This is a genomic window from Shewanella abyssi, from assembly GCF_023284025.1.
In the GTDB taxonomy this organism is placed as follows: domain Bacteria; phylum Pseudomonadota; class Gammaproteobacteria; order Enterobacterales; family Shewanellaceae; genus Shewanella; species Shewanella abyssi.
The window spans coordinates 1-57,671 of sequence record NZ_JAKIKR010000013.1 but is presented as its reverse complement, the minus strand read 5'-3'; the positions used below and the strand labels follow the sequence as shown (position 1 = coordinate 57,671).

At 42.2% G+C, this 57,671-nt stretch carries 47 protein-coding genes (1 of these 47 running past the window's edge); 33 read left to right on the top strand and 14 right to left on the bottom strand.

From position 1 onward, the window contains the following. The 24 genes from cysN to L2755_RS07955 all read left to right on the top strand — a co-directional run. Nucleotides 1-984, top strand: the 3' portion of a protein-coding gene (gene cysN, locus L2755_RS08070) for a sulfate adenylyltransferase subunit CysN (RefSeq protein WP_248980170.1). It extends 426 nt beyond the left edge of the window; only the last 984 of its 1,410 coding nucleotides appear in the window; its start codon lies off the left edge, out of view; the stop codon is at nt 982-984. A gap of 105 nt (nt 985-1,089) precedes the next feature. Then, nucleotides 1,090-2,817 (top strand): SLC13 family permease, encoded by a 1,728-nt coding sequence (locus tag L2755_RS08065; protein ID WP_248980169.1) that lies wholly within the window; start codon nt 1,090-1,092, stop codon nt 2,815-2,817. Between the two features lie 84 nt (nt 2,818-2,901). Then, the gene (gene cysC, locus L2755_RS08060; RefSeq protein ID WP_248980168.1) at nt 2,902-3,540 is read left to right on the top strand and encodes an adenylyl-sulfate kinase; all 639 of its coding nucleotides are present in this window, start codon (nt 2,902-2,904) and stop codon (nt 3,538-3,540) included. A gap of 63 nt (nt 3,541-3,603) precedes the next feature. Continuing rightward, nucleotides 3,604-4,584: a DHH family phosphoesterase gene (locus tag L2755_RS08055; protein WP_248980167.1), complete on the top strand. Its 981-nt coding sequence runs from the start codon at nt 3,604-3,606 to the stop codon at nt 4,582-4,584. Between the two features lie 3 nt (nt 4,585-4,587). Further along, the gene (locus L2755_RS08050; protein ID WP_248980166.1) at nt 4,588-5,862 is read left to right on the top strand and encodes a flippase; all 1,275 of its coding nucleotides are present in this window, start codon (nt 4,588-4,590) and stop codon (nt 5,860-5,862) included. Nucleotides 5,863-6,373: 511 nt separating this feature from the next. Beyond that, nucleotides 6,374-6,820 carry an acyltransferase gene (locus tag L2755_RS08045; RefSeq protein WP_248980165.1) on the top strand — a complete coding sequence of 149 codons (447 nt, stop codon included), beginning with the start codon at nt 6,374-6,376 and terminating at the stop codon, nt 6,818-6,820. A 156-nt stretch (nt 6,821-6,976) separates the two neighbouring features. Next, nucleotides 6,977-7,726, top strand: a complete 750-nt coding sequence (locus tag L2755_RS08040; protein ID WP_248980164.1) for a sulfotransferase family 2 domain-containing protein — start codon at nt 6,977-6,979, stop codon at nt 7,724-7,726. 209 nt (nt 7,727-7,935) lie between these two features. Further along, the gene (locus tag L2755_RS08035; protein ID WP_248980163.1) at nt 7,936-9,213 is read left to right on the top strand and encodes a hypothetical protein; all 1,278 of its coding nucleotides are present in this window, start codon (nt 7,936-7,938) and stop codon (nt 9,211-9,213) included. After that, on the top strand, nt 9,188-10,117 hold the full coding sequence (locus tag L2755_RS08030; protein ID WP_248980162.1) for a glycosyltransferase family 2 protein: 930 nt from the start codon (nt 9,188-9,190) through the stop codon (nt 10,115-10,117). Before L2755_RS08035 ends, L2755_RS08030 begins: the two co-directional genes overlap by 26 nt. 1 nt (nt 10,118) lies before the next feature. Further along, nucleotides 10,119-10,676 carry an LbetaH domain-containing protein gene (locus L2755_RS08025; protein ID WP_248980161.1) on the top strand — a complete coding sequence of 186 codons (558 nt, stop codon included), beginning with the start codon at nt 10,119-10,121 and terminating at the stop codon, nt 10,674-10,676. Between the two features lie 143 nt (nt 10,677-10,819). After that, nucleotides 10,820-11,821: a sulfotransferase family protein gene (locus L2755_RS08020; RefSeq protein ID WP_248980160.1), complete on the top strand. Its 1,002-nt coding sequence runs from the start codon at nt 10,820-10,822 to the stop codon at nt 11,819-11,821. A 150-nt stretch (nt 11,822-11,971) separates the two neighbouring features. After that, nucleotides 11,972-12,850, top strand: coding sequence for a sulfotransferase domain-containing protein (locus L2755_RS08015; protein ID WP_248980159.1), 879 nt, complete (start codon nt 11,972-11,974; stop codon nt 12,848-12,850). Continuing rightward, nucleotides 12,843-13,979 (top strand): glycosyltransferase family 4 protein, encoded by a 1,137-nt coding sequence (locus L2755_RS08010; protein ID WP_248980158.1) that lies wholly within the window; start codon nt 12,843-12,845, stop codon nt 13,977-13,979. The genes L2755_RS08015 and L2755_RS08010 overlap by 8 nt, the downstream gene beginning before the upstream one ends. Nucleotides 13,980-14,112: 133 nt before the next feature. Beyond that, the gene (locus L2755_RS08005) at nt 14,113-15,216 is read left to right on the top strand and encodes a DUF1972 domain-containing protein (RefSeq protein WP_248980157.1); all 1,104 of its coding nucleotides are present in this window, start codon (nt 14,113-14,115) and stop codon (nt 15,214-15,216) included. A 233-nt stretch (nt 15,217-15,449) separates the two neighbouring features. After that, nucleotides 15,450-16,883, top strand: coding sequence for a mannose-1-phosphate guanylyltransferase/mannose-6-phosphate isomerase (locus L2755_RS08000; RefSeq protein WP_248980156.1), 1,434 nt, complete (start codon nt 15,450-15,452; stop codon nt 16,881-16,883). 140 nt (nt 16,884-17,023) lie between these two features. Beyond that, nucleotides 17,024-18,451 carry a phosphomannomutase gene (locus L2755_RS07995; protein ID WP_248980155.1) on the top strand — a complete coding sequence of 476 codons (1,428 nt, stop codon included), beginning with the start codon at nt 17,024-17,026 and terminating at the stop codon, nt 18,449-18,451. A gap of 116 nt (nt 18,452-18,567) precedes the next feature. Then, nucleotides 18,568-19,647 carry a dTDP-glucose 4,6-dehydratase gene (rfbB, locus tag L2755_RS07990; protein WP_248980199.1) on the top strand — a complete coding sequence of 360 codons (1,080 nt, stop codon included), beginning with the start codon at nt 18,568-18,570 and terminating at the stop codon, nt 19,645-19,647. A 125-nt stretch (nt 19,648-19,772) separates the two neighbouring features. After that, the gene (locus tag L2755_RS07985; RefSeq protein WP_248980154.1) at nt 19,773-20,129 is read left to right on the top strand and encodes a four helix bundle protein; all 357 of its coding nucleotides are present in this window, start codon (nt 19,773-19,775) and stop codon (nt 20,127-20,129) included. An 81-nt stretch (nt 20,130-20,210) separates the two neighbouring features. Further along, entirely contained in the window at nt 20,211-21,149 is a 939-nt protein-coding gene (rfbA, locus tag L2755_RS07980) for a glucose-1-phosphate thymidylyltransferase RfbA (protein ID WP_248980153.1), read from the top strand. Further along, complete coding sequence (gene rfbC, locus L2755_RS07975; RefSeq protein ID WP_248980152.1) at nt 21,149-21,697, top strand: dTDP-4-dehydrorhamnose 3,5-epimerase; 549 nt, start codon at nt 21,149-21,151, stop codon at nt 21,695-21,697. Before rfbA ends, rfbC (L2755_RS07975) begins: the two co-directional genes overlap by 1 nt. 113 nt (nt 21,698-21,810) lie before the next feature. Continuing rightward, nucleotides 21,811-22,674, top strand: coding sequence for a dTDP-4-dehydrorhamnose reductase (gene rfbD, locus L2755_RS07970; protein WP_248980151.1), 864 nt, complete (start codon nt 21,811-21,813; stop codon nt 22,672-22,674). 448 nt (nt 22,675-23,122) lie between these two features. Further along, nucleotides 23,123-24,196, top strand: a complete 1,074-nt coding sequence (gene wecA / locus L2755_RS07965) for a UDP-N-acetylglucosamine--undecaprenyl-phosphate N-acetylglucosaminephosphotransferase (protein ID WP_248980198.1) — start codon at nt 23,123-23,125, stop codon at nt 24,194-24,196. A gap of 128 nt (nt 24,197-24,324) precedes the next feature. Then, on the top strand, nt 24,325-25,413 hold the full coding sequence (gene wecA / locus L2755_RS07960) for a UDP-N-acetylglucosamine--undecaprenyl-phosphate N-acetylglucosaminephosphotransferase (protein WP_248980150.1): 1,089 nt from the start codon (nt 24,325-24,327) through the stop codon (nt 25,411-25,413). A 427-nt stretch (nt 25,414-25,840) separates the two neighbouring features. After that, the gene (locus L2755_RS07955; protein WP_248980149.1) at nt 25,841-26,290 is read left to right on the top strand and encodes an REP-associated tyrosine transposase; all 450 of its coding nucleotides are present in this window, start codon (nt 25,841-25,843) and stop codon (nt 26,288-26,290) included. A 371-nt stretch (nt 26,291-26,661) separates the two neighbouring features. Here L2755_RS07955 and L2755_RS07950 read toward each other — a convergent pair whose 3' ends face one another. After that, nucleotides 26,662-28,077 (bottom strand): Fic family protein, encoded by a 1,416-nt coding sequence (locus L2755_RS07950; RefSeq protein WP_248980148.1) that lies wholly within the window; start codon nt 28,075-28,077, stop codon nt 26,662-26,664. Nucleotides 28,078-28,115: 38 nt separating this feature from the next. On the opposite strand from L2755_RS07950, the gene L2755_RS07945 reads away from it, so the two are divergent. The 3 genes from L2755_RS07945 to L2755_RS07935 all read left to right on the top strand — a co-directional run bounded on the left by L2755_RS07945 (nt 28,116) and on the right by L2755_RS07935 (nt 30,721). Continuing rightward, nucleotides 28,116-28,283, top strand: a complete 168-nt coding sequence (locus L2755_RS07945; protein ID WP_248980147.1) for a hypothetical protein — start codon at nt 28,116-28,118, stop codon at nt 28,281-28,283. A 735-nt stretch (nt 28,284-29,018) separates the two neighbouring features. Beyond that, complete coding sequence (locus L2755_RS07940; protein ID WP_248980146.1) at nt 29,019-30,371, top strand: type II toxin-antitoxin system HipA family toxin; 1,353 nt, start codon at nt 29,019-29,021, stop codon at nt 30,369-30,371. Beyond that, nucleotides 30,368-30,721, top strand: coding sequence for a helix-turn-helix domain-containing protein (locus L2755_RS07935; protein ID WP_248980145.1), 354 nt, complete (start codon nt 30,368-30,370; stop codon nt 30,719-30,721). The genes L2755_RS07940 and L2755_RS07935 overlap by 4 nt, the downstream gene beginning before the upstream one ends. A gap of 703 nt (nt 30,722-31,424) precedes the next feature. Here the strand turns inward: L2755_RS07935 and L2755_RS07930 are convergent. Beyond that, complete coding sequence (locus tag L2755_RS07930) at nt 31,425-32,861, bottom strand: MBL fold metallo-hydrolase RNA specificity domain-containing protein (RefSeq protein ID WP_248980144.1); 1,437 nt, start codon at nt 32,859-32,861, stop codon at nt 31,425-31,427. A gap of 187 nt (nt 32,862-33,048) precedes the next feature. Here L2755_RS07930 and rfbC (L2755_RS07925) point away from each other — a divergent pair, with 187 nt between their 5' ends. Then, a complete protein-coding gene (gene rfbC / locus L2755_RS07925; protein ID WP_248980143.1) occupies nt 33,049-33,594 on the top strand; it encodes a dTDP-4-dehydrorhamnose 3,5-epimerase in 546 nt (181 codons plus the stop codon). A 340-nt stretch (nt 33,595-33,934) separates the two neighbouring features. On the opposite strand, the gene L2755_RS07920 is transcribed toward rfbC (L2755_RS07925), so the two are convergent. The 12 genes from L2755_RS07920 to L2755_RS07865 form a co-directional block, all read right to left on the bottom strand. Next, complete coding sequence (locus L2755_RS07920) at nt 33,935-35,227, bottom strand: CDP-glycerol glycerophosphotransferase family protein (protein WP_248980142.1); 1,293 nt, start codon at nt 35,225-35,227, stop codon at nt 33,935-33,937. Beyond that, nucleotides 35,227-35,727 (bottom strand): adenylyltransferase/cytidyltransferase family protein, encoded by a 501-nt coding sequence (locus tag L2755_RS07915; protein ID WP_248980141.1) that lies wholly within the window; start codon nt 35,725-35,727, stop codon nt 35,227-35,229. The genes L2755_RS07920 and L2755_RS07915 overlap by 1 nt, the downstream gene beginning before the upstream one ends. A gap of 75 nt (nt 35,728-35,802) precedes the next feature. Beyond that, on the bottom strand, nt 35,803-37,290 hold the full coding sequence (locus tag L2755_RS07910; protein ID WP_248980140.1) for a sugar phosphate nucleotidyltransferase: 1,488 nt from the start codon (nt 37,288-37,290) through the stop codon (nt 35,803-35,805). A 10-nt stretch (nt 37,291-37,300) separates the two neighbouring features. After that, on the bottom strand, nt 37,301-39,328 hold the full coding sequence (locus tag L2755_RS07905; RefSeq protein ID WP_248980139.1) for a WecB/TagA/CpsF family glycosyltransferase: 2,028 nt from the start codon (nt 39,326-39,328) through the stop codon (nt 37,301-37,303). A 320-nt stretch (nt 39,329-39,648) separates the two neighbouring features. Then, a complete protein-coding gene (locus tag L2755_RS07900) occupies nt 39,649-40,728 on the bottom strand; it encodes a glycosyltransferase family 2 protein (protein WP_248980138.1) in 1,080 nt (359 codons plus the stop codon). A 55-nt stretch (nt 40,729-40,783) separates the two neighbouring features. Continuing rightward, nucleotides 40,784-42,253, bottom strand: coding sequence for an oligosaccharide flippase family protein (locus L2755_RS07895; RefSeq protein WP_248980137.1), 1,470 nt, complete (start codon nt 42,251-42,253; stop codon nt 40,784-40,786). Between the two features lie 306 nt (nt 42,254-42,559). Beyond that, complete coding sequence (locus L2755_RS07890; RefSeq protein ID WP_248980136.1) at nt 42,560-43,810, bottom strand: O-antigen ligase family protein; 1,251 nt, start codon at nt 43,808-43,810, stop codon at nt 42,560-42,562. Then, the gene (locus L2755_RS07885) at nt 43,765-45,177 is read right to left on the bottom strand and encodes a GumC domain-containing protein (RefSeq protein WP_248980135.1); all 1,413 of its coding nucleotides are present in this window, start codon (nt 45,175-45,177) and stop codon (nt 43,765-43,767) included. The genes L2755_RS07890 and L2755_RS07885 overlap by 46 nt, the downstream gene beginning before the upstream one ends. Nucleotides 45,178-45,201: 24 nt before the next feature. Continuing rightward, complete coding sequence (locus L2755_RS07880) at nt 45,202-46,542, bottom strand: polysaccharide biosynthesis/export family protein (protein ID WP_248980134.1); 1,341 nt, start codon at nt 46,540-46,542, stop codon at nt 45,202-45,204. A gap of 38 nt (nt 46,543-46,580) precedes the next feature. Beyond that, nucleotides 46,581-46,934 (bottom strand): STAS domain-containing protein, encoded by a 354-nt coding sequence (locus L2755_RS07875; RefSeq protein WP_248980133.1) that lies wholly within the window; start codon nt 46,932-46,934, stop codon nt 46,581-46,583. 472 nt (nt 46,935-47,406) lie between these two features. Then, nucleotides 47,407-47,799 carry an ATP-binding protein gene (locus L2755_RS07870; RefSeq protein WP_248980132.1) on the bottom strand — a complete coding sequence of 131 codons (393 nt, stop codon included), beginning with the start codon at nt 47,797-47,799 and terminating at the stop codon, nt 47,407-47,409. An 18-nt stretch (nt 47,800-47,817) separates the two neighbouring features. Continuing rightward, complete coding sequence (locus tag L2755_RS07865) at nt 47,818-49,065, bottom strand: fused response regulator/phosphatase (protein ID WP_248980131.1); 1,248 nt, start codon at nt 49,063-49,065, stop codon at nt 47,818-47,820. 326 nt (nt 49,066-49,391) lie between these two features. Between L2755_RS07865 and L2755_RS07860 the strand changes: the two genes are divergently transcribed. The 5 genes from L2755_RS07860 (at nt 49,392) to rfbD (L2755_RS07840) (ending at nt 57,546) form a co-directional block, all read left to right on the top strand. Beyond that, entirely contained in the window at nt 49,392-50,279 is an 888-nt protein-coding gene (locus L2755_RS07860) for a phosphate/phosphite/phosphonate ABC transporter substrate-binding protein (RefSeq protein WP_248980130.1), read from the top strand. Next, on the top strand, nt 50,279-53,803 hold the full coding sequence (locus L2755_RS07855; RefSeq protein WP_248980129.1) for a PAS domain S-box protein: 3,525 nt from the start codon (nt 50,279-50,281) through the stop codon (nt 53,801-53,803). Before L2755_RS07860 ends, L2755_RS07855 begins: the two co-directional genes overlap by 1 nt. Nucleotides 53,804-53,927: 124 nt before the next feature. Next, complete coding sequence (locus L2755_RS07850) at nt 53,928-55,436, top strand: sigma-54-dependent transcriptional regulator (protein ID WP_248980128.1); 1,509 nt, start codon at nt 53,928-53,930, stop codon at nt 55,434-55,436. A 91-nt stretch (nt 55,437-55,527) separates the two neighbouring features. Continuing rightward, the gene (locus L2755_RS07845; RefSeq protein WP_248980127.1) at nt 55,528-56,274 is read left to right on the top strand and encodes a phosphatase; all 747 of its coding nucleotides are present in this window, start codon (nt 55,528-55,530) and stop codon (nt 56,272-56,274) included. A 144-nt stretch (nt 56,275-56,418) separates the two neighbouring features. Further along, entirely contained in the window at nt 56,419-57,546 is a 1,128-nt protein-coding gene (gene rfbD / locus L2755_RS07840; RefSeq protein ID WP_248980126.1) for a dTDP-4-dehydrorhamnose reductase, read from the top strand. The last annotated feature ends 125 nt before the right edge of the window (nt 57,547-57,671 follow it).

Sequence of the window (57,671 nt, the reverse complement as noted above, 5' to 3'; positions counted from 1 at the left end):
GTACAAACCCGTCGTCACAGTTTTATCTGCTCGTTACTTGGCATTAAGCATGTTGTGATTGCTATTAACAAAATGGACGCAGTTGACTACGACCAAGAAGTGTATCAAAACATCAAGAAAGAGTATCGCGAGTTTGCAGACGACTTAGCTTTTACTGATGTACGTTTTGTGCCTATTTCAGCATTGCGCGGCGATAACGTGGTTCACGAAAGTGAAAATATGACCTGGTACCCAGGTTCAACCCTAATGAAGCTTTTAAACACGGTATCAGTAAGTCGTGATAAAAGTGATGCCTTTAGAATGCAGATTCAATATGTGAATCGTCCAAACCTTAATTTCCGTGGTTTCTGTGGCACCATCGCATCGGGTTCAATACGTGTTGGGGATACAATAAAAACCTTACCATCTGGTAAAGAGAGTCAAGTTAAAAGCATCGTTACTTTTGACGGTGAGTTCGAAAAAGCCTCAGCAGGCATGGCAATTACAATCACATTAGCTGATGAAATAGATGTTGGGCGTGGTGACATGCTGGTTCGTCCTCATGAAATGCCGCATTCAAGTAATCATTTTGAAGCTAACGTAGTTTGGATGACAGAAGAGCCACTTCATGTTGATCGTGAATATGCGATTAAAGCGGGAAGCAAATCAGTTTATGGTCATGCAGAAGCAATTAATCATAAAGTAAATGTGAATACGCTAGCCGTTGAAGATGCGAACCAATTAGCATTGAACGAAATAGGCAGCTGTAATTTCAGCACGACTGAACCATTGCAGTTTGATGCTTATGATGTCAACCGAGGTACCGGTGCATTCATTATTATTGACCGTTTAACCAATGTCACTGTGGGTGCAGGTATGATAACCGAACCGCTAAGTAATGATGGACTTACCACTAAAGCAAGTCAGTACTCAGACTTTGAAATTGAGCATAATGCACTTATCAGAAAACAGTACCCACACTGGGGCGCCAAAGTCATAAAGTAATTCAAGCACAATAAAGCGAAGAAATTCGCAAAGAGTAACAACACAAAATAACACTGTGATTGTCACTCTTTGCGAACGATTAAAATTATAAAAGCTGGATCTAGTATGAGTGCTAATACCTATTTAACGTTACTTGTGTTCTTTTTCACTTTAGCTGGGCTAATTAAGTTTCAAACAAAAACGGCTCAAGTGTTCGGTGCAACACTCATTTCCTTAGTTTTATTTAATTTGGTTAACGAACAACAATTATTATCAAGCCTAGCAAATCCAGGGTTATTGACCTTATTGTTATTAATGGTGTGCTCTTTTGCATTAGAAAAAACCCGATTATTAAGAATTATTGCGTCAAAAGTCATTGTGAAAAGTTATAATGCGACATGGCTTAGGCTCTTTGGGGTAACAGCTCTCAGTTCAGCAATGCTTAATAATACCGCAGTGGTAGCAACTTTACTTTCTCCAATTAGAAATAATCCATACCATTTAGCGAGTAAGCTTTTATTACCACTGTCGTATACCGCAATATTGGGTGGTACTTTAACGTTAATTGGTACATCAACCAATTTAATCGTTAATAGCTTATATATACAAAAAAATGGTGAATCATTAGCGTTCTTTTCTTTCACTGCCATAGGTGCACTTTTAGTGGTGGGTTGTGGATCAGTATTATTCATCGCATGTCGTTGGTTACCCGAAATCAAACCAGTGCAAGATAAACTTAAAGGTTACTTTCTCGATGCGAAGGTCGTTGTGGGTTCTGAATTGATGGGTAAAACGGTTGAGCAAAATGGTTTACGGCATCTTGAATCCTTGTTTCTCGTTGAAATAGTCCGAGATGGATACTTGATAAGCCCTGTATCACCATCAGAAGTAATTCAGCTCAATGATAGACTTATCTTCAGTGGTGATATTAATAAGGTCATGCAACTATCGCAGTTTTCAGGTTTAGAATCTTTTGCCGATAAAAATGGCTTACTAGGAACTAACTTAACCGAAGCTGTCGTAAGGTCAGAAAGCGTTTTAGTGGGTAAATCATTAAAGACTGCTGGGTTTAGAGCCTTATTTGATGCAGCTGTTGTGGCTATTCGACGTGATGGAGAGTCGGTTTCAGGTAAACTGGGTGACGTTACCATAAAAGCAGGTGATTTTTTAGTGTTAGCGGTGGGTAAAGATTACAAAAACCGCAGTAATATTAACAAAAACTTTATTGTATTAAGTGGTGTCGAACCAGATAATATGCTCAAAGGTTGGCGTGCATGGCTTGCTGTCGGTGGTTTTGTTGGCACAATTGGTTTGGCCGCAACAAATGTAATCCCAATGCTACAAGGGTTATTAGTTTTACTCGGGGTATTTCTATTTACCAAGATTCTTAGTGCATCAGAGATTAGACGCCGCTTCCCCGTGACAATTTGGCTTATTGTGGCTTCTGCGATACTGCTATCATATGCAATGACAAATAGTGGCATAGTTGAACAGATTGAAGCTTTAGCCAGCAGCGCAATTTCAGCTAATGATGCATTCATAGCCTTAGTGTTTGTCTATTTGGTGACATGGCTGTTTACTGAGTTGGTAACGAATAATGCCGCTGCTGCATTAATGTTCCCCGTTGCTTATAGTATAGCGCTTGGCCTTGGGCTAGACCCAATGCCATTTGTGATGACCGTAGCCTTTGCTGCCAGTGGCAGCTTCATAAGCCCTTATGGTTATCAAACAAACCTTATGGTCTTTAATGCTGGGCAATACTCGTTAGCTCACTTTGTAAAAATGGGTATTCCAGTCAGTATTGCTTATGCGCTAATAGTATTAACCGCAGTACCGATATTTTTCCCTTTTTAACTCTTAGCTTTATATATGTCATCCTTGCTAATGCGAGGAACGAATTTATGCTAATGTCTAATCTTGATCCACGGAACTAATCCTATGTCTGATACTCCTTATCAAAATATACAATCAGAAGACAAGTCATCTGATGTAGTGTGGCATTTAGCCAGCGTCAGCCATCAACAGCGAGTCAAACTTAATGGCCATAAACCTGCAGTATTGTGGTTTACCGGCTTAAGTGGTTCAGGTAAATCAACCGTTGCCAATGCCGTTGATAAGATGCTGCATGACATCGGTTGTAAAACCTACGTTCTTGATGGTGATAATGTGCGTCATGGCTTAAATGGTGACCTTAGTTTTACCGATACCGACAGAGTAGAAAATATCCGCCGTATCGGTGAGGTATCAAAGTTGTTCGTGGATGCAGGTTTACTGGTGTCCACTGCATTTATCTCGCCATTTATCAAAGACAGAGAGATGGTAAGGGCGCAACTTGGCAATGGGGAATTTATTGAAGTCTTTATCGATACCCCGCTTGAAGTTTGTGAGTCCCGCGACCCGAAAGGCTTATATAAAAAAGCCCGTGCAGGTGAAATAAAAAACTTTACCGGTATCGACTCAAGCTATGAGTTGCCCGTAAACCCTGAAATTCAGGTAAAAACAGCCGATAAATCAGTGCAAGCCTGTGCAGTACAGGTCATTGATTACCTAAGAGCAAATGATTACCTAGCCGGCTAGCAATAACGAATAAAAGAGTATTAATTGGCCTTATCCATACATCACTAGGTACAAGAGAATAAAATGAATTACGATATTTTTAACGGTGATGCAGACGGTATCATCGCTTTACTGCAACTTCGCTTAGCAGAGCCCCGTGAGGCAACATTAGTCACAGGCATAAAGCGCGATATCAGCCTAATGAATCAGCATACGTTTAGTAAAGATGACAAAGTCACCGTATTAGATATATCAATGGAAAAAAATCAGCAAGGGCTAACCCAGGCTTTAGATGCAGGTGCCGAGGTGCAATACTTTGACCACCACCGAGCAGGCGATATACCAACAAACCTAAATTTAAGCGCTACTATCGATTTAGACCCAAATATCTGTACATCGTTACTGGTCGATAAATACTTAAACGGAAAATACCGTTTATGGGCAATTACTGCCGCATTTGGCGACAACATGAATGCCGCAGCAGAGCTGTTAGCAAAAGATGAAGGGTTAACACCTAAGCAAACAGCACTGTTACAAGAGTTTGGTATTTTAATTAATTATAACGGCTATGGCGCATCAGTAGCTGATTTACACTTTGACCCAAAAGCACTTTACCTGCAGTTATTAGCGTTCGATAACCCATTTGATGCCATAAGCACCGACAATTCACCGTATCAAAAGCTAAAACAAGCATATGCATCCGATATGGCAAAGGCATTAGCCATAAAGCCTTTTAGCGACACACCAACAGCAACCGTTTACCTACTTGGCAGTCAAGCATGGTGCCGCCGTATTAGCGGCGTCTACGGTAATGAACTCGCGAACCAAAACCCAAGTAAAGCTCACGGGGTGTTAACCGAAAATCAAGATGGTACCTATTTAGTGAGTGTAAGAGCACCATTAACGAATAAAGCTGGCGCTGATGAAGTGTGTAGTCAATTTGCAACCGGTGGTGGTAGAAAGGCGGCTGCAGGGATTAATGCACTGCAACAATTTGATAAAGCTAATTTTATTGATGCATTAAATAAGTTTTATAATAAATGTCAGAATAACGAGAAGGCATAGTGTGTGAGTTCATTACTTAAAAAATTCACAGGCACAGCTGGGGTCATGTTAATCAGTCGTGGATTGGCTATGGTAACGGGTGTTATATTTGCCCGTTACCTAGGCCCTGAACAGTTTGGTTTATATAGCTTTACATTAGCAATTATTGCCATGGCTACCTTACCGGTTATAGCGGGGTTGCCTAACTTACTTGTAAGAGAAATTGCCCATTTTCATTTAGAAGAAAAGTGGGCACTTTTAGCCGGGGTTATTAACTGGTCGCGCGTTTATGTGCTTGTGCTTTCACTCATTATTATGATGTGTATGTACTTAGGCTTGTACTTTGATTTTTTCAAGGTGGCAGTATCGGATCTGTTGTGGGTTGCCATTTTATTAATACCTTTAAAGGGGGTATTAACTCAGCAGGGGGCTGTATTAAACGGTTTTAGGCAACCTATTCTGGCACAATTACCAGTGCAAATATTTGCACCTGCGCTTACATTAGTCATTTTGTGTTTCTATATTTTTTATGGTGTTGAATTAACCGGCAGCAAGCTAATTAATATTTCTATATTGGCTTCATTATTTGCTTTTTTTGTCAGTGCTATCTTATTAAACAATACAATCAAATCGAATGCTCATAAATGTGCGCCTGAATATACTATAAAAAAGTGGTATGCTTCATTGTTGCCATTCACCATCATGACTTTTATTGCTACATTAAATACTGAGTTGGCCAGTGTGTTACTAGGTTGGTTAGTTGATAATGAATCTGTGGCCTATTTTAAAGTTGCGATGCAGGCGGTTGCTTTAATTGCATTAGGTCTACATTCGGTTAATGCGGTTATCATGCCTAATATTGCCCGCTTATATAAAAAAGGAGATCTACAGGAGACTCAAGCGTTATTAACAAAAAGTGTACGGTTAAGTTCGTTAGTTTCATTACCTATCATCTTTTTTCTTATCATATTCGGTGAATTTGCGATTAGTTTATTGTTTGGTAAAGACTATTTAGCGGCTTATCCAATTTTGGTTATTCTATGTTTTGGTCAATTGGTCAACGTGTTAATGGGGTCGGTCGGGTTAGTGTTGAATATGACCGGAAATGAAAAAAGCACATTAAAATCCCTATTTATTACATTACTACTGAATTTAATACTGCTTGCTGTCCTTATTCCTATGTATGGTGCTATCGGCGCTGCAATAGCGGTCTCATTGAGTCTAGTGTGTTGGAATGTTTTAATGGCAATTGATGTTTGGAAACTGACAAAATTAAAAACTTGGCTGATGTTGAAATGAAAAAAATGATAATGATGCTTCTGTCATTTTTTGGTATCGAAGGTTATGGGAGTATCATATTATTAAAAAATAAACAATCCAAATAACTAACACTGAAAGTTATTTAGATTATGGCAAAGAGCGCCCATTTTGTAATGTCAATACGAAAGTGTTATTAATACATACCCCAAAGCGTGCATATAGGTACGGGCTCTATTGTTGCTGCAAATGTCGTTGTTACTGCAGGTGTTCCGCCATTTTGTCTCGTTGGTGGGGAACCTGAAATTAAAACTAAAAAGAAGAAAATAAAGAAGTAGCTAGAGGTATGCTCATGCTTTCGTGGAGGGTGAGTATCGCATTGATTTTAAGGTACAATTAACATAAATCGCATCAATTTAACTCAGAGTAAATAAACATGAAACCAACATTCCCCAAATATATTAAATCAATATTGAGGCGGCTAAGAACATCAATAGTATGGATTATGCTAGGGGTAATCTCGTACATTCCTATTCGTACAATCAGAAATATTATGCTAAGAATTATGGGCATGAAGTTTGATGGCGCCGTTATATATAGCAAGTTCCATATAAGACGCCCTAGTAATATCTCGATTGGCAATGGTACGGTTATTGGGCATGGTGCAACCTTAGATGGCCGAAATGGAATAAAGATTGGCAATAATGTGAATTTAAGTTCAGAAGTAATGATCTGGTCAATGCAGCATGATTTCAACTGTCAATATTTCAGTTCTGAAGGCGGGCCCGTAGTAATAGGCGATTTTGCTTGGATTTCGGCTCGGGCTATTGTATTGCCTGGTGTAGTGATTGGCGAAGGTGCTGTAGTCGCTGCTGGTGCTGTTGTGACAAAGGACATCAAGCCATATACTGTGGTTGGAGGTGTTCCTGCAAAGTATATTTCAGATAGAAATAGAAATTTAAAATATAAACCAAGTGAAAATAGTTTGCCATTCATATAGCAAAAAGGTCTATTTCAGAGTGTTAAATTCTATTTTTAATAAAATAAATTTCGATGAAAGTGCTAGTTATTGATGTGATTACCATAGCGAGTATTTTAAACCAGTAGCGTTCATTAGATCGAATTGATCAATGATATGTTTAAGACGGACTAAAGAATGATATTAATACGTATAAAAAAAAACCTTAAAAAACTGGTCAAAACCTTTATATTTAAGGTGGGTTTGGGGCAAAGTATTGTATATTTTAGAATTAAGCATAAAATCCAGAGTGCTGCGAAGCTCAAAAAACCTCTAGATTATTCAAATAGAAAGCTTTTCTTTGATTATAATAATAAAGTCGTATTTTTACATATTCCCAAGGCTGCAGGTATGTCTATTGTTAAGGCTTTATATAATATAGATAAATCGCACCATGCGACCGCGTTAGATTATTTCAATGAAGACCCAGATAGATTCAAGAATGCGTTTACGTTTACAATTGTAAGAAACCCTTATGAAAGGCTTTACTCTGCATACATATATTTGAAGAGAGGAGGTATGAATCCTGGAGATAAGGTATGGCGGGATCTTTATATTTCCAAATATAACTCTTTTGAAGACTTTGTGCTGAATGGTGGGTTACAAAATGCTGTTGATTGTTATGCAGAACATTTTATACCTCAATTTAAGTTTATTTATGACGGCGAAAGTAGAATTTGTGATTATATTGGTTATTTAGAAAAAATCCAAGATGTGGAATTCTTTTTATCGGAAGCAATAGGGAAAAAAATTGTTTTCTCTAGAAAAAATGTTACCAGCACTCAACGAATAAATTTGAGTGAAATTTATTCAAAAAAAATGTATGGCGTGGTAAATGAAATATACAAAAAAGATTTTAAATTATTAGGTTATGAGTTAAATCGATGATTTGCGAACTAATAGTATATGCTAATGCCCAGAGTCGAGTTACTCCGTGTTAACTCATTGCCTTTTTTGAGGGTTTTATTAAATTTTCTTTTTTGTGTTTAGTATATTGTCCACCTACATTAGTGGGTTTTAACCCACCATTGAGCAGAGTCACATGGTTAGGCTATTTTTAAGCTACTCGGTAAGGCCGCCCAATAATAGAATTAAATATGAAAAAAATTAAAGTCGCATATATATACATCTTAGTGTTATTATTTTTATCTTTAAAGATGTATCAATCAACGCCGTTAGAGCCGATTTTTACAGTTGTACAAAGTGTCTTCTTAGTGTGTACCTTAGCATTTGTAATTGTTTACTATGTGCACTTATTCGTCAATAGATCGGTTGCTCAGAATTGCGTCGCATACTTTGCGGTTTTGATGTTTATTATCCCTGTGATATCCGCATTTTCAACTAAAATAAATTTCGGTCAACCATTATTATTAGGTTTACTTTCCGAACGTAACTGGTTTGTAATATCTGCGGCGCTATCTATTTACTATCTGCTAATAACAAAGCGTATAAAATTTTATGAGTTGGAAAATATCTTTGTATTTATTGCTGTTGCAAGCTTAATCATTTACTGCTCCTTCTACTTTTTTGTAGAGCCCTGGGCTAATGATGATGGCGTTGGATTTGGCAAAATCACTGAATCAAGAGGGGTTAGGTTTCATTTCGTTGAATTTTTCATTAAGTTTGGTTTGATCTATTTTTTCATTAAGCTTTTCACTTTCAAAAAATTTAGCTACTTGTGTCTGACCTTGTTATTTTTAAGTTATATTGTTTTCCTAAATGGTGGCCGGACATATTTAATCGTTAGCCTACTGGTGATGGCCTGCTATTTTATTTTTAATGCTGGTTTAAATCGTTTTATTTTTTATGCGTTAGTGAGTTCAACTGTTCTGGCTTTTTCAATGTCGTTGTTCTTGCTATTAATGCCTGATTTGCTATTAAGTAAAGTAAGCTTCTTTGCCGAAATGTTTAATACGGTGTTCTCTGGTAAAGAAGGCTCTGATATGTCTTCTAATGCTCGAATTTGGACTGCGAATACTGTTATTGATTACTTTACGGCTAACCCATATGCCATGCTCTTTGGTGCCGGTAATGTCAGCAATCAATTTAATGATGGTTGGTCAACTTATTTTAGCTATTTTTACCCATCCGATATTGGCTGGTTAGGTGGTTTTTTTCAATATGGTCTTTTTGGGATAATATTTTTGTGGGCTTATCCAACTTTTATGGTATTGAAGTTGCTTCACAAAACCATGAAGATAGACAATGACTTCATTAATGCTATTCGTTATATGCTTGTCTTTGTCTTATTAACACCTCAGCAAAGTGTACCCTTTTTTCAGATCTTCACACTGTTACTACCGTTATTTATATTATTCGCATTTGTTGAGAATAATGAAAAGGAAAACCATGTTGTCTGTACAACCAAAAGTTAGCATTATTTTACTGAATTATAATGGTGCTGATGACACCCTAGAGTGTTTACAGAGCCTGTTTTCTGTGAGCTATCGTCATTTTAATATCATTGTTGTTGATAACAAATCAACAGATGATTCCGTTTTGAAAATACAACGCTTTTTATTAAATAATGGTTTTTCCTGTTCTGCAAAGGATGATACTTATGTTTCAGGTGCACTTGCCATTCAATTGATACAATCAGAGCATAACGGTGGCTATGGTTGTGGAAATAATATTGGCATTACATCTGCGCTAGCAGATGATGCCGATTACGTTCTTATTTTGAATAATGACACGATAGTAACGAGCGATTTTTTAGAGCCTCTGGTAGTATGTTGTGAAAGCGATGCTTCAGTTGGTATTGCGAGTTGTAAAATTTTATTACATGACCAACCAGATCGTATATGGTTTTTTGGTGGTAAGTTCCATCCAATTACTGGGGCAGTAGAGCATTTTTTTTTCCATGAGTTGGATCGTGGTCAAACTATGAAAGAACGGGTTAGCTTTATTAGTGGTTGTCTATGGCTTATTCCGTCGAAGACCTTTGCTAAAGTAGGATTACTTAACGCAGAGTATTTTATGTATGTCGAAGACTTGGAGTTTTGCCAGCGAGTTTTAAATAACGGTTTTCGATTGGATGTCAGTGATAAGTCCAAAATCTATCATAAGGTAGGTGGCTCTAACGGGCATTGGAGTCTATTTTCCGTGTATTGGATGTCTAGAAATAAAATGAGATTTCTATGGGACACTCTTCCTCCTTTAAAACGTTTGTGTCCGATGACTTATCAAGCACTATTTATGTCGATTAAATGGTTGTATAAACGCCGAATAGATCTTTTTTATGCGCACGTTAAAGGTATATTCCATTTTTTGAGGTTCTAATATGTTTACAAATATAAGAGAAGATATAAGGGTTTTTCAGCTTGTTAAGGGGTCGGGCTTTGCTAAGTACTTTTATTACCCTGAAATAAGAATGCTTCTGCTGTTTCGCTTAAGTCAGTTGTGTTATCGGTATCGCCTATTTAGGCCTCTTGCCTATCTATTTACAAATCTAAATGATTTTCTTCACGGTGTTTGGATTGGACCGAGAGTTGAGGCTGGTAAGGGGTTATGTTTCTCACACGCACGAGGGCTTGTTGTAAATCCAACTGCAAAGTTGGGTGAATATTGTTCGATATTGCAGCGTGTAACGTTAGGGGGGCCTAACATAACTATCAGTGATCATGTGGAAATTTTAGCTGGAGCTCAAATCATTAGCAATAAACACGGTAAAGGTTGTCTTCATGTTGGTGAGGGGGCCGTTATTGCTGCGGGGGCAATGGTAATTACGGATGTTGAGCCTTACACGATAGTGGCGGGAGTGCCTGCAAAGGTTGTCGGTAAGAGGGAAGTCGGAAAACATTGGATTTCATACTTGAAAGAAAGCGATAATGCAATCTGATTTGACTATAAAACTAGCTTGATAAGAGTTCATTAATTAGTTGAATTTTGGTCTTTTTATTTACATTTTAGGCGATAAATTAAGTTTGATTTACTTTTTCAAAAAAACGCATATGCATGGTCTAGTTTAGGAATAATTGTAAAATGATATTTGTTGTAGGGAATTCACGTAGCGGGACGACAATGCTTAGTCGTATATTAGGCAATAATAAAAAGGTTCACACATTTCAAGAAATCCATTTTTTAGAGTCAATTATTAGCCCTGACGATCTAAACACGGTGTTCAGTAATGAAAGGGCTTTGCATTTATTGAATAAATTGTTTGCGATACAAAAACAAAGCTTTTTTAAGCAGCATCAAATATCTCAATATAGCAATGAATCTAAGTTGGTATTGCTCAAAATAGCTAGTGATAAGATAACTCCTGCTAATGTATTTTCTTCATTTTTGGATTATTACTCTGGCTTGTATGGAAAAGAGTTAGCCTGCGAGCAAACCCCGAAAAACGTTTATTATTTAAATGAGATAAACTTAAATATTAGTAATACGCTATTTATTAATATGGTGAGAGATCCTAGATCCATTATGTTGTCACAAAAAAATAAATGGAAAAGAAAATTCTTAGGGTTAACTGACTTGCCCTTATATGAAACGCTTAGATCTTGGTCTCTTTATCATCCATTCACAGTTTCAACAATTTGGAAGTCTTCTGTAGAACAATGTTTGTCTTACAATGGTGATAATCTGCTTTCAGTTAAATTTGAAGATTTAATTCTCAATCCCAAAAGTACAGTTATAAATATTTGTGATTTTTTGAGTCTGGAATATTCTGATTCAATGTTAGCTATCCCACAAGTTGGCTCTTCTATAGGTGCGGATTCTAAAAGTTTGGGTGTTAATCCTGAGAAGCTATCTACTTGGGAAAACTCATCTTTAACAGATACTGAAATTTATATTTGTGAAAAATTAAATGGTAACTTGATGGGGGAACTTGGTTATGAGCTATCGAATGTAAAACCAAATTACTTTATGTTAGCCTTATTTATATTTTCATTCCCTTTTAAGATCTCGCTTTCAATTTTACTTAATCTTTCTAGAATGAAAAACATCAAGGCCACACTTATTAAAAGATTGGGTATAAAGTAATACTCCCGTATCTCCCTAGCTATTTTAGTAAGCATTAATGTTTTGCAATGATTCACACATGCTAGTTGACGTATAAAAATAAATATCATCATAGATAGTACATCTCTACCGAGATGCTCTATTCTAATAATTTTTTCTTGAAGGTCGTTTATGTCACCAGACTTTATCATCGTTGGTGCCCCTAAAGCGGGTACAACATCTCTTTACCATTATTTGAGTGCCAATCCATCGGTATTTATGACGGAACCTAAAGAGATCAACTTTTTTTCTTGCGAAGCGCTGGAGAAACAGAATTTATTTTATGCTGATTTTAAAGTGAATTCTGCCCCTGCTTATCAGGCACTTTTCTCTAAAGGTGATGAGGTTCAAGTCAAAGGCGAAGCCAGCGTTTCCTACTTGTTTTACCCTGATGTAGCAAAGTCTATTTATGAATATAACCCTGAGTGCAAAATAATAATGGTCTTAAGAGATCCAATTGCAAGAGGGTATTCACACTATTTAATGGATTTAAAGTTAGGCTTGGTTGATCTGCCCTATGAAGACATCGTTTTTAAAAAAGGGAATCATAAAAACATGGGATTGTATTATCAACAGTACGTTGAACTAGGTCTTTATGGTAAACAAGTTAAGCGGTATTTAGATGTTTTTCCAAGGGAACAAATTAAAATATATACGCAAGAAGAACTTAAGGCCGATACGCCATCTGTTGTGAACGATTTATTTGGCTTTTTAGATGTGCAAAAAGCAAGCCATGCAGATACCAACGTTAGTCATAATCAGTTTTCGATGCCTAGAAATAAAGTTGTAGCTTGGTTGTATTCTCGAGTGTGGCTCAGGAAGTTACTGTCTGCTATTTTTCCGTATAAAGTTAGAACTTTTATTAATACCTATTTATTCAAAAAAGGTCGTAAGCCTGTAATGACTGAAAGTGTAAAGTCTAGGCTAGCTGAAATATATCGAGAAGACATGCTACTACTCAATGAATTAATCGAGCAAGACGTATCATCATGGAGTAATTCAAATGCCTAAAAATGTAGCAATTGTTGAGCCTGTAGGTGGGCACGGTGGTATGAATTATTATGATTTGGGCTTAGCAAATGGTCTGAATAATTGTGGGGTAGAAGCTGTTTTATATACATCTACTGAAACGATTACAGACGCTCACTGCAAGGTTAAAGTAAAAAAATATTTTAAAGGAGTGTGGGGTAATACGCCTGTTATTTTTCGAGCATTCAATTTCTTTTTTGGCTTATTACGCAGCTTAATCGATGCTAAATTATCAAAAGTTTCAATAGTACATTTCCACTTTTTTCATTATAACCTCATGCAAAGTCTAATGCTGAAAATAACTAAATTGTTCGGTTTTAAAATAGTGGTAACAGCACACGATGTTGAGAGCTTTCATGGTGAAAAGAATGCTAAACGGGCTTTAGGTATTTTAACACTTGCGGATAAAGTCATTGCCCACAATCAAATAAGTAAACAAGCGTTACTTACCAAGATATGCTTACCTGAAAAAATGATTGCCGTTATTCCTCATGGTAATTATATCGATCAGATCGACCCTCGGTTGCCTAAAGTTGAGGCTTGTGATGCACTTGCGATCCCTGCTGATAAAGTGATTCTATTTTTTGGTCAAATTAAGTCAGTCAAAGGATTAGATTGTTTACTACAGGCAATGCCTCTGGTACTCGAGAACCATCCAACAGCCAAGCTGCTCATTGCTGGTAAGGTGTGGAAAGATGATTGGAGCTTATATCAAAAATTGATTGATGATAATGGATTGGGTAATAGTGTTATTCAACATATTAAGTATATTCACGATAATGATGTAGTTAAATATTACAGTGCCGCAGATCTAATTGTTCTGCCCTATAGAGAGATCTATCAGAGTGGCGTCCTGTTGATGGCAATGAGCTACAAAACGCCTGTGTTAGTTTCAGATATCCCTGGGATGATGGAAGTTGTCACAGATGGAGTTAATGGTTTTAGTTTTAAGAAGGGTAATAGTCATGATCTGGCAGATAAAATAACTCTTGCATTAAGTGATGGTACTGACTTGAAAATGTTGTCCGATGTTGCGCATCAGGATATGAAAGATAAATATGATTGGGCTGTTGTTGGGGAAAAAACGGCTAAAGTTTATAGCAGCTTATAAACAACCTTCCTTTCTTCGCAGGCTTAGGGTTTATATTGGTTGCCAATTAAGGCGTCTATTTTAAATCCAGTATAGTAATGCACTCATCGAATGATAATTAATGAAAGCACTTTATTGTTGAAGTGTTTTTCGAATGAATACAAAAACAAAAATAAAAACAGAATGGTCTGTTATATATGGTTATATTCTAATGTCTAAAATAGCAATTATAGGTACTGTCGGTTTACCAGCTTGTTATGGTGGATTCGAAACACTGGTTGAAAACTTGGTTGATGTACAGTACCAAGAAAACGATTTAACGGTTTATTGCTCCTCCAAAAGTTATAAACAACAATCCTCATCTTATAAGGGTGCCAAGTTAGCCTATATCCCATTCAAAGCAAATGGTCCTCAAAGTATCATTTATGATATTGTTTCATTGTCACATGCCCTTTTTAAACGTCCAGATGTTGTTTTGATTCTTGGTGTTTCTGGTTGTATTTTTCTGCCCTTTTTCCGGTTTTTTTCGAAATCGAAAGTTGTGACTAATATTGATGGTCTTGAGTGGCGAAGACATAAATGGGGTAAGTGGGCTAAACGCTTCCTCAAATACTCTGAAAAATTAGCAGTAAAATACTCAAATGTTGTTATTGCTGATAATCAGGCCATTGCTGATTACGTTCAAAATGAGTATGCCGTAAAAAGTGCCGTCATTGCCTATGGTGGCGACCATGCTGTTGGTACTGATATGATTTTCAGTGATGCTGGTTTTGCATTGGCCTTATGTCGTATTGAGCCTGAAAATAATGTAGAAATGATCCTTAATGCCTTTAGTCACACTGCAAAGCCTTTAAAATTTATCGGTAATTGGGATAACAGTGATTTTGGTCAAAAGATGAAAGCGAAGTATTCATCTTTTGATAATATCGATATTATCGATCCGATTTATGATATTGAGAAGCTTTCACTATTACGTGCCTCTTGCTCTTTTTATGTACATGGGCATTCGGCTGGAGGCACTAACCCCTCCTTAGTTGAAATGATGCACTTTGCTAAGCCGATTATGTGCTTTGATTGTAATTATAATCGCGCTTCAACAGAAAGTATGGCCAGTTTCTTCTCAGATTCAGTTGGCCTTGTTGGAAATATTAATACTGAACAATATTCTGATAATGGCCAATCTATGTTAGAAATAGCCCAGCGTCGTTACACTTGGGATATTGTTCGTAAACAATATTTTGATCTGATTTCAAAGTGATATTTTTATCATTCTTGTAGACTTAATTAAGAGTTAGGTTCAGATAATAATTGAAGAGCAATTATTTCGACTATAAAGTAGATGAGTGAATAGCTTTAATTATTGAGTCATAAAGCGTAAGTCGCATCGCCTATGCAACCGTTTTATTGATAACGTTTTTTTCTGGCCTATCAACATTTCCATTTCCATTTCCATTTCCATTTGCGTTTATTAGTTTTTATATAGGACACAATATGATTTTACCTATTATTATGGCTGGTGGTACAGGCAGTCGTCTATGGCCGCTATCTCGCGAGCTTTACCCAAAGCAGTTTTTAACGGTGACAGGTAATGAGTCAATGTTGCAACAAACGGTTGCCCGTTTATCAGGCATTGAGCACACTGCACCTGTATTAATCTGTAATGAAGAACATCGGTTTATTGCTGCTGAGCAAATGCGTTTAGGCGGTTATCAACATAGCGGCATTATCTTAGAGCCGGTTGGCAGAAATACTGCCCCAGCGATTGCACTTGCGGCATTGCAAGCGGTTAACAATGCCGTTGATGGTGAAGAGCCTGTTTTGTTAGTGTTGGCTGCGGATCATATTATTGAAAATGAACAAGCTTTTAGAGATTCCGTAGCAAAAGCACTGTCATTTGCACAAAACGATAAACTAGTCACCTTCGGTATCGTTCCCACTGCACCGGAAACCGGTTATGGCTATATAAAGAGAGGGGCGTACTGCGAGGGGCGAGATACGAATAGTCATGATGCCTTTGTGGTCAGTCAATTTGTTGAAAAACCTGATTTGGAAACAGCGCAAGCATATCTTGATTCTGGTGAGTATTACTGGAATTCAGGTATGTTTATGTTCAAAGCAAGTCGATATCTCGAAGAGTTAGAGAAATTTGCACCGAACATGCTAGATGTCTGCAAGCGTGCTATTGCTACACCCTCACAAGATGTAGACTTTGTGCGTGTTGATAAAGCTATCTTTGAAACTTGTCCTGATGATTCTATTGATTATGCGGTGATGGAAAAGACGCATTCTGCAATAGTTGTCCCTATGGATGCCGGATGGAGTGATGTTGGCTCTTTTTCTGCGTTATGGGAAGTTTCAGTGAAAGATGAAAACCAAAACGTTATTAAAGGTGATGTAATAACGGTTGATTCAAGTAATAATTATATCTATGCGGACAACAAATTAGTATCAACAGTCGGTGTGGATAACCTCGTGGTTATTGAAACCAAAGATGCAATTTTAGTGGCAAGCAAAGACAAGGTACAAGATGTTAAGGCAATTGTTAACCAGTTAAAAGCTGCTGGCAGAACTGAGCATAAACTTCATCGTGAAGTGTATCGACCTTGGGGGAAATACGATTCAATTGATTCTGGTCCACGAGACCAAGTTAAGCGTATTACGGTTAAGCCAGGTGAAAAGCTATCGATTCAAAAGCACCATCACCGTTCAGAGCATTGGATTGTCGTATCAGGCACTGCAAGTGTATTAAATGGCGATAAGACGATTATAGTAACTGAAAATGAGTCTACCTATATCCCATTGGGTACTATTCATGCTTTAGAAAATCCTGGAAAAATCCCACTAGAGATGATTGAAGTACAGACCGGTAGTTATCTTGGTGAAGATGATATTGTGCGTTTTGAAGATAGGTATGGTCGAGTGTAGTAGATGAAAGCTTAACCACAGTGAAAAGCCTTAGCGAGTGTTTCTATCTAATAATACTCTGTGTGATGCCTCAGTGTTTGTAGTGGTACAGTTTTCGATGGTAAATCATTTTACAACATCCATAATGCTTGGAAAATATAATGAATAAGAAATTATTTAGCGCAACGGTTATTGCACAAAGTGGCGTTGCTTTTGGTACCAGTGGTGCGCGCGGTTTAGTGACTCAATTTACAGCAGAAGTGTGCGCTGCTTTTACGCATGCATTTATTGCTGGTATGCAGCGCAACTTCAGTTTTAGTCAAGTGGCAATAGCAATTGATAACCGCCCGAGTAGCCATGCTATGGCAATGGCGTGTGCTAGTGCTTTGCAACAATTAGATATTGAGGTTGTTTATTACGGCGTAGTACCAACGCCTGCTTTAGCTTTTGTTGCTCAAGAAGATGTTATTCCGGCCATTATGGTCACGGGGAGTCATATTCCTTTTGATCGTAATGGGCTTAAATTCTATCGTCCTGATGGCGAAATTAGTAAAGCTGATGAGCAAGTGATTATCACTGAGCAAGTAGAATTTGCAGAGCTTGGCGAACTTCCTGAATTAGCCGTGAGTAACCGTGCGGCTGAAGAATATATTACGCGTTATACGTCTTTATTTACGACACCTTGGTTGACAGGTAAACGCATTGGCATTTACGAACATTCAAGTGCCGGGCGTGATCTTTACTACCGTATTTTTGAAAAACTGGGTGCTGAAGTTATTGCGCTTGAGCGTAGTGATCAATTTGTACCCATTGATACTGAAGCGGTTTCAGAAGAAGATACTCTTAAGGCTATTAATTGGTCTAAAGAATATAATTTGGATGCGGTTTTTTCAACAGATGGAGATGGTGATCGACCACTTGTTTCTGATGAAAACGGCAATTGGTTACGTGGCGATATTCTGGGTTTATTAAGTGCCGAGGCTTTAAATATCAAAGCACTTGCCGTGCCTGTTAGCTGTAATACAGCTATTGAGTCGTGTGATCGTTTTGCTTATGTACAGCGTACTAAAATCGGTTCGCCTTATGTGATTGCCGAGTTCGCTAACTTAGCAAAGAGATTTAAATCAGTCGCTGGTTTTGAAGCTAATGGTGGTTTTTTGTTAGGTAGTGATGTGTTACTAAATGGTCAGCTGTTAAAAGCGCTACCTACTCGTGATGCCATCCTTCCTGCCATTATGTTATTAGCCGCGGCTGGTGAAAGGGGAATTTCAACATTAGTGAATGAACTTCCACAACGTTTTACACACAGTGATCGTATTCAAAACTTTGCTACTGAAAAAAGTCAACAAATTATCTCGCAAGGTAAAAATGCGCCTCAAAAATTATTAACGCAATTAGGGTTTGATAATGCAGTGATCGAAAGTGTTGATGAAACCGATGGTTTAAGAATGATATTAGCAGATGGTCGAATTGTGCATTTACGCCCATCTGGTAATGCACCTGAATTGCGTTGTTATGCAGAAGCTGAAACCTATTCCAAAGCTAATCAATATGTTGTCCACACATTGAAAAATATACAAACCTTATAGTTAGTTGCACTGGTTTAAAAGTTACTGTCATTCCCTAGGTGTTTTGATTTTTATTCCTTTATTCCTTTATTCCTTTATTCCTTTGTTTTTTATTTTCTTGTTTTTTGTAGGATTTTATTATGATTCTAATCACCGGCGGTGCCGGATTTATTGGCAGTGCGGTTGTGCGCCATATTATTGAAAATACCAATGACTCAATCGTGAATGTAGATTGCTTGACCTATGCGGGTAATCTCGAATCTATAGCCACTGTTGCAGGCAATGAACGTTACCATTTTGTACAAGCTGATATCTGTGATGCTCAAGCAATGGCAGATGTTTTTGCTACTTATAAACCAACCGCTGTGATGCATTTAGCCGCAGAGTCACATGTTGACCGTTCTATTGATGGGCCTAGCGACTTTGTGCAGACCAATATCATTGGTACATTTACCTTGTTAGAAGCGGCGCGTGGTTATTGGTCTGCTTTACCTGAAGATAAAAAATCGGCATTCCGTTTTCACCATATTTCTACCGATGAGGTTTATGGTGATTTGGAGGGCACAGATGAGTTATTCACAGAAGAAACATCTTATGAGCCGAGCTCGCCTTACTCCGCCTCAAAAGCATCTAGCGATCATCTCGTTAGGGCTTGGAACCGTACTTACGGTTTACCAGTGATAGTCACAAACTGTTCAAATAATTATGGACCTTATCATTTCCCTGAAAAGCTGATCCCACATGTTATTTTAAATGCATTATCTGCAAAGTCATTACCAGTGTATGGCGATGGTAGCCAAATTCGCGATTGGTTATATGTTGAAGATCATGCCCGTGCTTTATATAAGGTTGTGACCGAAGGTAAGGTTGGTGAAACCTACAACATTGGTGGTCATAACGAGAAAAAGAATATTGAAGTAGTGCACACCTTATGTGCCATTCTTGATGAGTTAAAACCAATTTCTAATAACCCTGCATTTTCCTCATCCCCCATGATTCATTACAATGAGCTTATTACCTTTGTAACGGATCGACCTGGGCATGATGTTCGTTATGCCATCGATGCATCAAAAATCGAAAGAGAATTAGGTTGGGTTCCTGAAGAGAGCTTTGAAACCGGCATTCGTAAAACGGTTGAGTGGTATTTAAATAATGACAACTGGTGGAAGCGTGTATTAAGTGGCGAATATCAGTTGGAAAGAATTGGATCTGAGTGAAGGGTGAAGGGTGAAGGGTGAAGGGTGAAGAGTGAAGGGTGAAGGGTGAAGAGGGATGAGTTATGCTCATTACCGTTTACTACTTTCCCATAACCACCCTTATCTACCTACGAAAGGATTAAGTGATGAGTGAACGACCACATTATAATTTACAAGCTTGGCAAGTAAGCATGACTTTGGTTAAGCTCATTTATTCATGGTCAAGCTCTTTTCCTGGTGAAGAAAAGTTTGGTTTGCTCTCACAGATTAGACGAGCAGCAGTGTCTGTTCCTTCAAATATTGCAGAGGGGGCAGCAAGAAGTGGTCCTAAAGAATTTGCCCATTTTTTAAGTATTGCTCGAGGTTCTTTGAGTGAAGTTGAAACTCAATATTTAATTGCTGTTAATTTAGGGTTCGCGCCAGAGTCTGCAGAGCTGTTTGAGTGTATTGACCAAGCTTCTCGTCTTATAACTGGCTTACATAAGAGTGTTAGTACTAGGTAAAGAGTGATGAGCTGTTACTGCTTACTGCTTACTGCTTACTGTTCACCCATTACCATCTTATATTTTAAAATAGAGTTCAAGATGACAATAAAAAATTCGTTAAACGATAAAAATTTATCCGCGCGTGAAAACACCTCATTTCCAAAATACAAAGGTATTATTCTTGCGGGTGGCTCTGGCAGTCGTTTGCATCCTATTACATTGGGTACATCGAAACAGTTATTACCTATATACGATAAACCAATGATTTTTTACCCTCTTTCAGTGCTGATGTTAGCAGGCATTAGCGAAGTGCTGATTATTTCGACTCCGGAAGACCTACCTAATTTCAAAAGAATGTTAGGTAACGGCAGTCAGTTTGGTATTGAAATTTCCTATAAAGAGCAGCCAAGTCCTGATGGTTTAGCACAAGCTTTTATTCTTGGTGAAGAGTTTATTGGTGATGACAATGTTGCTTTGGTATTAGGGGATAACATTTTCTATGGGCAGCACTTTTCAGATAAATTATTGGCTGCTGCTAAAGTCGAAAAGGGCGCGTCTGTTTTTGGTTACCATGTAACTGACCCCGAACGTTTTGGGGTGGTAGAGTTTGATGCAAACGGTAAAGCCTTAAGCATTGAAGAAAAACCTGAGCAGCCTAAGTCAAATTATGCGGTCACGGGCCTCTATTTCTATGACAATGATGTGGTTGATATTGCTAAATCGATCAAACCATCACATCGTGGTGAGTTAGAAATTACCGATGTAAATATAGCTTACCTAAAGCGTGGCGATTTAAATGTTGAATTGTTAGGGCGTGGTTTTGCGTGGCTTGATACAGGCACCCATGATTCATTACTTGAGGCTAGTCAATTTGTACAAACGGTTGAGCATCGTCAGGGCTTTAAAGTCGCTTGTTTAGAAGAGATTGCTTACGTACAAGGTTGGTTAAGTAAAGGTGAGTTGCTTGTACAGGCCGATAAACTTAAAAAGACTGGCTATGGTCAGTACTTATTTAATATTGCCAATGGAATGATTTAATGAAATTTATTGATACAGCAATTGCAGATGTAAAAATAGTAGAAGTGAATGTATTTGGTGATGAACGTGGTTTTTTTATGGAAACCTTTCGCGCTGATGAATTTATGCAGCAAACAGGCGCTAAGCCTTTTGTGCAAGATAACCACAGCAAATCTGCTAAAGGTATTTTACGAGGTTTACATTATCAGCAAACACAAACGCAAGGTAAGTTAGTACGCGTTACATCCGGTAGCGTTTATGACGTTGCTGTTGATATGCGTCAGTCTTCACCTACTTTTGGCAAAGCGGTTGGTGTTGTGCTTTCTGCTGAAAATAAGCGTCAGCTTTGGGTGCCGGAAGGTTTTGCCCATGGTTTTTATGTGATGACGGAATCAGCTGAGTTTGTCTATAAATGTACCGACTATTACCACCCTGAGTCAGAAGTTTCAGTACGTTGGGATGATGCAGATATTGGCATTGTCTGGCCATTAGTGGATGGTGAACAGCCTCAGCTATCAGGCAAAGATGAGAATGGTTTGTCTTTTCAAGAAGCGCCCAAGTTTGACTAGTTAGAGATAAGTAAATAGTCAGCGATTAAAAAGGGGATGGGAGAGGATTTATATTCATTTCTCTTTTCTCTTTTCTCTTTTCTCATTTCTCATTTCTAATTACAGGAAGACGAATGAAAGTATTAATTACCGGTAAAGGTGGACAGCTTGCTTGGGAGTTGGAACAACTTGCTCCTGAAGTCTATGACGTAATCAGTGTTGGAAAAGAAGAACTTGATATTACAAATGAAACTCTCGTAAACGCTTTTATTGCTGAACATAAACCTGACCTCGTTATTAATGCTGCAGCATATACGGCTGTTGATCAGGCTGAAAAAGACAGCGAAATAGCTTATAAGGTTAATGAATTGGGTGTTAAGTACTTGGCGCAGGCCTGCAAGAAAATAAATGCGCGGATCCTACATATTTCGACAGATTTTGTTTTTGATGGCGAGAGCACTAGACCTTACCAAACAGATGCAAAACCTAATCCAATAAATATTTACGGTGCTTCAAAACTCGCTGGCGATATTGCGCTTAATGAAATACTGCCAGAAGCAAGTGTTATTGTTCGTACTGCTTGGGTGTATTCGGTCAACGGTAATAACTTCGTAAAAAGCATGTTGCGCTTGATGCAGGAAAAACCTCAGCTTGGCATTATTTATGACCAAATTGGAACTCCAACCTGGGCGAAAGGGTTAGCGCAGTGGTTGTGGTTAATAGCAGATAAACCTGAAGTCACAGGAACCTATCATTGGACCGATGCAGGTGTTGCATCTTGGTATGATTTTGCGGTTGCAATACAAGAGCTTGGTTTAGAAAAGGGTTTACTAACAGAAGCTATTCCTGTGTTGCCAATACCAGGAACTGCGTATCCGACACCTGCAAAAAGGCCTGTTTTTTCGGTAATTGACAAAGCCAGTGCTGAAGTGGTTTCAGGGTTAAATACTGTGCATTGGCGCAAGCAGTTGTCGTCAATGATGGACGAATTAGTGTAATTTTTCTTGAGTGAATAGTTGAATTATGCAAATTGTTTAGTTGTTGTAAGGTAAGAGGTTATTTAAATCAGGGGAGGGTAAAAGTGCATTAGGGTTAGCAAGCAAATGTCGTGAATTATATTAAGGGCACCGCTTGCAACAGCCATTGCCTATAATGCGTTATTGGATACAATATTCAGTGCGTGCAATTCAAACGTCTTTATTGCCAACATCAAATGACGCAGTATGGCGTCTTTACGTTGTTTATTGTAATGCTAATCTATTTGCTACGCGGTAGTCGTTTATTTATTGTAACAGCAAAAAGACTTCTTGAACCCTGTCGTAAAAATGTGTGATTTCTGTTGACGTCTATAGCAATTCATTGACACAATGTCATTTATTTGGCGGTGCTGTTGAATACTATTCAACAGCACCTGTTAGTTATTATTTTTTGGTAATTTGGTTGCTTATGCTATCCGTTCTGTGCTCTATTTTTTTTGCTTCTTTCATTAGTCTTTTTATTTTTAGAAAATTGGCAAAGTATGTTGGATTGGTAGATAAACCAAACTTACGTAAGCACCATAGCGGTGCAATTCCACTTGTTGGTGGGATCTCTGTATTTATTAGTTTGTTATTGACCTTGAGTATTTATTCGCCGTTTGACGGTGATGTAGCTCTTTACCTTTTATGTGCGTTTATTTTGATAGTGCTTGGTGCACTAGATGACAGGTATGATATTAGTTTTAAGTATCGCTTATTTGTTCAAGCGTGCGTTAGTGTGCTTATGATAGCAATTGGTGAGAAAAGTTTAGACAGCTTAGGCCTTATGATGGGCAATGACATTATTGCTCTGCCTGGTTGGGCTAGCTACTTTGTTACAATTCTAGCTGTGATTGGCTCTATTAATGCGTTCAATATGGTGGATGGCATTGATGGGTTATTGGGTGGTTTAGCCTCGGTGACCTTTGCTGCCCTGGGCTTTTTGTTCTTTCTTTCCGGGAATGTTGATTTACTCTACTTTTGTTTAATTCTTATTACGGCTCTGCTGCCCTACATAATGCTTAACCTCGGGTTCCCGTTTGGTAAGCGTTTTAAGGTCTTTATGGGGGATGCTGGTAGTATGTTTATCGGTTTTACAGTTGTGTGGCTGTTAATAGAAGCGAGCCAAGGCGGGGAGTTCAAGACTATTAGACCCGTAACAGCGCTTTGGTTGATTGCTTTTCCACTAATGGATATGGCTTGCATTATGATAAGACGGGTTAGGAAAGGACAGTCTCCGTTCCAACCAGATCGAGAGCACTTACATCATATTTGTCAACGTTTAGGTCTGTCGTCTTCACACTCTTTATTGGTGATTTGTTTGATGGCAACTTTAATGGCAATTGTAGGTATTGCTAGTGATTATTACGCACTCAATGAAACTTTGATGTTTTGTTTATTCTTGCTTACGTTTGGTGTGTACTTTTACGTGATTACTCACATATGGAAAATAACGCGTTATTTTAAAACTAAGGTAGAAGATAGGATTTTGCTACCTGATTGATTTTGCAATCTTTAGTTCGATGCAGCTTAAAATTAACAAAAAAAGCTTAATAAATAACCAGATTTGTGTTTTGATGACCTCTGAGCTAGCTTGCTCTGTTGGTGATTGGATGACTTAGGGATAAGGTAATGGACTATATAGCGATCGTGTTGGTCGGTTTTTCGATTAGTTTTTTGGCTATAGGATTGAGTTTTCCAATCGCGAATAGGATTGGCTTGGTAGATTCACCAAATGAACGGAAACAGCATCAGGGTTCTATTCCTCTTATTGGTGGTTTAGGAATATTTATTAGTGTACTCGTAGCGTCAAAAATATTTGTTGCTAGTAGTCAGGTATTAAATCTTTATCTAATATCTACCGCTCTGCTTTTGTTTATCGGAATTCTCGATGACAAGTACGATCTCTCCGTACGAATACGTATAGTGTCACAAGTGATTATCGCCTCTATTTTAATATTTGGCGCGGAATTGCACCTGTCTAGCCTTGGCTACATCCTTCACTGGTTTGATTTACAGCTCGGATACCTAGGGATATTTGTCACTATAGTTGCAGTTATAGGTTCGATAAATGCATTTAATATGGTGGATGGTATAGATGGCCTAGCAGGGATGTTGAGTTTAGTGACTTTCTCTTCAATTGCCTTTTTATTGCACCATTCGAATAGCGAGTGGGTTTTCCTTCCATTACTTTTTATTGCGGCAATTCTAGCCTACTTGTGTTTTAACCTACGCTGGCCTCTAACTTCTCTTCGTAAAGTTTTTATGGGTGATGCTGGAAGCATGCTTATAGGGTTAACTGTTGTTTGGCTTTTAGTGATTGGTGTGGAAGCAGATAGTCCCGCATTTTCACCAGTAACAGCGCTTTACTTAATAGCCATGCCATTGATGGATATGGCTGCAATTATGATTCGTCGAGTGAAAAAAGGTCAATCGCCATTTAAGCCTGACAGGGATCACCTGCACCATATCTTTGAGCGTGCTGGATTTAGTAGAAAGCAAACCTTAGTCCGTATAACTTTGGCATCCGCCAATATAGCTTTGATTGGTATATTGGGCGAGATGCTCAATATTGCGGAATCAGTTATGTTTATCTGTTTCATTTTACTTTTCGGATTATATCATCGAGCGTTAGCTCATTCTTGGATAACGATGAAATGGCTTAGACGTAAAGATGTTGAGCCTGAGACGGTAGAAGCCGAGAAAACCGAGACGGTTTAAAGCTGGAAAAACAGGTGAAGAGCCGGGAAGGGCAAAGACGACATAGAGCCGAGAAGGATAACTGATAACGGAACGCTTCGCTTACAGGAAGAAAGTTTAAAGACGGTTCGGAGACGGTGTTTACGATCATCTTTATAGGTCGGCATTATCTTTTTGTAGGTCGGCATTTATGATTATCCTTTGTAGGTCGGCATTTATGCCGTCGGTTTGTAATGGTTCATTGCAATGATTGATGGGCTAAAGCCCAACCTACAGGGTGTAATGCTTATGCCGTCGGTTAGCATGATCGATCGCAATGATTGATGGGCTAAAGCCCAACCTACAGAGGTGTAATGCTTATGCCAGTGTTTACGAATATCTTTTGTAGGTCGGCATTATCTTTTGTAGGTCGGCATTCATGCCGTCGGTTATGCTTTAGGAGATAATGATGTCATGGAGTGACTTAAGGAAAGGGCGTTTTTCACAAGAGCAGAGTGAGTACTTCATCACTTTTAATACAAAGGATAGATTGGCTTTTTTCAATGATGTTGATATGGCTCGTACGTTTTGTTTACAGATTGCTCTAAATGAACGCCAGTATAATAGTACGTGGTTAACTTGGGTGTTAATGCCTGACCATTTTCATGGATTACTAAGGTTAGGCGCTGGAGCGGAGTTATCTAAAACGGTAGGATCTTTGAAAGGGACTAGTAGTTTTGCTATTAACAAAATAGCCAAGCAAAGTGGAGGTTTGTGGCAGTCCTCATTTTATGATCGTGCCTTACGTAGTGATGATGACAGGATACAAATCAGTCGATATATAGTGGCTAACCCATTAAGAAAGAGAATAGTTAACCGCGTTGGTGATTATCCGTATTGGAACTCTATCTATTTATAAGGCATTTATGCCGTCGGTTTGTAATGGTGCATTGCGATGATTGATGGGCTAAAGCCCAACCTACAGCGGTGCAATGCTTATGTTTGCGTTTGCGTTTACGATTATCTGTTGTAGGTCGGCATTATCTTTTTTTAGGTCGGCATTTATGCCGTCGGTTAGCAATGGTTCATTGCAATGATTGATGGGCTAAAGCCCAACCTACAGCGGCGTAATACTTATGCCGGTGTTTACGATTATCTTTTGTAGGTCGGTATTTATGCCGTCGGTTAGTATGGTCATTGCGATGATTGATGGGCTAAAGCCCAACCTACAGAGGCGTAATGCTTATGCCGTCGGTTAGCATGGTCCATTGCAATGATTGATGGGTGATATTATTTCTCTATAAATTTCTGCTTATCTTTCCAGATTTTTAATTGTGATGGTCTAATGCCGTATCTTGCTAATACCCCTTCATGAAGTCTTCTCAGTTCTTCAATAATCAGTGCGGTTAAGTATTCTAATTCGGCATCGGCGAGTTCTAATGTGAGTACTGCGCGGATCTCATCTTCTGGATCACTATCAGGACTAGTGATAACTTGGTAAACGGTCCGCTTAATTAAATTTCTGTACTCTAGGCGCATGGGATCTGGCTCTACTAATTGTTGTTTTAGAGCAATATATTCCCTTGTTGAGCGTTCATAGGCCCATACGTAGAGATCACGTAAAAGTTCTATTCTGTTCATTTCATAAACCCCTAGCGTTGCGCGGCTGTATGCTTCCTCTGGCACATCTAAAAATGTTAATGGACATAAGTTAGCGCGGATCAGAGGTAAGTTTGCGGCCAAGCGTGATGTGCGCTTGTTGACGTCAGCAAAGGGTTGTAAATAGGGCAGGTGCACCATCATAAAAAATGATTGTTCGAATGGGTCGGTGATCATTTGGGCTTTGGCTAACAATAAATCGAGTAACTCAGCAATCACAGCGTCACCAGAAATGGGACGATAGACACTTTTTCCTATGTCGACCCGATGCTGGCGGATCCGACCTTCATCAAATGGGTTTGGTAGTAAGTTTTCAGACAAAATACTGTGCAAGTTTAATATCGTATAACGATTAAAGCCGATGGATTCAGGGTTATCGACCAGTAGTTCAATTGCAGCCTTGTGGTTAAGGATCATCTGAGTTTCAATGCTTGCTTTGCCTAGTGCAGCTTTACCATGTTCAATAAGCTCAACCGTGTCGAGTCGGCTATAGGTATTGCCCTCTAGATGGCTTGAAGCCCAAGATAAATCAATGAGCAATCTACTTAATATATCTCGACCATAAGTTCCAGCAGGTTGTAATGCTAGGCCTGTATTGCCCATGCGATAAAGTTGTCTGCGCATGGGTTCGGATAAATAGAAGCTGACATTCGGCTCATAATCATCTAGCAGAGAGCGTTGGTAGCCCACAGGGGATCTTGCTGACAGAGGTTGCTCAATGTAATTTAAAATATCTTTACTGTCGGCAGATTGGGGAATGTAGGCTGGAAATTGGTCGCTAATATGGACTCTAATATTGTCGCTAACACTGAGTGTAGGTTTGGTAGCTGTCAGTTCTGTAGCTGTCGAACCATAGTGAGAAGCTGCTAGGTATTTTCTTGAACGCCCGCCACCAATTGCAACGATAGTATGATTATTGATTAATTCACTCAAGCTTCGCTGGGCCGTACGTCTGCTAATACTAGGGTTAAGCGTGAGTAATTCAGATAATGATAATGCGGCATGAGCCGTTAATATACTGTGCTGTATTTTTGCGGTACTAGACATGATATTGGCACTTTAACGAGACAAGCAATGGCACCATTATGGCACTATTATTTTTACTTGGCACTAATAGTGTCACTATTTATGGCACTATTACAAAGCATGTTAGTCACTCTGAGGATCTAGGAATACCATTCGTGACCAAAGCTGAGCTATATTACACCCGTATCTTGGCTGAAATTGCCGGTGTTTACGAATATCTTTTGTAGGTCGGCATTCATGCCGTCGGTTATGCATGGTTCATTGCAATGATTGATGGGCTAAAGCCCAACCTACAGGGTGTAATGCTAATGCCAGTGTTTATGAATATCTTTTGTAGGTCGGCATTTATGCCGTCGGTTAGCAATGGTCCATCGCGTTGATTGATGGGCTAAAGCCCAACTTACAGGATGTAATGCTTATGCCAGTGTTTACGAATATCTTTTGTAGGTCGGCATTTATGCCGTCGGTTAGCAATGGTCCATTGCGATGATTGATGGGCTAAAGCCCAACCTACAGCGGTGTAATGCTTATGTTGGTGTTTACGATTATCTTTTGTAGGTCGGCATTTATGCCGTCGGTTTGTAATGGTCCATTGCGATGATTGATGGGCTAAAGCCCAACCTACAGGGTGTAATGCTTATGCCGTCGGTTACGAATATCTTTTGTAGGTCGGCATTTATGCCGTCGGTTAGCATGTTCCATTGCAATGATCGATGGGCTAAAGCCCAACCTACAGGGTGTAATGCTTATGCCGTCGGTTACGAATATCTTTTGTAGGTCGGCATTCATGCCGTCGGTTAGCATGTTCCATTGCAATGATCGATGGGCTAAAGCCCAACCTACAGGGTGTAATGCTAATGAACCTTATTTAGCTCATTAAACTGTAGCTCACGCACTTAATGTGCTATTATTTGCTCAATAAGTGTGAATATTTACATTTGTTGAGCTTATAAAGGTGCAGTATGGTTCGCAGACTTACTATTCAAATTAATTACCAACACGCTTGGCACGATGCGGCCATCCTAGAATTTCCTGATCTATTGAACTCAAGCCGCTGCCGACTAGATTATGAGATGAGTCATGTACTTAAACCTGAGTTCTACCAACAGTTTGCCGACTCAGCAATTAGTGTTCGACTACCCATTGAATCAATGCCCTTTCGTCAGCATAATTGGTTTAAATTCATTGACGATATTATGCCAGCTGGATCAAGTCGGAATTATTGGCTGAGAAAATTAGGATTAACGGACGAAAACCTTGCAGCCCGTAATTTTGAATTACTTAGCCGCGGCACAATTGCACCTATCGGCAATGTACGAATAAAAGAATCAATCCCCGAACGCCCGGAAAACCCGATAGTCGTTCACTTTACTGTAGAAGATGTCTGCAGACTAGAAGTTGACTTTATTGAGTACGCACAAGCAAATGGCGCCGCAGCAGGTGGCGCATCTGGTGCCGGTGGCGCCGCTCCAAAACTCCTTGTTCGTCGTAGTCAAGATGGTGGGATATGGATTGATACATTCCAAGACACTCCAGATAACACGGATATTCGCTACTTGGTTAAATTTCCAAGAGGCGTGAATGACATCGATAAGGACATACTCAGAGCAGAGTATCACTTCTACCATGAATTACATGCACTTGGGTTTAACACCATACCTCTTGAACATATGATGCTTGAGGAGAGCGCTAGAGGCCCATCATTATGGTTACCAAGATTCGACTCAATTATCATCGACAACAAAGAACAACTATTAGGGCTTGAGTCAGTATACTCAATATTAGGCGCAGCGCCTGGGACTCCAATGCTTCATGGCGACGTTATCAGGGGGATTATACAAGTGCTAAGTAACCCAGATATCTATGGAAATACCACAACCCTTTTGGACGAAGATGATGGCATTGCGAAGTTCGTCATTGAGTGGGTGCGGAGAGACCTGCTTAATATCGCATTCGGAAACAGCGATAATCATGGCCGCAACACTTCATTTATCAAGATGAACAACAATGTGTCACTTTCGCCAATCTATGATTTTGCCCCAATGAAAGCTGATCCCGAAACAATCACGAGAACATTCACCTGGGGTCAAAATTTAGAATTAGGTGGAAGATTTCATTTCGATGGGATTGCTGAGAGCTTAAGAGACCTCGTTGAGCCACTGTTGTTACTAACAGAACTAAAGGTTACCGCTGAGAGCTTGATAGGACTCAGGGAAAGATTGGCTACGCGAGGTGTGACTGATTCAATCCTAAACTTCCCTAGCATGAGCTATCAAGACCTAAGAGTTAAGTTCGAATTATGGGGCTTACTATGACCACGAAAAATAACGGACGCGCAACCTTATCATCAAAGCGCGAAAACATAACGTCAAACAGCAAAGACGAGTTAATACTTGATACCTGTCATGCACTCATGGCCAAAGAGATAACGACGGGACAGGCACTTAAAAAGTTACGTGTGAGCCTTTTGTCTATTAATCAAGACGAGTATGCAAAAATGGTCGGACTAACAAGGAAAGTCATCTCAGAAATAGAGAGAGACAAGTCCAAATCAAACGTAGATGTGCTAAATCAATCACTCAGAGGAGTAGGACTCAATATCGCCATTTTACCCCGTGATAAGTTCCTACAAGAGCAAGTCTTAAAAAGCGATATCAACGAGTGATTTCGTTAATTAGGCTTCAGGCGAGTACGATTCGGTGTTTACGATCATCTTTTGTAGGTCGGCATTATCTTTTGTAGGTCGGCATTTATGCCGTCAGTTAGCATGATTCATTGCGATGATTGATGGGCTAAAGCCCAACCTACAGCGGTGTAATGCTAATGCCGGTGTTTACGACTATCCTTTGTAGGTCGGCATTATCTTTTGTAGGTCGGCATTTATGCCGTCGGTTTGCATGGTTCATTACAATGATTGATGGGCTAAAGCCCAACCTACAGGGTGTAATGCTTATGCCGTCGGTTAGCATGGTCAATTGCAATGATTGATGGGCTAAAGCCCAACCTACAGAGGCGTAATATTTATGCCATCTGGTTATGATTATCTTTTGTAGGTCGGCATTTATGCCGTCGGTTAGCATGGTCCATTGCGATGATTGATGGGCTAAAGCCCAACCTACAGCTGTGTAATGTTTATGACTATCTTTTGTAGGTCGGCATTTATGCCGTCGGTTAGCATGGTCTATTGCAATGATTGATGGGCTAAAGCCCAACCTACAGCTGTGTAATGTTTATGCCGTCTGGTTATGATTATCTTTTGTAGGTCAGCATTTATGCCGTCAGTTAGCAATGGTCTATCTTAGCTTGCATCGTCTCAGCTCCTCTCGGCTTCAGTATCTCAGCTTTAAACCGTCTCTGCTCCTTTCGGCCTAAACCCCTATCTCTATTTTCGCACCTGGCAGTAACTTCTTATATTCCTCTGCGAGTGCGTTTTTTGCATCGTTATCGCCATGGACGATGCGAATGAGTGTCGGCTTAATACGCATGCCTTTTACAAAGTTAATTAGGTTGTGTTGGTCGGCGTGGGCTGAATAGCCACTGATGGTATGCACTGCGGCTTTAATCGCTACTTTATTGCCATCTATGGTGCAGTAACCTCCGCGAGGTCCATAGGTTTGGATCTCTCGCCCTGTAGTACCTTGTGCTTGATAACCGACAAATATGATGTCGGTGCTTGGTTCGCGGAGCAGTCTCGCCAAATAGTTTTGCATTCTTCCACCGGTGCACATGCCACTGGCGGCAATGACTATCGCCGGTTTATTGCGTTTACAAAGGTATTCTATTGTTGCTAGATGCTCTTGATGGCTGCCGACGGTATACAGTTGCTCGAAGTCTAACGGGTGCCGGTGCTGCTTTAGCTTCTGTTTGGCTTCGTTGTCCCACAGCGCTTTAAACTGTAAGTAATGCTCGGTAAACTTTGCCGCCATTGGTGAATCAATAATGACTTCAATATTTTCCCACATCTGGTTTTTATGGCGATATCGATGGATCAGCTGCTCCAGTTCATAAAGTAGCTCTTGTGTGCGGCCAATGCTAAAGGCAGGGATCAGTACCACGCCATTATCTGCAACAGACTTTTCTATTACCTTTCTTAAACTCTCGCACCGCTGTTTTCGGCCTTGATGATTTTTATCGCCGTATGTCGACTCAATGACCAAAGTATCTGCTCTATAAGGGCTTTTGGGACTTGCCAGCAGTGGGGTGTGAGTCGCACCTAAATCCCCCGAAAACACCACTCTATGGTTGTTCTTGCTCTTGTTAGTGAAGCTGTTGAATAGCGCTATTTCTACATAGGCAGAGCCTAGAATATGACCAGCGGCTCTAAATTTTGCCTTCGCTTGGTTATAGCGATTAGCTGTAGCTGCTGTGTTGTTATTTTTGATAGCCGTGCCGAGATCTAAGGCAAACCATTGGTTATATTCAATTGGGGTAATGAGTTGTTTAAGCATTTTTAAGTAGAGCTTTATCATGCGCCGGTTTTGGGTAACGCCAATTTTTAACGCGTCTTCAATCACCATTGGCAGCAGTGCTGCTGTGGCCACCGTTGCATAGATGGGTTTATTAAACCCCGCTGCAAGCAGGTAGGGGATCCTGCCCACGTGGTCGATATGGCAGTGGGTTATTATGAGCGCTTGTATATTGCTGATGTCGAACTCTATGGGCAGTTGTTCAATGGCGCTTTTGCCTGCAGTTTCAGCTCCTTGAAATAGGCCGCAGTCAATCAAGATACTCGAATGAGTGTTGATATCAAGCTGGTGGCAAGAGCCTGTCACTCCGTTGACGGCACCGTGATGGATGATTTGCATGTTTTATCTCCCTATTTATACACAAGCTGTTTGGATAACTCCTTCCATGGATTAAACTAGAGTAATGCAAATATAATAGGATGCAAAGGCGCTTAATAGGAGTTATTTTAATGATAGTTCTGCGGGCGGCTATTGATCGCTAGGGTTGTTTGTACTGCGTACATGCTATTTTTTACCATGAGATATTATGAAACTTATTCCTACTGCTATTGCTGATGTGCTGTTATTTGAATCTCAATGTTTCGCTGATGAGCGTGGCTTTTTTATGGAAACTTTTCGCCAGTCTGAGTTTGATAAACTGTTTGGGCAGTTAGGTTTAAAGGCGCCCACTTTTGTGCAGGAGAATATGAGCCGTTCTGCAAAGCATGTGCTGCGGGGGCTGCATTTTCAAAAGAGACATCCTCAAGGCAAACTTATTCGCGTTATCGCCGGTGAGATCTTTGATGTCGTTGTGGATATTCGTCAAGGCTCGGCAACTTTCGGCCAATGGCTTGGACAAATTCTGTCAGCTGAAAACAGGCTGCAAATGTATATACCCCCAGGCTTTGCTCATGGTTTTTTAACCTTAAGTGATTACGCTGATATTATCTATAAATGTACTGATTACTATGCGCCAGGTGATGAGGGCATTATGGCTTGGAATGATGCTGATATTGCGATTAAGTGGCCGTTAGATAAGGGTGTGGTGCCGATATTGTCGGATAAAGACGGCCAAGCGACTAGGTTCGAGTAAAGACGGTAAAATCTTAGACGAACGACCTACGGCCTTACGGTACGCGACTTCGTCACTACGGAACGCTTCGCTTACGGTAAAAACTAGAAAAGAGCAAAGCGACGGCATAAATGCCGACCTACAAAAGATAATCGTGAACACCAACATAAGCATTACAACACCGCTGTAGGTTGGGCTTTAGCCCATCAATCATTGCAATCGACCATGCTAACCGACGGCATAAATGCCGACCTACTTTAAAAGAAGGTGCTAGCAAAGCAGAAAATCAACATCAACATCAAAAGCCGAATGGTGTTTTCTGTTGATTTCCTAGCAGGACGTAGTCCGTCCTAGTACCTTCTCAGCTTAACCGGCTCCAAACCTTCTCAGCCTGCATCCACTCTTCTAACACTGCAAAGGATCCGGTTTGCGAGCCTCCCCAAAACATCTTGTTTGCGGCTCGGAAGTTATCCTGGTATCTGCTTGCTAGTGCATTGACTGAGTCAGGCTGAAGTTGTGCTAGCAGTTGGTTAAAGGTGAGGCACTCTGGCCCGAGTGTCGGTATTGTACTGGAATACTCATACATATCTCGGCAGTTCTGCTGATATTGCTCTTTATCAAAGCGATAGAAACACAACGGGATATTAAGAGGCAGGGCATCGATGAACAGTGATGAATAGTCGGTGATCAGCAGATCGACTTCATGCAATATTCCATATACGTCCTCCATGGTACTGATGTTCAATATGTTAGCAAAGCTTGCGAACTTATTGGCCAGTTCGGCTTCATTTGGATGCAGTCGCAGTAAAAACAGCTGGTTATTTTTTTGTAGTTGCTCTGATAGAGCTTGCCAGTCAAAGGCCGCGCAGTAGGGCGTTGCAGCTTGAAAACTCTTTGTTTGAAAAGAGTCACGCCATGATGGGGCATAAAGAATTACTTGTTGATAGATTTTAGTCTTTATTCCGTGCTGTGTTTCGCTCGATCCTGCAGGGTTAATTAGACTGCCTGTTTTGATGGATAGTGCCTGATGTGGGTTTAAGCCGTAGTAATCGGTTCTTGGGTAGCCGCAGTGTAGTAAGTTGTGATTGCCGAGTCTAAATGCGCTTTTAAACAACTGATCAACCAGTGGACTGGGGCTTAACATTATATCGGGTTTTATCCGTTGTTGATGTGCGTGCAGACTCTGCATAAGCCTTTGCAGTAGGGACTCTGGGTTGAATATTTGGGCCATGGGGCCTGATGTAATGTCGAACTCAATTTTCTTCATCGGCAGACCATGCCACAAGTTTACTTTTACAGCGCCACCTGCCAGCCATTGATTAATATCGCCAATATAGCTGTTGTAGAAGTAATATTTGGCGGTTAACGCATGAAACGCGCCTTGGAATGACCAGCGGTAATAGACTTCATAACCGTCAGCTCGCAGCTGCTTGATAACCTCTCTATTGGCGGTGATCCAAATGCAGCGGATGAACTTTTCATCACTCCAATGCTTATAAAGGTACTTGCTGTTGTCTGAAAATAGCTCTTTATAACTGCCAAATACGGCCTTGTTAGTACTGCGTGGAACCAGCCTTGAAAGCTGATATAGCAGCTTTCGACCACAGGCTTTTATCCATTGCAGTAAAGATGACCGTAGCGAGGAGTATCGCATTATTTAGAGACCTTATTGTCGAAATTATCATGAGGGTTATCATGAGGATTATCATGAGAGTTATTGTTCGGATCTTTGACTGCTGGGCTCGTCGGGGCCCCTTTGTCTGCCAGGCTATTTTTAATTTCAGTTGATGATATTTCACCGGTCCGGTCTAGGTAGACAACATCGCACAGTATTGATAGTTCATCAAACTCTCCCTTCCAGTCATCTCCTATACCAAAGGTGCTGACATCGTATTTGCAGATGTCTTTGGCTTTTTGCTGCCAGTGTGTTTCTGGCACCACCATATCGACATACTTGCATGCTGCTACAATTTCGGCACGCTGCAGGTAACTAAAAAAGGCGGCTTTACCTTTTAGTGCATTAAACTCATCCGTTGAAACGGCAACAATAAGTTTATCTCCCAGTGCTTTAAGGCGCTTAAACAGACGTACGTGGCCATAATGGAATAGATCGAACGTGCCGTAAGTAATGATGGTTTTTGTATTCGTTTTCATAATGTTCCCTCTTACTCTGCGCTAAATGGGCGTTAGTGATAAGTCGATATGCCAAATACACATTAATGATGCTGATTACTTCACAGCATTGACCGGCGTTTTGTGTTTAACGGATTTGGCAAATATGGACTTGCTGACTAACGACCAATATTTACTGCGCTGGTTAATAGCAAAGAACTCGGCTTCAACGAGTTGCCGCTCCTCAATAGGCGCTGCGGCGTCGATGACTAGTTGCAAGGGGCCGTATAGGCCTAATGATGTTGCTGGCTTGATCTGCTTAAGCTGTTTAGTTGTTTGTATTTTCTGCTCGAATGGTGTGGCGCCAAATAGGGCGAGTCGGCCGGTAAACACCCAGTACAGCTGGGGTAGGCGGGCGATGAACCTAGGGCTGATATTCCAGCGCCAAGTGGATTTTTGTCCGCCCTTGATAAAAAGAGTCTCTGTTACCATGGGTCGCTTTGGGTGGGTCATTAGCGAGACCATCATCAGTAGTGGCGTTAAAATCAGGCCGGCAAAGAACAATATCAATGCTTGCGTTCTATCGAGTAGAGAGACCGATTGGGACGGCTGCTGACGTTTAGCTTGTTGACGGTTGTCTGCAATAATACTGGGGTCTGTTAACCTTAGGTGGCCACCATTTTCAGGCATTAACAGTAGATCTTTACAGACAATGGCGTTGCTGACATTGAGGCCCTGACCAATGTAGGTATTATCTAAAATAAGGCAGTTCTTCAGGCTACAGGCTTTTTCAATTAAGCAGTTTTTGCCAACAATAATGCTTTGCTGCATATCGACACTTTCATCGATCCAGCTGTTTTTGCCTATCACCCCCCAGGCGTTGTGCATGCTAAGTTGGCCTGATTTAGTTTTAGCAGCAAGGTAAAATCCTTTAACGGGGGCGGCGCTGCTAAAATAGCGCCCTTTAGGCGTAGCACCTGTGAGTGTTGCTGACGCTAATGCTTGGTTAGCACCCATGTAGTTTTCCAGAGAATCGAGCAGAAAACAGTCGCCGTGGAGTATTTGGGTGACACTTTGCTGTTCTGCTCCCTGAGCTGCAGCTTGATCTACCCGTTGAACAGCCCCGTGGCAATTCGCCAATGGCCAGTTGAGGTCTTCGGTAAAATGGCTAGCGCCTGGTAGCAACATCAAGCCGGCATTTTGATTGGCTATTTTAGCCACCACATAGCTGTGACTCATCTGCTTGCTAAACTGCACAAAAGATTTGATGCATGGGCTGCGTAATATATCGGCACGTGCCAGTAATATTGCTTCATTTTGATTTAGCGCGAGGCGCGGCAGAATTTTTGATACATCTTCTTGCTCACGACTTAAAAAATACTCAACCTCTAATCCCCATTTTTGGCCATTGCCAACCAGCTTTTCGATTGCTGCAGAATGTGAGGAGGTCACAATTCTTACTCGGTCAATATGGGCTTCGGCTAGATCTTCTAAGGTAAATTCAATCACGGCCTTATTACCAACGGGCAATAGCGCCGGGCAATAGTGCTGGTGTAAGGGGGAGAGTTCATTGCCATTTCGATTAGCGAATATAATTGCTTGCATAGTCGATTCCTTAATATGCGCCACGTGCAAATAACACGGCTGGAATGGTTTTAAGCAGCAGCCAAATATCTGCAGCGATGGATTGTTGGTAGATATAGTCGATGTCGAGTTCAACTTGTTTATCAAACGGGATGTTGGAGCGGCCAGAGACTTGCCATATACAGGTGATCCCAGGTTTTACCATCAGCCTATTTCGATCATGCTGGCTGTATTGCTTCACTTCACTTAACAGCGCAGGACGAGGACCGACTAACGACATATCACCCTGTAAAACATTCCAAAGTTGCGGTAGCTCATCAATTGACGCTTTACGAATAAATTTACCTATCCAGCTGATCCTCGGATCACGCTTGATCTTAAACAGCACGCCGCCTTGCATTTCATTGTCTGTTTTCATCATTGCCAATCTTTGCTCGGCGTCTTGATACATGGAGCGAAACTTCCACATGGTAAAGGGTTGATTATTGCGTCCTGCACGAGCCTGGCAGAACAGCACGGCGCCTGGCGACTCGATGCGAATAAGCAGTGAAATGAGCACAAATAGCGGCATGAGTAAGGTGAGTAAGCTTGCCGATACGCTAATGTCGAGTGTTCGTTTGGCAGCACGGTTCAAGTGTCGATGCAAGTTATGTGCGGCGCGGCGCGCGTTGGCTTGCTTAGCATTAAATTTTGGGGTGTCGTTTATATTGGTTTTTGGCTTTCGCTTTTGTGGCTGGGTTGATTGCATCTTTCTCAGTTGACGGTTCTCGCGCCACACGCGTAGCAAAAACGTAGGGTTACCGATGATATAGCGTTGCCACATTCGGCCAGGCTCCTGCAGTAATCGATAGCTCCACTCCATGCCCATCTGTCGTAACCATGGCGGGGCACGCTTGATGCGGTTTGAATAGAAATCGAAAAGCCCACCGACACCGATCCCAACATGGCAGTTGAGCTGATGCTGATTATCTTTAAGCCATTGCTCTTGCAATGGAGCCCCCATCGCCACTAATAAAATGTCTGCCTGAGCTTGGTTGATTTGATTAACCACGGCGCTGTTTTCACTATCGTCATGCCCTGTGCCAGCGTCACCGCTACCGCTGTTGTTAGTCGCACTGAAATAGCCGCTGTGAGTGCCGACAATTTTAAGGGCTGGGTAGCTTTTTATCATATTGCTGGCAACGGTTGTGGCTACCCCTTCTTCACCCCCCAGTAGATAAATTGACAGTTGCTGCTCGGCGGCGAGCTGGCACAATCTTGGGAACATGTCGGTACCGTTGAGATTGTCTTTAAGCCCTTGGCCTTTTGATAGGCAAGCTAAGCGGACGCCAATACCATCGGCAAATACCCGCGCACTTTGCTGTAAGTATTGGCGATAAACCTCATTTTGAGTGCTGATATTTAAACAGTCAGCATTGATCAAACTGTATAGTTTCATCGTTTGTGGCGCCCCGTTTTGGCACGTTTGCTGCAGCTCACTTAACAGCTCCGTCATGGTCCAATTATCAAGTGCTATGCCAAACACAGAGATGACTCGGGTGCTACGTTTGATTTTGGGCATGAATGTACGGGTGAGAACAAACACAAATAGGGCTCTTACGAGTGCGGTAATGTAGCTGAGAATACTGCTGTGGGCTTTATTGAGAGAACGCTTAGCTGCTTCAAAGCTAAGCCCAGTGGCACTGTTTATTTGCTCGATAGAGATGAGGCCAGGTTTGATTGCGTATTTGTTTGCTGTTTGACTGCGCGCTTGTATGGCACCAAAGGCAAACGCTATCTTGCTACCCAATAGGCTGATATCGCCATTGAGCACATTAAACAGCATTGGCAGCGATTTGAAGCGTCCAGCGTAACTCAACTGCTGCAGTGCGATAACGCTATTATTAGGGCCAGCAACAAATACCGACTCAAAGGTATGGAGATGGTTAGCGGCACTTCTGACCATGGCATAAGCAAGTAGCGGGCTGGTTAGCAATATCATCAACATTGCAGCAGATGCATCAACAACACGGATAGCCAATGCCGTTGTGCTGGTGGGGCGCGTTGGAATATTTGTCATAATCGGCCTCGGGTCTATATCGTGTTGTGAATGACTCTGCTGTAGTGATTAAGCTAACGGCGGCTGTTATGAGCCGTTGTTAGCGCAGTCGTTATGGTAGGGATGTTGCAGGTAACAGGCCAACTCTACAAACACTATTAAAACAGTATGTTGGTGTGTTTTTATGGCGCTTTATTATTGTAGGGGAGTGGCCCGTTTGCATCTTGCATTGCGTGCTGCAAACGGGAGATAGCTGTTTTTACCAGATGGAATGGGGTATTAGCGGCTTATCAATCGGGGGCTAGAAAGGCTTTTACAAGCCGCTGGAATGTTGCGCCGCTTTACAGGCTGCTCATGAGTTCTGCTGTCACACCGTCTTTAGCTATTTGGGCGCGTTGCATACGGCCAAGGGCTGATTGAGCCAATAACTCAACGCCTTTATAGGCACGGCGCGGCAAAATATGTAGCAGGTAGGCGGCGGCAAGAGTGGCCATAGTGCGTCCGGTTTCATGCCTCAAAATCGCCGGTGATGTTTTTAGCGCTTGGTTTATGCGCACCACTGCTTCTTTACCATCGTTATTGCGAATGGCTTGCCGCGCAAGGTAGCGCAGTTGATAGGCTCTGGCACGATTCTCGTGTAGCGCCAATAACTCAGGTGCATAGCGGCTGGCTTTATTTATCATGTTCTCCCATGAGGCATACTGCTTATTGGAGTCCGCTGATAACCCCTGGTTATTGAGGCGGTAATAGGTAAGTGGCGCTGGGAGTCCTTCCATTTTCCAATGGGTGGTTGCCAGGATCCGCAGCCAACACTCTATATCTTCAGATTGACGAAAGTTCTCATCAAAGTAACAACTATGAGGATGGCTTTTATTCAGTGCTTGATAGCGGATATCGCCTAAGGTTTCTCGGCGCAATACCGGAGCAGAACCATTTCCGACAGGGTTGCGACAAAGCAGATCGCTGGCACTGATATCGGTTAACTGCGGCATCTGGAATACATTAATCTTTTTACCTTGGTAATCAATAAACAGTGAGCGAGAAAAACTAATGCCGACCTCTGGCGCGTTATCTAAATGCGCTACATGCTGAGTTAACTTTTCTGGGTGCCACATGTCATCAGAATCAAGAAAAGCAACGTAACGACCAATGGCGTGGCGTATGCCGGTGTTTCTAGCGGCTGCTAAGCCTTGGTTTACCTCATGGCTAATGATCCGGATCCGCGGATCAGTAAAAGTCTGACATATCGCGAGACTGTTATCGGGGGAGCAGTCATTGACCAATATCAGTTCAAAGTTACTCAATGTTTGTGCCAGTACTGAGTTGATGGCGTCTTCTACAAACGCTGCAACATTGTAGATGGGCATGACCACAGATACTTTTGCCGTTAGCGGTTTATGGTATTGGTTGTTAGATGTCATAGCGTGTCTCCCGTGAGCGGATCATCAGCGGTTATGGTGTTGTTAGTCAGCGGCGTCAAGGTGATTTATTCAATGGCACCCTAGCGGTGATATTTTGTGGCTGCTGGCCATCGCGGACGCTTTGGGACGGCGTTTGAGCGAACATTAAATAGAGGGTAAAGCTCGGCATCGCGATTAAGTGAACCAGCAAAATACCCAGCGCTACCGTGGTGAGCCCCGACAAACTGCAAAACGCGATAGTAGTAGCTAGTACTAAAGTGAAAATACTATTACAGATAAGGTTTAATCGACTTTGTCCTGAGCTGATTAAGTATTGACTTGCCGCTTCGCCAAGGGGCCTGACTAGGCCACTTAGACACAGCAAGATGAAAATCGGTAGGGCGCCAGCATCGAGCCATTTTTGGCCATAAATCAGTGGCAGATAAAAAGGGGCGAGCACCGCTTGGGCGGTAATAATCGGTAGCGTGAGTAACATAATGAATTTAAGCGACTGAAAGTACTTTTGATACAAACTCAGGCTTGGTTTGTTGCTGTCAGCCGCTGTTTGACAAAGGTGAGAGTAAAGGGCTGTACCATAGCTTTGAATGAGCCCAAGACTGATCCCTAAGCTGGCATTAAATGCAAAAAAGTAGACGCCTAAGGCCTCTATACCGAGGAAATAGCCGACCACTATGTAGTCGACGTTCTGACGGATGGCGATAGCCAAGTCACCTAAACCCACTTGTAGACCGAACCGCAACATCTCAAGGGCCTGTGGGTTCAAACCTAGTGTTAGCTTGCGCTTGCTGCTAGTACAGGGGCTAGTGCGCTTGTCAGTGCAGTGGCTAGTGTTAGGGCTAGGACTCGTCGTAAGTGGATGAGTCTTAACCGTACTCGCTGGGGTAAATGTGTTTAATAAAGCCTCGGGAAGGGGATTGTGGTATTGATGAACCCCAATCCAAACAAATATCACAATGATCTTAGGCAAGATAATCGCCCAGATCCCAAACCCGAGTAAAGCGAGAGTGGCTGTTAATAGCCCATCAAAAACCGTTTGCCACAGCACGGCGCGACCAACCACTCTCATGCGGTTGAGGCGCAGGTTTTGCGCGGCGTAAAGCATGCCCAGTGGCAGTAATAAATAGCTTGTTGCCATAAGTATCATAGGCATTATGAGCTGCACGTCATCGTAATAGAGTGCAAGCGGCCAACTGAGTAAGCTCATGGCAACGAAGGCGGTGATAGCGGCTAACCAGTTAACCTGATTGGCACTGGTGAGTGCATTATTAAACTGTTGATCATCCATCTGTATTAATGCAGCGGATGATATTCTGCGTGTTGGAGTACAGATAACTTCAAAACTGGTGAGAATGATGGCGACCAGACCAAACACTTCAGGTGTCAGTAGGCGAGCAATAATGATGCTAGATCCAAGGCGCACTATTCGACCGAGTACTTGAGCTGAACCAAGCCAAAACAGACTCTTGCCAAGCGCACTGCCGAACAGAGTGGTTAGGCTGCTTTTAAGCTGTGATATTGCTTGCATACAACCACCTGTTAGTCGATTGAATAGATAGCGCTAACATTAAGCTGCTTATCCTCTTGTGTTAAACAGAGTGTTACAGGTATCGTGCCAACTTTTGTTCCCCGCGCATTAAGCTACTAAGTAGCTGAAAAGCATTGTCATTTGTTCGTTGGTGTTTTTGGGGTGTTGTGGGGTTTGAGACAGTGGCAGCGAATATTCATGCTGATTTTGCATATTGCGAGTCAGAATGGTTAGAGCAGGTTAAGGGCAGGGGTGGAGCCGAGGAAGAGCCGGGATGGAGCCGAGGAAGGGCAGGTCAAGAGCCGGTTAAGAGCCGGTTTTATTGTGTTTTAGTGCACTGCCTATAATGATCAGTCCTGGCCAGAAAAGGTAGGCTAATATTTCTAAGTTTTCACCAAAAGTGTAGAGGAAAATCATCACAATAATGGCAACGGCGGCTGCTGAAAGAGCATTGCAAAACACATAGCGCAGTAGGCTACATAGAGTGATTAACATCGCTGAGGCTAGCGCTACTGCGCCAATGAGTCCTTTAACAAATAGCAAGCCATACCAAGTGTGGTGAGAGCCAATGGGCATGTACTCCACTAAATGGGGACCTTTTTCAACAATGCCGTGGCCCCATATCATCGCCTCATTAGCCCAACGTTCGAGGGCAATATTCGCTAGCTCCTGTCTGACCCGCGTCGACCCCGCACGAGCATTTTTAAAGGCGTCGATACTCTGCTCAATTTTCTCAAGTACGCTATAGCCCGATAAACCGAGTAATAGCAACGCTGGGCAGGCGGCGAAATATAACCAGGGTGAGCGGTACCAGCGAACGACCATAAAAAAGCCGATCAAAAGTAGGTAGCAGACCAGTGCCAGTCGAGACTGAGACAGTAAAACCATGCTTAAACTGCCAGCGAAACCGTAGAAGCGATATCGCTTTGATTGTTCTTGGCAGGCAAAGATAAAAAAGAGATTGCCCATCAAGCCTAATGCGGGTGCCCACGGGGTAAACAAGCGCCATCTTGGCAGCCCACTGCCAGGATCAAGTTCATATAGGCTTACGCTGAAAAACTCTGGGCCTGGACCCCCAATAATACTCAGTGGTGAGGTATAGAGTGTACTGGGGAGTTTTATCGCCCATGCGAGTATAACAATAGGCAACAAGATAAGCGTGTGCTTACAGACGATACAACCGGCGCGATAGATGATGTGGGGGCGAATATTGAGTGAACCGATTAACGGGAATATGGCTAACAGCGCCCAACCTTTGGCCCAGCCGATGCTCGATTTGATTAGCTTGGCGAGACCTAATCCCTCACTGAAATGGGCGACAACCAAGGCCAACAACATCAAGCTCATCGCCACTATCCAGTAAAGCTGTGTCTTGCTGACCACAAAATGCTGCCCTTTAAACATGACTCTGGTGATGAGCCTTAATAGCAAGATCCAGCCAATGACAGGGGCAACCACATACATGGCACCTAATAACCAGAAGAGGTAGGTGCCAGTCATCGCGTACCAAACTAGTCGTTCATCAGAATTTTCTGGAGTATAGGCTTGCGGATCCATAACATTCCCATCCCTGCGATTAATGATATCGATGCGGCAAATCCGCCAACCAGCGCGAGTAAAACAGGCAGCTTATCTGATGACTCCGGTAGCGTCGGCGTTGACATTAACTGCAGCAAAGGAAAAGACGAATATATATCTGCTTTGCCCACATCCATTTTAGCCAGTGCCGAGGTAAATACCGCTGTTGCAACCTGATGCTCTCTTTGTAGCGCCTCAAGTTTAGCAGCGTCATCGTTACTGTCATATAAACGGTGATCCCAATCGTGGATCTGCTGCGTAAGCGAACCAATTCGACTGTTTAGCCCTTTGGCTTTAGTGTCCAGTGTTAAAAGTTGCTGCATCAATTGGGCTCGACCATCAAGATCATCGGCTGATAACATTAACATCAAGCGTTTATCAGTATAGCCGAGTAATACTTGGCAACGTTTTGATATTGCAGCAAGTATCGATGTTTGCTCATTACGATGGGTCACGATTTGCGGATGACGTTTACCAAAGCGACTGGCGTACTCAGTCAGTGTTGTGGTGACATCGGTGTAGCTTATTAGTAGCTGTTGAAACAACTGATCATTTTTTAATGTTAGCAAGCCAGCTGCTTGTTTGGGTGATAATGACAAGTGTATTTCTAGCATTCTCTGGCTGGCGATGACACCTTGATACTCCGACGACAAGTTAACCTTGTTATGTCTTAAACGCTCCATCGTTAACGCCAGCTCTTTAAATTGATCTAGCGTGACCAAACCATACTCTGATTGGAACTCTAATAGCTTGTTTTGGGTCAGGCTGACTTTATTGGCAAAACTTGCCATACCAACCCTAATGGCGTCTTCTCGTTGTTGTACTTCATCATTACGTAACCGCGACAGCAATGCTTGTAGGCTGTGATAATGTGCCCATGCTCGCTGCTGCGCCCCTTCTGCCGTGGTGGCTTTTAAACTGAACTGCATTAACCCGGTTTGATTTGGCAGTTTTAGTTTTGGCTTGGAAAACTGATTGCCTTTGATATTGATGATCTTTGCCGCTTCATAAAGTAAGGTTCTGCTGTTGGCAATGGATTTGTAATTGATCCGCGGATCAATTGCCGTGCTTAAATAGGGCGAGCTAACAGTGCTGCTTGCTTGGCCGACACTGTCTAAACTCACCACTGCACCGGCACCTGCGCCGGGGAGAATGAGGGTCCATTGACTGACGTAGCGGCTAGGGGTGACAAGGACAAAAAACAGTACCAGTGACCATATTATCGCCAGCAATATAAAGGTCAGCTTTAGGTAATTGCTTTTACGCTGTTTGACCGGGACTTGGCTACCGTTAACGAGTAAACGCTTCAGCCACTGTAGAGGTCTTATTGATTGCTGTTTATCCATCATCGCCTCCTTTTTTTAGTCAGATTAAAGTAGTTCCAGCAAGGTTGCAGGGACTAAAATCTCGGTGACGGTTCTTGCTATCTCGCGCATATTGGTGACACGTGAGTCGTAGCAAGCAATACCGTCACCAGGCATCAATATCGGGTTCATGCCGGTTTCCCAAGAGTGTCTAATGAGTGAATCCATTGAGCGCTCAATCACATCAACTTCTGAGGTTAATGGATTCTTAGTGATCAAAAGTAGATGTCTGCTGGCATTGGTTGATTGCGCGCCGCCGACGCAGTTTGCCGCTATTGCACCATTAAGTAGACGGGTACCGTAGGGAAAACGAGTGGCATCGGTATCGACTGCCGACTGCGAGTTACTGCTGGCGGGTTGCGTTAGGTTTGATAGGAACACCCGGATCCCTGGCGTAGTGATTTGAGACGGTCTAGCCAGGGCATCATCAAAATAGTCGTGCTGCGGTACATGGATATGGTCACCTGACATTAAGGTCATCGATGGCACTGGGTAGCCGTGGATCACGCCAGAAAGGTCAAGCTTGAAGCTGTGCTGCTGACGAATAACGATAATTTCACTGATATTGGCGTCGGGGCGAACGCCACCTGAGGCCCTTAGTGCAGCGGCAATGCTTCTCTCTGTTGCTTGGTCGCCGCTGTGTCCGCCATCATCATCGATGATCTCAAGATCTGTTTTCTTGTTGATTTGATGCTGTCCAGGTTCAAACACCCCCCCTGAAACGGTGACCTCTACCGGCGCCCACTTTAACGGCGTAATACTGAGTCTTACGCTGTCTTTGAGCATAAAATCTTCATCAATTAAATGCTGAGTAATCGCGGTCGATAGTTGCTGAACATCGAGCCCCTTGGCATGAATGGGTTGCAGGTAGGGCAAGTAGATATAGCCGTCGTTATTGACTTCGACGTTGCCACTGAACTCTTCTCCGTTAAGAATATCGACCTTAAACCTATCTCCTACGGATAAACTGATGTTCTGCGGTAGATGTAACGCTTGTTGCGCTTGAGCTGCATTCATTAACCAAGTGGTGCCCATTGGATTGTTTGGCCGCTGGCTTATATTTTTAGGCGCACGTTCGCGGGTTTTACTGCGCATGTAGGGAGTATCGCTATCGTAGAAGTGACACTGGGTCATGTCATCTTCCACGTTGTCACACATGTCCGCTTCTTCTGGGTGGTGAGGCAGTACGCATCCGGATAATGCCGTTGCCATGGTAATGATAATGATGAGCAGTGCCGATAAAGCCTTTAATGGCTTTGTTGTCCTCACCGAGTTCATTTCGACACTCTGGGTCAATGCGGAGTGAGTGACTGTAGCGGATAAATTTAAGCTGTGATTGGGGTTCATAGCGTAGCCCTCTATAGATGGCTTGTTAGCTGGCAAGTTCACTGCGTATCAAGTTCATTGCATATGTAGTCAACTGCGGCAGCTTCGTCTTCAAAGATGGAAAAAATCTGATGCAGACGAGTAAGCTCGATCAGTGCTCGCACGCCAGCGGTGGGTGAAAGCAATACAATTTCGCCATCTTGCTCTTCGACTTTTTTTAGCGCTGAAATCAGTACTGAAAGGCCGCTGGAGTCTATGTACTGCACCTGATGTAAATCGATAACCAGTTGGGTCATTCCGGCGTTAATTTGTTGCAACATTGCAGCGCGAAGCGTCGGTGTTTGGGTCATGACCACTTCAACGGGAAAAGTGATTTTGCAGGCATTATTCTGTGCTAGTGGAGAGAATGTCATAGGAAGCTCCTTAATATACTTTGGCCACTGTTACTCATGAGTCGTAATTCGTGATGAGTGAATAGTTGCTAATGAAGATGAAAGTCGCGTGCTGTTCTTCATCTTTATTGGGTTTACATAGACCGTTGCAACTGCAGTGCCAGTTTTTAAGCTGCTGTTTTTATATGATTTAGTTTGCTTTGTTGACTTGTGAGTAGATGGGTTTTAAATGGATTCTTAATATGCAAAGCAAAATGCGCAATCTGCTTATTGCCAAAATGAGTTGTAAGAGCAGAGTTGAAAAGTAAAGTATGCCGGTAGACGGTAGACGGTAGACGGTAGACGGTAGACGGTAGACGGTAGACGGTAGACGGTTGAAAGAGGAAGAGGATACGCTATGTTGTGCTTTGATTACTGACTTAACTGCTTAGCCAGAACACAGCGTACAGATCTTGATTATTCTCCGTTAATATGAGCACTGGATATGTCAGCATCATCGTATTGATAGGCTCAATTGCAGATGAGTCCCCGCAACAGATTGTTGTACTCTTACGTTATCCATCCAGCTGTGCATAATCCATAAACCTCGACCAGATTGAGTATCAGCATCAGGGCATTGCAGTGGTGCTTTACTGCTATGTAATGCGGAGTTATCAAGCAGGTCGACAATCAGTTTATTATCGCGACAGTGCAAAATGAGGGTCATATCTGCGGATCCATTGTTAGTGTGATTCATTACGTTGGCGACAGCTTCAAGTACGCAGGTGATAATCTTAAATCTTTGCGATGAGTTTATGTGGTTCTGTAACATAAACTGCTCTATCTCTAGGCAAAGAGAGTGCTTAGCCAATATCGCTTTATTGAGGTTGATCTGTAAGCTATTCATATTCTGTCCTTGATGAGATTAATTTAATGGTGGAACGAATGAGTTATGGGTCGCTGACGGAGAAGAGATCAGCATCAATGAGATATCGTCCTGAGCCTGTTTCTGTTGCCATAAATCACAACTGTGGGTTAGGTGGTGCAGTAGTGAATTGGGCGTCAGTGTTCTGGCACCGTTGATGACTTTGAGCAGGCGCGGCTGGCCAAAGGATCCGTGTTTCGGGTGACGGCATTCATAGATCCCATCGGAATAGAGTAGCAAGTGTTGCTGCTGTGCTAAGTAAAAATGGCTGCTGCTATATTGGACATTCTTGCGGATCCCTAAAGGCAGTTGAGCGGCAACCTTGAGCTGAGTTTGATCGACAAAATAGGCTTGCTGTGGATCAATGATTATAGGTGCTGGGTGCCCCGCGTTAATGTACTCCACAGCGCCAGTGACAGTATTGGCAATGCCAATCACCATGGTGGCGAAACAACCACTATTTTGTGGATCATCAAATTCATTGTTAAGTGTATTGACCAGTGTGCACAGATCTAATGCTTGCCAGGCAGCGCGATTGTTAGCTAAATTTTGTGCCAGAGTGAAGCTTTGCATAGAAGCTGCTGTGCCATGGCCGCTGACATCGAGTAGGTAAAATCCAATATGTTGCTCATCGATATTGAAGCACTGAAATATGTCTCCAGCCAGATCCTGCGCAGGTTTGAATTCACAGGTCACTTGCCACTGTTGATTCAGCTGACCGTTATCCGGCAGCAGCGCCTGTTGTAGCTGGGCTGCCAGCGCGAGATCCTGTTTAACGACACTGAGGTAGTGTTGCTCTTTTTCAAGTAGCTGGTTTAGTGTGGCATTTTTTTGTGCAAGTTGGCTCTGCATCTCTATTATTCGAAGCCCTGCATTGATCCTCGCCTTGAGTACTGCACTATTGAATGGCTTAGCAACATAATCATCGGCGCCGGAGTTTATCCCCTCAACAATCTGGCTAGCCTCACCGTTGCCGGTGAGTAGAATGGTATAGGGGCTATTGATTGAGCGCTTGAGTATTTTGCAAAACTCGATGCCGTTCATGTTTGGCATCATCCAATCGGTAATGACGAGATCGATAGGGTGATCGCTTAAGTATTCGATCGCAGACTCGGCGGCGGAGAAACCGATGCAATTAAGCCCCATTGCTGTCAATAAACCACTGAGTAAGCAGCGCTCGCTGTCGCAATCTTCGACCACCATGATATTAAATTTTTGCTCTGTTTCTGCAGAGATCAACACTGTCATTACTCTATTCGCAAAATAGCTGGGCTATGAAGCTAGACAGCAAACACTATGCCACCACCATGACTTGCTGGTTATCTATTTGTATTAATTGATTATTGCAGTGGAAATATTTTTTGAACCCTAGCGTAATAGTCATCTTTATTGTGAGACGGTTGCAAATTGCGAGTCGCTGCTCCATATTGAGATTGTACATCTATTATTGATAAGTACTTGTCATAGATGAATATTTCTAAATTTGCTGCTTGATGTAGCCTTTAGTTAATCTTGGCGTGCTAATTGCTGGTATTAATAAACCGCAAATTGATTCAAATCAAGGATAGAACAGCATGTTTTCACTCTTCGGTAGAGACAAACTCGTTTCAATGCAGGGCTTAAAAATAGTGATTGCTAGCTTGCTATTATTCTTCGCCCAGGCCAGTACCGCTGAGGTTGAACGCCATGGCTCTACAGATACACTGGTATTTGGTGTTGTGCCTCAGCAAGCGGCTAGCACACTCGCTAAAGCGTGGGGCCCGCTGTTGGCTGAAGTGTCGCAAAATGCAAAGCTTGATTTGCGTTTTGCAACGGCGCCAGATATTCCTACTTTCGAAGCTAGGCTGGCAAAAGGGGAGTATGACGTTGCATATATGAATCCTTACCACTACGTGCAGTTCCATCAATCACAGGGCTATCAGGTTCTGGTTAAAGAGAAAGACAAAAAGCTTAAAGGCATTATTGTGGTTGCAAAAGATGCGGCATATAACAATCTCGAGGCTTTGTCTGGAAAAACTATCGCGTTCCCCGCACCAGGGGCATTTGCTGCCAGCATGATCCCCAGAGCGAACTTAAAGCAGCGGAATATCGACTTTTCGGCTAAGTTTGTCGGCTCCCATGATTCTGTCTATTTGGCGGTATCGAAAGGGCTATTTAAAGCAGGCGGCGGGGTCGGCAGAACGTTTAACAATTTACCTGCTGAGACCAAATCTAAGCTGCGTATTCTTTGGACTACGCCTGGTTACACCCCCCACGCGATTGCCGTGCATCCGCGAGTGTCACAGAGCACGCGTAACATACTTGTCGCAGAACTAGCGGCTCTATCTGAGTCGCAGCAAGGTCAGGCTTTGCTCAACACGCTTGGCTTTAGTGCATTGAACCCCGCGGTTGATAGTGACTGGGATGATGTTAGAGCATTAAAGCTTGGCGAGTTATCAATACCGTTAAAGGAGGGTCATTAATGTCTTTTAGACTAAAAACCATTCTAGGCATTGCGATTATCGAAGGCTTGTTATTAATGCTGCTGGTGTATACCAGTATCGATTATCTGAAATCATCGAATGAGTCTGAAATTGAAAAACGGGCGCAATCAATAGCCTCATTATTTGCAGCGGCGGCAAAAGATGCGGTGTTGAGTACCGACTTATCCACCTTGAGTAACTTGGCGAGTGAACTTATAGCGACCAATCAAGTGCTGTATGTCAGTGTTTTTAATATAGATGACCTTCTAGTTACCGCTGGTGTGAATGACGGTGCCCATTTAGCGGCCCGGGATACTACGGTGACTAAAGTCGATGATGGCATTTTAGATATAGAGGCTATGGTGGCCGAATCTGGGATTGTTTATGGTCGAGTTGAACTCGGCGTTGAAATATCCAAACTCGATATTTTTATCGCTGATGCGACCAAACAATTTTTATTCATTGCCGCCTTAGAGATGCTGCTGGTGGCACTTTTTTCTTGGTTATTGGGCCACTATTTAACCCGCAATTTACTGCAACTAAAATTGGCTTCTACTCGAGTATTTTCAGGTGAAAAGCAGGTTAAGTTACCGGTAACATCGAAGGACGAAATAGGTCAAGCTGCCCATGCTTTTAACCTGATGGTTGAGCAAATTGATATGAAAACTCATGCGCTTGAAAATGCAAACACCCGCTTGAGCACCATTTTAGGCACTGCATTAGATGGCTATATTATTATTAATACTCGCGGCGAGATCAGCGAAGTTAATCCCGCCGTTAGTCGGCTTTTTGGTTATAAAGATAGCGAGCTTTTAGGCGAGAATGTATCGTTACTTTTGCCTCTATCAGAACGACAGATGCATGACGGTTATATTCGTAAATACCTAGAGAGTGGTGACGCTAAGATTATCGGTAAAGGTCGAGAGTTAATGGCGCAGCATAAAGCGGGCGAGCTATTTCCTATTGAGCTGTCAATCTCAAAAATGGTACTCGATGGCGAACTACTGTTTTTAGGATTAGTGAAAGATCTTAGTGATGTAAAGCGAGCTCAGGTTGCTGCTCAGCGAACAGAGTCAATCTTACTCGCCACCTTAGAAGGCAGTAAAGATGCACTCATCACCATCGACATCACCGGTAAAATTCAAGAGGTAAATGATTCCGCTTGTTTGATGTTCCAAGCTCATTCACAGGCTTTGGTCGGTGAGATAATGGAGACTTGCTTGTTTAAGGGGGAGGCCCAGGTCGTCTTTCGCGAAATTTTGGAGGAGTACCGCCGCACTGGCGCAGGAAAAGCGTTCAAGAATGCGACTGAAATGCTGGCGACTCGCTTTGATGGAGAAGACCTTCCCATTGAGATCACATTAATTCCGGTTCAACTGGGGGAGGAGATGCTACTGACTGCATTTATTCGCGATATTTCAAGGCGAATGGAGCATGAAACTCAGCTTCAACTCGCTAAAGATCAAGCGGAGCAAGGCAGTAAAGCCAAATCACGTTTTCTAGCCACTATGAGTCACGAAATCCGCTCACCACTCAATGCCGTTCTGGGTAGTGTTGAGCTGATGCTGGATTCGCGCCTCAATAAAGAGCAGCGTATTTATGCCAATACAGCAAAAGAAGCGGGCACAGCACTACTAAGCACCATTACCGACATTTTGGATTTTTCAAAAATTGAAGCGGGGCAGATGTTGTTGGAAAAAAGTGCTTTTTCTGCAGCGAAGTTGGTTAGCCAAGTGCTACAAATTTTGTCACCTAAAGCGCAAGATAAAGGGGTTACCCTAGCGAGTTTTGTCAATTGTAATGTGCCAGAAAGTCTTATTGGTGATGGTCAGCGCTTACGCCAAGTGCTGCAAAACTTAGTCGATAATGCGATTAAGTTTTCATCGGGTGGTTGCGTGGCGGTAGAGATGTGGTTGCTTGAAAGTACCTCAGGCAAGGTGCAGCTATGTTGCACGGTATCTGACCAAGGTATTGGTATTAGCCAAGAAGCGCAGAGCACCCTATTTAAGGAGTTCAGCCAAGTTCATGATGAGTACAATACTAACTATAGCGGCACCGGGCTAGGTTTAGCGATTTGTGCAGAAATTATCACCCGTATGGAAGGCAGTATTGCGCTCAAGAGTGAACAAGGCCAAGGGAGCTGTTTTAGCTTTGATGTCAAACTTAAGTTAGACGCAGCAGATGTGCCGTTAGCTCCGCACTCGCCTCGTGATGATCGCGTGCTACTGGTGCATCCCAATGCGACTTATTGCGCGTTGTTTGAAAAGCAATATAAGCAATATGGGGTAAATGCAATATGCGTCGATAGTATTGATAACATCTTCAATGTATTAAAAGCGCAAGGTCGTTTTAACCTTGTGTTGATTGATGAACGCTGTCTCGTTGATCTCACCGTGCAGCAGGCTAAAGAGATTAAACAGTCATATCTTTATGATGAAGCGTTAATGGCAGCGCTAATGACGGTTGTGGTACCTGAAGCGTCAAAATTGTTGGCCGAGGTCGGTCTTGAGCAAGTCGTTAACAAACCCCTAAGCAGAGATATGATGCTTGCCATGCTCAGTGGTGAACATCGCTTTAATACTGAGTTAACCAGCGCCGAAGATATACTGATAAATGAAAGCCAAACAACATTGCCCATCTTGTTGGCTGAAGACAGCCCAGCAAATCAGATCGTTGCCAGTGCGCTATTAAATAAAGCGGGCTTCGATGTTGAGCTGGCTAATAATGGCAAAGAAGCCGTGGCTATGGCGGCGAGCAAGGATTATGCATTGATTTTAATGGACATGAGAATGCCAGAGATGGATGGTATCGAAGCCACCGAACATATACTGTTGCACAACCCCCATCAACTCATCATTGCTATGACCGCCAATGTGCAAAAAGAGGATGTAGAGTTATGTATGAATGCAGGAATGAAAGATTTTGTGCCTAAACCGGTAAACCGAGCGCAACTCATTAAAGCGGTTAATCGATGGGGGGTAAAGGACAAATGTGCGGCTCAGGAGTCTTATCACGCCAATCTGCAAGGGGTTGTAGCACAGCCTATTTTTACGGCTACAATGAGTAAAGAAATTAATCAAGATTGTCATCAAGTCGAGGAACCCCGTTTGCCTGAAAAACAGCAACGAGAGCAGCTTGCAGAAAACGATGTTACTGAAAATAACCCCAGTGGCATACTCGATGAAGCCACACTTGCAGAGCTAAGCAGTATGCTTGGAGAGGAGGCGATGGCAAGAATGTTCACCGTTTTTATAGATGAGGCTGAGGAGCGACTCGATATATTGCGCTCACTACTAAAATCTTGTCAGTCACGGGGTGAATGCGATTTAGGCGAAGCTGATATACAAGCACATACGTTAAAAAGTAGTGCGGGCAGTTTTGGTGCTCAAGCATTAAGTGAGGCTGCAAAAGCGCTTGAATTAAGTGCTAAAGAAGGTGATATTAATCAAGTGCCGCAGTTACTTAGTCATGTTATTGAAACGGGCGAGCAAACTTTGCAGGTATTTAAATCCCGCGTAGGATAACTTCATTTACCTATACCCTACATACATGCAAGATAACTGAATGATAACTGCTAGACTCAATCGATACGATAATGACAGCGTATTTAGCTTCGATAATGATTAATAAGTAATAGGTGACTCTTATATGGATATAGCTAGCCCGTTCACCGCACTGCTCGTAGAAGATAGCATGTCGCTCGGAGCGTTATACACGGCATACTTACGTGCGGATGGTGCAAAAGTCACCCATGTTAATCATGGTGAGGATGCACTCAATGAGTTGAAGCAGTGGCAACCGGATCTGCTAGTTTTAGATATCAAACTTCCCGATATGTCCGGTATGGATATTCTTGATATTGTTCAGAAACAGTATCCAGATATTACCGTCATTATGATCACCGCCCATGGCACCATAGATCTGGCAGTCGATGCTATGCGAGCGGGTGCTTTTGATTTTCTGGTGAAACCATTCGATGCTAAGCGCCTATCCATTACTGTCCGCAATGCCCTCAAGCAGCGACAACTGGTTAACTTGGTGGCTAAATATGAAAGCAGTTTACCCAAACCCCATTACATGGGGTTTATTGGTGAGTCGCTTGCAATGCAAACCGTCTATAAAACAATTGATTGCGTAGCAAATAGCAAGGCATCCGCTTTTATTGTGGGCGAAAGTGGTACCGGCAAAGAAGTTTGCGCACATGCGATTCATCATGCAGGTAACCGCCGCGATGAAGCTTTTATTGCTTTAAACTGTGCTTCAATTCCTAAAGATTTGATCGAGAGTGAAATTTTTGGCCACACCAAAGGTGCCTTTACCGGCGCTATTGCTAACCGTGATGGTGCGGCTACTCGCGCCCATAAAGGTACGCTGTTTCTTGATGAGATCTGCGAAATGGATTTAGAGCTGCAAAGTAAGTTACTACGCTTTATTCAGACCGGTGTTTTTCAACGCGTAGGGGGCACTAAAGAGGAGAAAGTTGACGTACGTTTTGTGAGTGCGACTAACCGCACTCCTTGGGATGAAGTGAAAGCGGGCCGCTTTAGGGAAGATCTATTTTATCGATTACATGTTATCCCCATTGAACTACCACCGTTAAAAACGCGCGGTAAAGATATTTTTCTATTAGCGAATAAATTGCTTCAAGAGTACAACAAGGAAGAGGGTAAGCAATTTAAACGCTTTAGCGCTGCCACTAAACAATGCCTTAAAAATTATCAATGGCCCGGCAACGTAAGACAGCTGCAGAATGTGATTAGGCAGGTGGTGGTGCTGAATGACGCTGATACGGTAGAGCTTGATATGTTACCTATGCAAGTTACGGCCGATAACAATGTTAAGCAGATAACGCCTCAAGTTCAAATTAAAGCAGCGATTCCAGCGACCTTTACGGCGGAGAGTACCCACTCGGTGGTGAAAGGGACTGTAGAAGTTGAGGGGGGAGCTGCGCCGCTAGCATCACAAACTGCTCCGATGGCGGCAGTGGATATCGTTCCGTTATGGATCTCCGAGAAACAGACTATTGAAGGTGCCATTGAATTTTGTGGTGGCAATGTCCCCAAGGCGGCGGCATTGTTGGATATTAGTGCCTCGACAATCTATCGAAAACGACAGAGCTGGGAAGAGCTCGATAGTAGCTTAACCCAAGAGGGCTAATGATTTTTCACATCGATAGAACATAGAGAAACCACCTGTATCAGAGTAGACTGCATGTCTACTCTTTTTGTTTTTAAGAATGAGATTAATCATGAAGTTTCTCGTCGATACTCACGCTCATACCATAGCGTCAACTCATGCTTATAGTACTGTGCATGATTACCTTAGGGTTGCGAAAGAGAAAGGCATCAAGTTATTTGCCATTACCGATCATGGGCCCGATATGGCAGACGCCCCGCATTTTTGGCATTTTGTTAATATGCGTGTATTACCGCGAATAGTGGACGGCGTTGGTGTGTTGCGTGGTATCGAAGCTAATATAAAAAATCAGCAGGGTGACATCGACTTTTTTGGCGATTATCTGCAAGAGCTCGATATCGTGCTGGCAGGATTTCATGAACCTGTGTTGCCGCCATCGACGAAAGAGGCCCACACTGCTGCACTGATAAACTGTATTGAGAGCGGTAATGTCGACATTATTAGTCACCCTGGCAACCCTTCATACCCGATTGATATTGAAAAGGTAGCAGTAGCCGCTGCCAATAACAATGTTGCCTTAGAGATCAATAACTCCTCCTTTTTGACCTCGAGAAAGGGCAGTGAAGGCAACTGCAGCGCTATCGCAAAGGCGGTCAAAGAGGCTGGTGGACTGCTCGTTATGGGCTCCGATTCTCACGTCGCCTTTAGCTTAGGCAACTTTGATAAAGCCATTGAGATCATTGACGCGGTGGAGTTTCCAATAGAGCGTTTACTTAATCGTAGTCCAGAAGCCCTGTTGTGTTTTCTATCCGCTCGAGGTCATACTTCACTGGACGAGTACTCAGCGTTAATTGAGTAAACTGAGGTTAAGTGATGGCTTTTAGCGATGACAGCTAATGATCCATTCTTTTTGCTCGGTGTTCAAATAGATATTGTTAGCAATAGTGCAATCAAGCTGGTTAATTAATAGCTGACAATGAAACAACTTTAGTGAATTTTTTTAATGAAAATATTGGTTACCGGTGGCAGAGGGCAGTTAGCACAATCTTTGGCATTGATCGCAAACATCTGTGGTGCTCAGGTTAAAGCGAGCCTGTTTGACGACCTAAGTGCAAGCGCTATTACCGCCGATGTTAAACGGGCATTACTCGATGCTTTACCTGAAGCTTCGAGCTGTTTAAGTCCGCTCGATGAAGTGTTTTTATTCGCTCACCAACAGTTAGATATCTGCAGCCCCGCTTTAATTGACGCCGCTTTTAAGCAAATAAAGCCAGATGTGCTGATTAACTGCGCGGCCTATAATGCTGTTGATAAAGCGGAAGTGGAAGTTGATACGGCCTATCAAGTCAATGCTATAGGGCCTGAGTTACTCAGCTTACAATGTAAGAATGATGGGGTGAAGCTAATCCATATCTCAACGGACTTTGTTTTTGCAGGGGATAAAGGCTGCGCTTATGATGAACAGGATATGCCATCGCCGCTATCTGTTTATGGTAAAAGTAAGCTGGCGGGCGAGCAGGCAGTGCAGAAAATTTTAGGAGATCAGGCCAGTATTATTCGAACGGCTTGGCTTTATAGTTGCTCGGGGCATAACTTTGTCAACACCATGCAGGGGTTATTCGCGGTTAAGGATGAACTATCGATTATCGGGGATCAATATGGCAGTCCGACTTGGAGTGAAGCGCTAGCCGTAGTGATTTTAAAGCTAATAATGCACCAAGAGGTTGTGAGCTTAAATGCTCTGAGTACCAGCAAAGTGGACGTTACAGATAGTGGGGGGAATAGTGCTACAGGAGCAAGAAATTTATACCATTACGCTGCTGTAAACAGTTGTTCATGGTTTGAGTTTGCCAAAGAGATCCAGCGATTAATGACATTAGACTCGGAGCCACTTTTCTCCGACCCCGCAGCCACTAAAAATGCGTTAAGCGCTAGCCGTTGCCAAATCAAGTCAATTAGTTCCAAATCTTGGCAAGCACTGCATGAAAAACCTCTGGCTGAAAGGCCATCGAAAAGCACTTTAAATATTAAAAAGCTGTGCCAACATTTAGGGGGCTTACAAGGGAGTTTACTTAATGCTAAATGGCAGCAACAGCTAAAGGCTATGCTTGACTGTCAAAGAAGGTCCTAGGTACTAGCACCTTCTTTTAAAGTAGGTCGGCATTTATGCCGTCGCTTTGCTCTTTTCTAGTTTTTACCGTCTTTGCTAGAAGGTCCTAGGTACTAGGACGTTCGCCAGCTCACTGCTAGGACGGA

Bases quoted from the DNA above. Each gene is read 5' to 3' on its own strand.
- L2755_RS07885 (WP_248980135.1), bottom strand. From the start codon at position 45,177: ATGGATAAACAGCAATCAATAAGACCTCTACAGTGGCTGAAGCGTTTA.
- L2755_RS07850 (WP_248980128.1), top strand. From the start codon at position 53,928: ATGGATATAGCTAGCCCGTTCACCGCACTGCTCGTAGAAGATAGCATG.
- L2755_RS07845 (WP_248980127.1), top strand. From the start codon at position 55,528: ATGAAGTTTCTCGTCGATACTCACGCTCATACCATAGCGTCAACTCAT.
- L2755_RS08015 (WP_248980159.1), top strand. From the start codon at position 11,972: ATGTCACCAGACTTTATCATCGTTGGTGCCCCTAAAGCGGGTACAACA.
- L2755_RS08040 (WP_248980164.1), top strand. From the start codon at position 6,977: ATGATATTAATACGTATAAAAAAAAACCTTAAAAAACTGGTCAAAACC.
- rfbD (WP_248980126.1), top strand. From the start codon at position 56,419: ATGAAAATATTGGTTACCGGTGGCAGAGGGCAGTTAGCACAATCTTTG.
- L2755_RS07935 (WP_248980145.1), top strand. From the start codon at position 30,368: ATGACCACGAAAAATAACGGACGCGCAACCTTATCATCAAAGCGCGAA.
- L2755_RS07955 (WP_248980149.1), top strand. From the start codon at position 25,841: ATGTCATGGAGTGACTTAAGGAAAGGGCGTTTTTCACAAGAGCAGAGT.
- rfbA (WP_248980153.1), top strand. From the start codon at position 20,211: ATGACAATAAAAAATTCGTTAAACGATAAAAATTTATCCGCGCGTGAA.
- wecA (WP_248980150.1), top strand. From the start codon at position 24,325: ATGGACTATATAGCGATCGTGTTGGTCGGTTTTTCGATTAGTTTTTTG.
- L2755_RS08000 (WP_248980156.1), top strand. From the start codon at position 15,450: ATGATTTTACCTATTATTATGGCTGGTGGTACAGGCAGTCGTCTATGG.
- L2755_RS08045 (WP_248980165.1), top strand. From the start codon at position 6,374: ATGCTAAGAATTATGGGCATGAAGTTTGATGGCGCCGTTATATATAGC.
- rfbC (WP_248980152.1), top strand. From the start codon at position 21,149: ATGAAATTTATTGATACAGCAATTGCAGATGTAAAAATAGTAGAAGTG.
- L2755_RS08065 (WP_248980169.1), top strand. From the start codon at position 1,090: ATGAGTGCTAATACCTATTTAACGTTACTTGTGTTCTTTTTCACTTTA.
- L2755_RS07870 (WP_248980132.1), bottom strand. From the start codon at position 47,799: ATGAATAGCTTACAGATCAACCTCAATAAAGCGATATTGGCTAAGCAC.
- L2755_RS07890 (WP_248980136.1), bottom strand. From the start codon at position 43,810: ATGGATCCGCAAGCCTATACTCCAGAAAATTCTGATGAACGACTAGTT.
- L2755_RS07855 (WP_248980129.1), top strand. From the start codon at position 50,279: ATGTCTTTTAGACTAAAAACCATTCTAGGCATTGCGATTATCGAAGGC.
- rfbC (WP_248980143.1), top strand. From the start codon at position 33,049: ATGAAACTTATTCCTACTGCTATTGCTGATGTGCTGTTATTTGAATCT.
- L2755_RS08010 (WP_248980158.1), top strand. From the start codon at position 12,843: ATGCCTAAAAATGTAGCAATTGTTGAGCCTGTAGGTGGGCACGGTGGT.
- L2755_RS08055 (WP_248980167.1), top strand. From the start codon at position 3,604: ATGAATTACGATATTTTTAACGGTGATGCAGACGGTATCATCGCTTTA.
- L2755_RS07865 (WP_248980131.1), bottom strand. From the start codon at position 49,065: ATGACAGTGTTGATCTCTGCAGAAACAGAGCAAAAATTTAATATCATG.
- L2755_RS07895 (WP_248980137.1), bottom strand. From the start codon at position 42,253: ATGCAAGCAATATCACAGCTTAAAAGCAGCCTAACCACTCTGTTCGGC.
- cysC (WP_248980168.1), top strand. From the start codon at position 2,902: ATGTCTGATACTCCTTATCAAAATATACAATCAGAAGACAAGTCATCT.
- L2755_RS07995 (WP_248980155.1), top strand. From the start codon at position 17,024: ATGAATAAGAAATTATTTAGCGCAACGGTTATTGCACAAAGTGGCGTT.
- L2755_RS07950 (WP_248980148.1), bottom strand. From the start codon at position 28,077: ATGTCTAGTACCGCAAAAATACAGCACAGTATATTAACGGCTCATGCC.
- L2755_RS07915 (WP_248980141.1), bottom strand. From the start codon at position 35,727: ATGAAAACGAATACAAAAACCATCATTACTTACGGCACGTTCGATCTA.
- L2755_RS08030 (WP_248980162.1), top strand. From the start codon at position 9,188: ATGTTGTCTGTACAACCAAAAGTTAGCATTATTTTACTGAATTATAAT.
- L2755_RS07930 (WP_248980144.1), bottom strand. From the start codon at position 32,861: ATGCAAATCATCCATCACGGTGCCGTCAACGGAGTGACAGGCTCTTGC.
- L2755_RS07900 (WP_248980138.1), bottom strand. From the start codon at position 40,728: ATGACATCTAACAACCAATACCATAAACCGCTAACGGCAAAAGTATCT.
- wecA (WP_248980198.1), top strand. From the start codon at position 23,123: ATGCTATCCGTTCTGTGCTCTATTTTTTTTGCTTCTTTCATTAGTCTT.
- L2755_RS07940 (WP_248980146.1), top strand. From the start codon at position 29,019: ATGGTTCGCAGACTTACTATTCAAATTAATTACCAACACGCTTGGCAC.
- L2755_RS08035 (WP_248980163.1), top strand. From the start codon at position 7,936: ATGAAAAAAATTAAAGTCGCATATATATACATCTTAGTGTTATTATTT.
- L2755_RS07985 (WP_248980154.1), top strand. From the start codon at position 19,773: ATGAGTGAACGACCACATTATAATTTACAAGCTTGGCAAGTAAGCATG.
- L2755_RS08025 (WP_248980161.1), top strand. From the start codon at position 10,119: ATGTTTACAAATATAAGAGAAGATATAAGGGTTTTTCAGCTTGTTAAG.
- L2755_RS07860 (WP_248980130.1), top strand. From the start codon at position 49,392: ATGTTTTCACTCTTCGGTAGAGACAAACTCGTTTCAATGCAGGGCTTA.
- L2755_RS08020 (WP_248980160.1), top strand. From the start codon at position 10,820: ATGATATTTGTTGTAGGGAATTCACGTAGCGGGACGACAATGCTTAGT.
- L2755_RS08005 (WP_248980157.1), top strand. From the start codon at position 14,113: ATGAATACAAAAACAAAAATAAAAACAGAATGGTCTGTTATATATGGT.
- L2755_RS07880 (WP_248980134.1), bottom strand. From the start codon at position 46,542: ATGAACCCCAATCACAGCTTAAATTTATCCGCTACAGTCACTCACTCC.
- L2755_RS07910 (WP_248980140.1), bottom strand. From the start codon at position 37,290: ATGCAAGCAATTATATTCGCTAATCGAAATGGCAATGAACTCTCCCCC.
- L2755_RS07905 (WP_248980139.1), bottom strand. From the start codon at position 39,328: ATGACAAATATTCCAACGCGCCCCACCAGCACAACGGCATTGGCTATC.
- L2755_RS07875 (WP_248980133.1), bottom strand. From the start codon at position 46,934: ATGACATTCTCTCCACTAGCACAGAATAATGCCTGCAAAATCACTTTT.
- L2755_RS07945 (WP_248980147.1), top strand. From the start codon at position 28,116: ATGGCACTATTATTTTTACTTGGCACTAATAGTGTCACTATTTATGGC.
- rfbD (WP_248980151.1), top strand. From the start codon at position 21,811: ATGAAAGTATTAATTACCGGTAAAGGTGGACAGCTTGCTTGGGAGTTG.
- L2755_RS07920 (WP_248980142.1), bottom strand. From the start codon at position 35,227: ATGCGATACTCCTCGCTACGGTCATCTTTACTGCAATGGATAAAAGCC.